The organism is Micromonospora sp. NBS 11-29 (genome assembly GCF_002140155.1).
Taxonomy (GTDB): domain Bacteria; phylum Actinomycetota; class Actinomycetes; order Mycobacteriales; family Micromonosporaceae; genus Micromonospora.
Genome location: NZ_NAPR01000013.1, coordinates 780,210 through 829,116, shown reverse-complemented (window position 1 = coordinate 829,116; position 48,907 = coordinate 780,210). Strand labels below are relative to the sequence as shown.

General features: G+C 71.2%; 35 protein-coding genes and 3 pseudogenes. 11 read left to right on the top strand and 27 right to left on the bottom strand.

Annotation, left to right across the window (positions count from 1 at the left end; translation table 11 throughout):
* Nucleotides 1–1,001: hypothetical protein (locus tag B1205_RS20285; protein ID WP_254910057.1), on the bottom strand; the 1,001-nt coding region annotated here is incomplete at its 3' end.
* 458 nt (nucleotides 1,002–1,459) lie between these two features.
* Here B1205_RS20285 and B1205_RS20280 point away from each other — a divergent pair.
* Nucleotides 1,460–2,242: pseudogene (locus B1205_RS20280) on the top strand (transposase family protein).
* Between the two features lie 1,878 nt (nucleotides 2,243–4,120).
* Here B1205_RS20280 and B1205_RS20275 read toward each other — a convergent pair.
* Nucleotides 4,121–10,801 carry an RHS repeat-associated core domain-containing protein gene (locus B1205_RS20275; protein ID WP_140158109.1) on the bottom strand — a complete coding sequence of 2,227 codons (6,681 nt, stop codon included), beginning with the start codon at nucleotides 10,799–10,801 and terminating at the stop codon, nucleotides 4,121–4,123.
* Nucleotides 10,802–11,278: 477 nt separating this feature from the next.
* Entirely contained in the window at nucleotides 11,279–14,662 is a 3,384-nt protein-coding gene (locus B1205_RS20270) for a LamG domain-containing protein (protein WP_176308691.1), read from the bottom strand.
* A gap of 637 nt (nucleotides 14,663–15,299) precedes the next feature.
* Here B1205_RS20270 and B1205_RS20265 point away from each other — a divergent pair.
* Genes B1205_RS20265 through B1205_RS20255 form a run of 3 tightly spaced genes read left to right on the top strand, consistent with a single transcriptional unit; the run spans nucleotide 15,300 to nucleotide 18,362 of the window.
* Complete coding sequence (locus tag B1205_RS20265; RefSeq protein WP_089157108.1) at nucleotides 15,300–15,659, top strand: YraN family protein; 360 nt, start codon at nucleotides 15,300–15,302, stop codon at nucleotides 15,657–15,659.
* Between the two features lies 1 nt (nucleotide 15,660).
* Nucleotides 15,661–17,181 (top strand): YifB family Mg chelatase-like AAA ATPase, encoded by a 1,521-nt coding sequence (locus B1205_RS20260; protein ID WP_089157005.1) that lies wholly within the window; start codon nucleotides 15,661–15,663, stop codon nucleotides 17,179–17,181.
* Nucleotides 17,178–18,362 carry a DNA-processing protein DprA gene (locus tag B1205_RS20255; protein WP_089157004.1) on the top strand — a complete coding sequence of 395 codons (1,185 nt, stop codon included), beginning with the start codon at nucleotides 17,178–17,180 and terminating at the stop codon, nucleotides 18,360–18,362. Before B1205_RS20260 ends, B1205_RS20255 begins: the two co-directional genes overlap by 4 nt.
* Nucleotides 18,363–18,367: 5 nt before the next feature.
* Here B1205_RS20255 and B1205_RS20250 read toward each other — a convergent pair whose 3' ends face one another.
* The gene (locus tag B1205_RS20250; protein ID WP_089157003.1) at nucleotides 18,368–18,709 is read right to left on the bottom strand and encodes a hypothetical protein; all 342 of its coding nucleotides are present in this window, start codon (nucleotides 18,707–18,709) and stop codon (nucleotides 18,368–18,370) included.
* 362 nt (nucleotides 18,710–19,071) lie between these two features.
* Here B1205_RS20250 and B1205_RS20245 point away from each other — a divergent pair, with 362 nt between their 5' ends.
* Both B1205_RS20245 and B1205_RS20240 read left to right on the top strand, forming a co-directional pair.
* On the top strand, nucleotides 19,072–20,118 hold the full coding sequence (locus B1205_RS20245) for a tyrosine recombinase XerC (protein ID WP_089157107.1): 1,047 nt from the start codon (nucleotides 19,072–19,074) through the stop codon (nucleotides 20,116–20,118).
* A 107-nt stretch (nucleotides 20,119–20,225) separates the two neighbouring features.
* Complete coding sequence (locus B1205_RS20240; RefSeq protein WP_089157106.1) at nucleotides 20,226–21,407, top strand: aminotransferase class V-fold PLP-dependent enzyme; 1,182 nt, start codon at nucleotides 20,226–20,228, stop codon at nucleotides 21,405–21,407.
* Here B1205_RS20240 and B1205_RS20235 read toward each other — a convergent pair.
* The gene (locus B1205_RS20235) at nucleotides 21,341–22,000 is read right to left on the bottom strand and encodes a M23 family metallopeptidase (RefSeq protein WP_089157002.1); all 660 of its coding nucleotides are present in this window, start codon (nucleotides 21,998–22,000) and stop codon (nucleotides 21,341–21,343) included. The genes B1205_RS20240 and B1205_RS20235 overlap by 67 nt on opposite strands.
* 132 nt (nucleotides 22,001–22,132) lie before the next feature.
* Here B1205_RS20235 and B1205_RS31895 point away from each other — a divergent pair, with 132 nt between their 5' ends.
* Entirely contained in the window at nucleotides 22,133–22,363 is a 231-nt protein-coding gene (locus B1205_RS31895) for a hypothetical protein (protein ID WP_254910056.1), read from the top strand.
* The gene (locus B1205_RS20225) at nucleotides 22,360–23,466 is read left to right on the top strand and encodes a sulfite oxidase (protein ID WP_089157001.1); all 1,107 of its coding nucleotides are present in this window, start codon (nucleotides 22,360–22,362) and stop codon (nucleotides 23,464–23,466) included. Before B1205_RS31895 ends, B1205_RS20225 begins: the two co-directional genes overlap by 4 nt.
* Before the next feature lie 24 nt (nucleotides 23,467–23,490).
* Here B1205_RS20225 and B1205_RS20220 read toward each other — a convergent pair whose 3' ends face one another.
* The 12 genes and pseudogenes from B1205_RS20220 to proS all read right to left on the bottom strand — a co-directional run bounded on the left by B1205_RS20220 (nucleotide 23,491) and on the right by proS (nucleotide 31,786).
* Nucleotides 23,491–23,814, bottom strand: coding sequence for a DUF2469 domain-containing protein (locus B1205_RS20220; RefSeq protein WP_011905215.1), 324 nt, complete (start codon nucleotides 23,812–23,814; stop codon nucleotides 23,491–23,493).
* Nucleotides 23,811–24,671: a ribonuclease HII gene (locus B1205_RS20215; RefSeq protein ID WP_089157000.1), complete on the bottom strand. Its 861-nt coding sequence runs from the start codon at nucleotides 24,669–24,671 to the stop codon at nucleotides 23,811–23,813. The genes B1205_RS20220 and B1205_RS20215 overlap by 4 nt, the downstream gene beginning before the upstream one ends.
* Nucleotides 24,665–25,132: an NUDIX hydrolase gene (locus B1205_RS20210; RefSeq protein WP_089156999.1), complete on the bottom strand. Its 468-nt coding sequence runs from the start codon at nucleotides 25,130–25,132 to the stop codon at nucleotides 24,665–24,667. Before B1205_RS20210 ends, B1205_RS20215 begins: the two co-directional genes overlap by 7 nt.
* A 46-nt stretch (nucleotides 25,133–25,178) precedes the next feature.
* Nucleotides 25,179–25,811 (bottom strand): signal peptidase I, encoded by a 633-nt coding sequence (lepB, locus tag B1205_RS20205; protein ID WP_089156998.1) that lies wholly within the window; start codon nucleotides 25,809–25,811, stop codon nucleotides 25,179–25,181.
* Nucleotides 25,812–25,820: 9 nt separating this feature from the next.
* Nucleotides 25,821–26,689, bottom strand: a pseudogene (gene lepB / locus B1205_RS20200) (signal peptidase I).
* Between the two features lie 171 nt (nucleotides 26,690–26,860).
* Nucleotides 26,861–27,220 carry a 50S ribosomal protein L19 gene (gene rplS, locus B1205_RS20195; protein WP_089156996.1) on the bottom strand — a complete coding sequence of 120 codons (360 nt, stop codon included), beginning with the start codon at nucleotides 27,218–27,220 and terminating at the stop codon, nucleotides 26,861–26,863.
* A gap of 143 nt (nucleotides 27,221–27,363) precedes the next feature.
* The gene (gene trmD, locus B1205_RS20190; RefSeq protein ID WP_089156995.1) at nucleotides 27,364–28,152 is read right to left on the bottom strand and encodes a tRNA (guanosine(37)-N1)-methyltransferase TrmD; all 789 of its coding nucleotides are present in this window, start codon (nucleotides 28,150–28,152) and stop codon (nucleotides 27,364–27,366) included.
* A 13-nt stretch (nucleotides 28,153–28,165) separates the two neighbouring features.
* Nucleotides 28,166–28,705 (bottom strand): ribosome maturation factor RimM, encoded by a 540-nt coding sequence (gene rimM / locus B1205_RS20185; RefSeq protein ID WP_089156994.1) that lies wholly within the window; start codon nucleotides 28,703–28,705, stop codon nucleotides 28,166–28,168.
* Complete coding sequence (locus B1205_RS20180) at nucleotides 28,705–28,965, bottom strand: RNA-binding protein (protein WP_176308690.1); 261 nt, start codon at nucleotides 28,963–28,965, stop codon at nucleotides 28,705–28,707. The genes rimM and B1205_RS20180 overlap by 1 nt, the downstream gene beginning before the upstream one ends.
* Nucleotides 28,940–29,416 carry a 30S ribosomal protein S16 gene (gene rpsP, locus B1205_RS20175; RefSeq protein ID WP_089156993.1) on the bottom strand — a complete coding sequence of 159 codons (477 nt, stop codon included), beginning with the start codon at nucleotides 29,414–29,416 and terminating at the stop codon, nucleotides 28,940–28,942. The genes B1205_RS20180 and rpsP overlap by 26 nt, the downstream gene beginning before the upstream one ends.
* 239 nt (nucleotides 29,417–29,655) lie before the next feature.
* Entirely contained in the window at nucleotides 29,656–30,303 is a 648-nt protein-coding gene (locus tag B1205_RS20170; protein ID WP_089157105.1) for a DUF402 domain-containing protein, read from the bottom strand.
* A gap of 76 nt (nucleotides 30,304–30,379) precedes the next feature.
* Nucleotides 30,380–31,786, bottom strand: a complete 1,407-nt coding sequence (proS, locus tag B1205_RS20165; protein WP_089156992.1) for a proline--tRNA ligase — start codon at nucleotides 31,784–31,786, stop codon at nucleotides 30,380–30,382.
* A gap of 91 nt (nucleotides 31,787–31,877) precedes the next feature.
* On the opposite strand from proS, the gene B1205_RS20160 reads away from it, so the two are divergent.
* Nucleotides 31,878–32,453 (top strand): TetR family transcriptional regulator, encoded by a 576-nt coding sequence (locus tag B1205_RS20160; RefSeq protein ID WP_089156991.1) that lies wholly within the window; start codon nucleotides 31,878–31,880, stop codon nucleotides 32,451–32,453.
* Nucleotides 32,454–32,477: 24 nt separating this feature from the next.
* Here B1205_RS20160 and B1205_RS20155 read toward each other — a convergent pair whose 3' ends face one another.
* From B1205_RS20155 to ftsY, 8 genes are all read right to left on the bottom strand, one after another.
* Complete coding sequence (locus B1205_RS20155; protein ID WP_254910081.1) at nucleotides 32,478–33,506, bottom strand: amidohydrolase family protein; 1,029 nt, start codon at nucleotides 33,504–33,506, stop codon at nucleotides 32,478–32,480.
* Nucleotides 33,419–34,099, bottom strand: coding sequence for a Uma2 family endonuclease (locus B1205_RS20150; RefSeq protein WP_254910055.1), 681 nt, complete (start codon nucleotides 34,097–34,099; stop codon nucleotides 33,419–33,421). The genes B1205_RS20155 and B1205_RS20150 overlap by 88 nt, the downstream gene beginning before the upstream one ends.
* Before the next feature lie 68 nt (nucleotides 34,100–34,167).
* Complete coding sequence (ffh, locus tag B1205_RS20145) at nucleotides 34,168–35,721, bottom strand: signal recognition particle protein (RefSeq protein ID WP_089156989.1); 1,554 nt, start codon at nucleotides 35,719–35,721, stop codon at nucleotides 34,168–34,170.
* Between the two features lie 153 nt (nucleotides 35,722–35,874).
* Nucleotides 35,875–38,238 carry a [protein-PII] uridylyltransferase gene (locus tag B1205_RS20140; RefSeq protein ID WP_089156988.1) on the bottom strand — a complete coding sequence of 788 codons (2,364 nt, stop codon included), beginning with the start codon at nucleotides 38,236–38,238 and terminating at the stop codon, nucleotides 35,875–35,877.
* Nucleotides 38,239–38,255: 17 nt separating this feature from the next.
* The gene (locus B1205_RS20135; RefSeq protein WP_174537509.1) at nucleotides 38,256–38,594 is read right to left on the bottom strand and encodes a P-II family nitrogen regulator; all 339 of its coding nucleotides are present in this window, start codon (nucleotides 38,592–38,594) and stop codon (nucleotides 38,256–38,258) included.
* Between the two features lie 25 nt (nucleotides 38,595–38,619).
* Nucleotides 38,620–39,978: an ammonium transporter gene (locus tag B1205_RS20130; protein ID WP_089156987.1), complete on the bottom strand. Its 1,359-nt coding sequence runs from the start codon at nucleotides 39,976–39,978 to the stop codon at nucleotides 38,620–38,622.
* A gap of 167 nt (nucleotides 39,979–40,145) precedes the next feature.
* Nucleotides 40,146–41,009, bottom strand: a complete 864-nt coding sequence (locus B1205_RS20125; protein WP_176308689.1) for an aminoglycoside phosphotransferase family protein — start codon at nucleotides 41,007–41,009, stop codon at nucleotides 40,146–40,148.
* A gap of 8 nt (nucleotides 41,010–41,017) precedes the next feature.
* Nucleotides 41,018–42,184, bottom strand: coding sequence for a signal recognition particle-docking protein FtsY (ftsY, locus tag B1205_RS20120; protein ID WP_089156985.1), 1,167 nt, complete (start codon nucleotides 42,182–42,184; stop codon nucleotides 41,018–41,020).
* Between the two features lie 147 nt (nucleotides 42,185–42,331).
* Here ftsY and B1205_RS20115 point away from each other — a divergent pair, with 147 nt between their 5' ends.
* Both B1205_RS20115 and B1205_RS20110 read left to right on the top strand, forming a co-directional pair.
* Nucleotides 42,332–44,044 (top strand): alkaline phosphatase D family protein, encoded by a 1,713-nt coding sequence (locus B1205_RS20115; protein WP_089156984.1) that lies wholly within the window; start codon nucleotides 42,332–42,334, stop codon nucleotides 44,042–44,044.
* Nucleotides 43,998–44,432 carry a MarR family winged helix-turn-helix transcriptional regulator gene (locus B1205_RS20110; RefSeq protein ID WP_441338519.1) on the top strand — a complete coding sequence of 145 codons (435 nt, stop codon included), beginning with the start codon at nucleotides 43,998–44,000 and terminating at the stop codon, nucleotides 44,430–44,432. The genes B1205_RS20115 and B1205_RS20110 overlap by 47 nt, the downstream gene beginning before the upstream one ends.
* Before the next feature lie 69 nt (nucleotides 44,433–44,501).
* Here the strand turns inward: B1205_RS20110 and B1205_RS20105 are convergent, their stop codons facing one another.
* Together B1205_RS20105 and smc are read right to left on the bottom strand one after the other, a co-directional pair.
* Nucleotides 44,502–45,119, bottom strand: a complete 618-nt coding sequence (locus B1205_RS20105; RefSeq protein ID WP_089156982.1) for an HAD family hydrolase — start codon at nucleotides 45,117–45,119, stop codon at nucleotides 44,502–44,504.
* Nucleotides 45,116–48,714 (bottom strand): annotated as a pseudogene (gene smc / locus B1205_RS20100) (chromosome segregation protein SMC). The gene B1205_RS20105 and the pseudogene smc overlap by 4 nt, the downstream one beginning before the upstream one ends.
* Between the last annotated feature and the right edge of the window lie 193 nt (nucleotides 48,715–48,907).

Genomic DNA, 48,907 nt, shown 5'->3' with positions numbered 1-48,907 from the left:
CCCCGACTGCCGTCCGCGAGCGCCAGCCCGCCGGTGCGCAGCCCGTACAGGCCCGCGCCGAAGATCGGCAGCCCCACCACCAGGAACGTGCCCACCACGACGTGCGAGGTGGAGACCGGGTCGCCAACCATCCCACGCAGCAGCACCCGCAGCGCGGGCACCTCCAACACCAGCACCAACACCGCCAGCAGCACCGCGAGCGCCGGCCGCCGCGTCCGGTAGACACCGTCACCGGGCGGCGGCCCGTCCGACGACCGGGGTACGACCGCCGGCATCGGACCGGTCGGCATCTCCAGCGGGTTCGGCGGCGTCGCCGGCTCGGCCGGTACGGTCGGGCGCTCACCGATGGTCAGCGCGGTGGCCGAGCCCGGACTCGGCCGGCCGCCGACGGAGATCTGCGTAACGCCGCCCGTGGCAGGCTCGGCCGGCCGGCCCGCGTCCTCGATCGGATAGCCTCCGAGCGGGCCGGAACGGGCCGGGTCCGGGCTCCCGGCCGGCGCCTCCGCGCCGAAACCTCCGAACGAGGCGGAACCGGCCGGGGTGGAGTTGTCGGCACCGAAACTCCCGAACGAGGCAGAACGGGCCGGGTCGGCGCCGGCGAGGGCGTCGGTCCCGCGCGACCCGAGCGGGTCCGGCCCGCCGCGCGACGCGGTGCCGAGCGCGTCGACGCCGCTGCGGGACACCGCACCAAGCCGGTCGTCCCCGTGCCCGGCCGCCGCCTCCCGGGCCGCGCGTCGGCCGGCCCGCCCCGGCAGCTCGCCGGAAACCTCCGGGTCGTCCGGGCGCTGTGACCGCCAACCACTCGTGTCGTCGACAAGCGGATCGGCGGCGGAGTACCGGCCCGACTCGGCGTACCGGCCCTCGCTCGCCCGCTGCTCCGGGGCGCGGTAGTCGTCGTCGCGGTAGCGCGGCTCGCCCGCGGCGCGCCAGTCCGACTCGTACCCGCGGTCGCCCCACCGCGGTTCCTGCTGATCCTCGGGATAGCTCCGTCGTCCGTCCACGACGGGCACGGTATGCGACCGCCACCAGCGGCGCCATTCGGGCTGGTCGGGCCGTCAGCCCAGCTCACAGCAAACATCAAGATCTACAACGCGGCGCCCGCACTGACTACACGGGCATTGGTCGATCGGCGCACGCTCAACCGTCATTGCTCGCACCGCCCCGGCTCACCCCGCAGCGGCACCGACACGACCGGGCGGGTGGGCGGAGAGGCTTGCTGCGGGGAGGGCGAGGCAGTCGACGTCTGCGCTTGGACTGATGAGCAGGACCTCGGCAGCGGCCCGGGTTGCGGAAGATTCGCCCTCAACTACCTAGGAATTCTTTTTCTACTTCGATGAGCCTTTTCCGAGCTGAGCTTGCAGCTCGGGGCGGCTGTGGCAGACCCGGTGATCGATGAGTGCGAGGCTCCAGGTAGGACAGCTGTCGACCAACACTCGAAGCCCCGACCGGGAGCCTCGCCATGCTGTCCTACCCCGCCACGATTCCGTTGTCCAGCCGCACCCTGAACCACCGCGCCGAACGCATCCGCGGCCACCGCAAGCAGCGCCGCTCCCGGTGGCGGCGCCTCGACCCCGGCCGGCAGGCGCTGCTGGCTCTCGCCCACCTGCGCAACGGCGACACCTACACCCGACTCGCGGCCGGCTTCGAGATCGGCGTCGCCACCGCCTGGCGCTACGTGCAGGAAGCGATAGCCCTGCTCAGCTCGACCGCCGGCAACCTGGCCACCGCCATGCAGCGGATCCGCCGACTGGCGTACGCAATCCTGGACGGCACCCTGATCCCGATCGACCGGGTCGCCGACCAGAAACCGTACTAATCCGGGAAACACAAGCGCCACGGCGTAAACGGGCAGGTCATCGCCGACGCCGCCGGCCGGCTCGTCTGGGCTTCACCAGCGCTGCCCGGCTCGGTGCACGACCTGACCGCAGCCCGAACCCACGGCATCAACGACGCGTTGACAAGCGCAGACGTGATGACCTTCGCCGACAAGGGCTACCAAGGAGCCCACGGCAGCGTGCGCACCCCGTTCAAGCGGCACCGCTTCCGCCCGAAGCTGTCACGCCGACAGACAGCCGTCAACCGGACCCACGCCAAGATCCGCGCCCGCGGCGAACGCGCGATCGCCACCCTCAAGACCTGGAAGATCCTGACCAAGCTGCGCTGCTGCCCACGGCGAACGACCCCGATCGTGCAGGCCATCCTCGTCCTGCACCACGTCGAAGCCAACCGCTACGCAGGATGAAAAGGGCTCAATGATTTCTTCCTGCGACAACTCCGGCGCAGCCCGCCCGACAGAACGCATCCAACCGATGAACGAATCCGGCAACTGGATATTGTATTTGCGGACGTAGTATGCAAATACAGCCGGCCGCACCCACCTGCCATCCGTTCTGATGGCCAAGCGGCCAATGGGATCGCGACGTCCTCGATCACATCGAACACATTTTCTGCAGTGGTAGCCAGCACGGCGCCTGCAGCCAGGTAGTCAGCGACCTTGACACGCACCACGCCCTCCCCACCCCCAGCTCCTCCGCTAGACAAGGTCCATTCGGGTCACCATGTGGCAACTCACGGTAAAATCGAACCGTCTCGACAGGCATACGGCAACCTTCCGGTAAGGCGTTGAACTCCTTGAAGAGTCGCGACGGGATAGCGCATTCAACCGCGCCTTCGCTCAAGAAGTCTTTCATGGGATCCATAAACAACTCGTTTTCAACGACTGCGACAGGATACGACTAAGATGCGCAATCCTTAGCAAGAACTCGAAGAGCCAGGCAACGTTTACCCGGAACGCTGCCTGGCTCTTCCAGACCACCTTTGAGCATCAGTGCGATCTGCTGAATTCGTTATTTTGGATTCGCTATCCGCGCCAGCGCGAGGGTTTCTACACCTGACTGCAGCGCCGAGGAGAGATCCTCCTGTGCAGCACGCCGCCGCTCTCCCAATATTGCGTCCGCCTCCTGCATATTCGAAATTTCCTCGAATCGCCTCCATGCCTCATATACGGCGCGAGTCTGTTCAAGTGGAAGCCCGGCCAGAATAGCCGTCCCTTTAAGCCCACGCCGCAAGCCTTCTCTTCCTTAAAGAACCACAGCGTAAACAGAGAATTTTCTGCAATAAAGCACCCAAGGAGCACAAGAACCTCGTGACCAAGATAGTCGCACGACAGCGACCTTATCGCAAGATTCGCCTCAACACTCTTACTGGGTTCTAGCAGCTCACCCGGCGGCTCCCACTCATCCGGCAACTCACTGAGCCAATCAAAATCAGCCATTGGCACTCACCCCTGCTACTCCGACAACCAGCTTCCATGGATGCTAACGATGCTTCCTGCGTAGCCACTCCGTTGCAGCCTTCGTGGTTTCGGTATCCAATACGCCGCCCGCCCGGATAACCCGGGCACAATTCGTTACAACAGGTGAAATGCCAGCAAGATCTGCTTCCATCGGCTCCAGCACTGGATTACGGCACCGCTACGGGTCGTAGTGTCGGCTTGGCACTCGTCACGGTCGGCGTCAACGCCCCATGCGGAGTCAATTTGCGAAGGCGAATTGGCGGATTCGGCCGAGTCAGAATGAACACTACCGTAGACCCCAGAGGGCCAGGCCAGGCTTTACTAGAAGCCTGGCCTGGCTCCTCCGGACCGCCATTGACGTTACGCCTTGCGCCGACAGGCTCCCGTTCTGGATTTACAACCTTCTCCCGCGAGATGGTTACCACACCCGCCTGCAGCATCTCGGAAGCTCATCCCAGGCACCTCAATAGCTACACTACGGACTCCCGCCAATCCGTCGGACGATGCTTGACATTCCCTCCGCAGCAGCTCTCAACGCGTGGTCAAGAGCAGCAAGATACTTCACTCGATTTTGAACATAGGAGTCGGAGGACACCTTCTGCCACGCATCCCGGTAAGCATCCTCTAGATCAAGGACCTCTTCGACAAGTTCAGCTCGCTGGTCGAATGAAAGACCAACCTTACCCTGCAGGAGCATGCTTAGTTGAGCCCTGGTCGAAATAACGTCCCCGACGAGGCGAATATGTGCTAAACCAACCCTCTTGCTTAAGAGGATCTCCGCAAGGACAGCATCGTGATGTTCCTCTTGACCTAGCAACGCAGCCCCTAGCCTAGAGTCCTTTTGAGCGCAACCATTCCTCGCGCTCCTGCCGGTATATCTACGCCACCAGCTCGCAGAATCGACACGCAGTAGGTTACGCAACTATTGTGAATGCCATCATAGCCGCCGAGGTCCGCTCCAATTGAGCGTTGCTGGGCCCGCATGGCCGCTCCCACATCAGGAACATCGAAGGTTCGCTCAATTACGTTTGGACCAAGTGGCTCCGCTCGCGCACCCGTCGTCGGGAGACCATTTGGGCTTCCTACCCCATCCAATCCTGGGATTACTTGCTCAGTCTCCAGCGACCTACCGCCGCCCTCTACCCGAATAGTGGCATGCTGTATATCGACGTCCCAACGCACGGTTGCCTTACCACCACAGTTGTGTACGAGGACCGGTGTGTTGCCGGCGATTACATAGTACGTGTGGACGACGGAGACCGTGAGGTCTCGCATCACCTGGCTGCCGCTGAAGTTGCGGACCTCGACGACCCTCACCGTCGCCTCGCTCGTCGAGAGCAGCCGCTCGTCCCGCGTCAACTCGCCCGCGCCGACCCACTGCTTACGGGTCACGCTCCAGAACGGGTGGTGCTGCGTCGTGTCGATCGTGGACTCGACGCCCGAGCTGTCCCGCACGACCAGATCGGTCAGGGCCTCGTCGCTGTTGACGTGCAGCTTCTCGACTGTCTGGGCGCTCGTGCCCCCACGTTCCGGGTCGTGTGCGAGGACCTTGTCGCCCTCGCGTACGTCCGCGATCGGCTCGGTCGTACCGTCGGCCATGAGGACCGGGGTGTCCGGCGCGAAACTGTGGGTCGGGCAGCCGCCCTTGGCGGTGGGCGCTCCACCACCGTTCCCACCCCCGGTCTTGCCCTTCGCCGGGGGATCGGGCTTCTTCACCGGCGGCGCAGGAGTCTTCGGAGCCGGCGGTCTCGCGCTTTCCCGGATCTCCTTCTTCAACGCCGCCATCTCAGCGGCCTCGGCCGCCGGATTGATCGATGGAGCCTTACCCCACCGAACCCGACTGATCAGAGCCGTGGCCCGGTCCATCCCCCAGTCGATGGCACTCTTGCAAAAACTCTTGATCTTGCAGGCCCAGTCAACTCCCGGAATGCTCGACACCCCGGAAAGCGCAGCCTGCCGCCAGTTGCCTTCGCTGGCGTACACCACGGCGTTGACACCGTCACACCCGGCGCCCAGCCCGACGAGGAAGAGACCGCAGCCCTCAAGGAATTCGTGGGTCTTCTGCCCACCCGACTTCTTCTTGGGCCCGCCGCCGCCGTCGTAACGGGTGTCGCCCTGGCCGAGGCCGGTCGTACCCTCGACGAGGTTCTGACACGCGTAACCGCCGAGTTTGGTGTTCCCCTCGTAGCAGAAACCGAGACCTGGGGTGGCCGATGGATTGAGGTACTCGGGGATGATCTCGCCACTGGGGTCGCTGAAGGTGACCGGGTTGTTGGCGGCGTAGGTGTAGGCGGGTAGCTGCTGCGGGTTTCCCGGATCACTGACCGGGTCGACCGAAATGAAACGGCCGATGGTCGGGTCGTACTCCCGTGCTCCGAGATGGATCAGGTCGGTGGGGTCCTGATAGCCACCGACGAACCCCTGCTTGTTGGGCCAGGTGACCGCAACGCCACGCGGGGCGCCGTAGGGGGTCTGCCGGCGTTGGGTGATGGTCTGGTTCGTGTCGTTGGCGATGCTGACCTGCGAGGTTCCCTGATGGTCGCTCGCCAGCCAGGTGATGCCGGTAACGGTACGTTGGGCGACGACCTCGCCGTTGAACGAGTAGTAGCGGGTGGCGTCGACCTGCCCGTTACTGGCGTTCTTACGGATCTCCTGGTCACCGAGGAACAGGGTGCTCCCGGTGGGGTCGGTGGCGATGAGCCGGTTGCCGCTCGCGTCGTAGACGTAGGAGTTGGTGCCGGTGCTGTCGGTCACCGACGCCAGATGTCCCTCGACGTCCCAGGTGAGGCTCTGCTGCCCCGACCTGCCCGGACGGGTCTTCATGTTGCCGACCGGGTCGTAGGTGTACGAGCCGGTGGTGGTGCCGGTGTTGTCGGTCCTGCTCCAGCCGTCCAACCGGTGCGGCTGCGCCGCGCCCGCCGCCGGGTAGGAGTAGGAAGTGGTCACCGTACCGGTCGGGGTGCCCCGCTCGGTCTGGGTCAGGCGGTTTCCGACGCGGCCCTTCGGATCGTCCGGGGCACCGAATGACCACTGCTGCCAGTAGGGCGCCGGACCACCCAGCTCCGCCTCGGCCTGCGGCTTGGCGGCGCAGTCAAACGATGCCGGCGTCCACGCCTCGGTGAGCCGGCGTTGGTGGTCGTAGGAGAAGCACTGGGTGTCCCGCGGGCGGGCACCCGAGTTGTCATCGATCTTGGTGATGTTGCCGCTGGCGTCGTAGTCGTAGAACGTGTTGGCCGCGTAGGACGGCGACACCGAACGGGTGACGGAGCTGCTGGATACCCGGCCGGTGGTCTCGTCGTACAGGTCCTTGCTCTGGACGGACTTCGCACTGAGTAACGCGGTGGCGCGGGTGATGGTGCTCAGTTCGTGAAGGTTCGTATAGCCCGAGTCGACGACGTAGTAGGTGGCGTCGATGTAGTCGGTGGCGAGGCGATCCAACATCGCGTACGTCGTGTCGTACTTGTAGGTCAGCACCTCCTGCTCGAGGCCGCCGGCGGCCGGGATGGTGAGCGTGTTGGGTGAGCCGTCTGTCAGGAAGCTCGCCTTCGAGGTGAAGCTGCAGGTGACCGCGCCGATCCCACAGAAGCCCGCCTGCGACGAGGGCAGCGTGAGCTTGGTCTGCGTCGGGTTGTACGTCTTGTCGACATTCAGGATCTCCGAGCGGTACTCCTCGGAGCCGATCCACCGCGACGCGGACTTGGTGGCGCCCTTGACCGGTGAGTCGTACGTGAACTCGGTCCGCTTCGGCCCGGTCAGGCTGGTCTCGCGAGACGTGAGCGGCCGGCCGAGGCGGTCGTAGGCGAACCAGATGTCGGGGGTGTCCGGCCGGGAGTCGGTGGTCTTCTCCAACTGGCCCAGGTTGTTGTACTGCCTGGTTGACGTCCCGGTGTCGGGGTCGGTCGTCGACGTCGGGCGGCCCTGGATGTCGTAGGTGTATGACCAGGTATTGCCAGCGGGGTCCTCGACCGTGGCCAACTGGCCCGCCGGGTGGTAGCTGTACTTCGTCTCGTCGTAGGACCCGGTGGCCGTCCGGCCGTGGTACTGCCAGAGCTTCTCGGTCCGGCCCTCCGGGTCGGTCCACACCGTGGTGGCCGCCTGACCTTGCGGAGGCTCGACGGTGACGTGGTCGCCGTGGTAGGTGGTCGATGTTCTGGCCCGCTCGACCTGAACCTTCGCCACCGAGCCGAAGAGCAGCGAGTGCTTCTGCCGGCCGGCGTTGTCGTAGAGCGTCTGCGTCTGGCTCGGCACGTCCTGGTCCAACCGGGACTCGATGACCGACGTGTTGATCGCCCCGGAGTCGTAGTAGGCCGAGTTGGCCTTGTAGATCCGACCGGCGGCGTCGTAGAACGTCTCGGTCATGATCCGGCCACTACCGTTGGCCGGCTCCTGCGTCTGCCGTTGCCGACCAAGGGCATCGAAGATCATGTACGAGGTGTCGTTGCCCCCGCCAGCATTCACTGACGTGGTGGTCACGTACGACGGTGCTGTCTTCGACAGCGAGTAACCGTAGCTGGTCGACGGTGCGGTGGGGTAGGTCACGCGTGCCCGGTTCGGCAACCACGCCTGCATGGCGCGACCCATCGCGTCATAGGTGTACTCGGTGACGTAGTTGTTGGCGTCCGTGCTCTTGACCACCAGTCCGGTGGTCGGGTCGAGGTCGACGGTGGTCGTCCACAGCAGTGGATTCGTGGTGGTCTGCTGGGTGACCGGGCCACCGCTGGCCGGAACATAGGACGTGGTCGTCTTCTCGCCGGCGATGTCGGTGGATTCGGTCATCCGACCCCGGGCGTCGTAACCGGCGGTGCCGACCTCCTGGTAGGTGCGGGTACCGCCGGTGAAGGACGTGATCCTCTCCGTCTTGGTGAGCAGGCCCCGGCCCGGAGCGGTCCCATATGCCTGGGAGTCGTAGCTGAACCGGACGTCACCGAGGATCTGCTTGTCGTCGGTGGGGCTGGACGAACACTTACCGACCCATCCGTTGATCCGCTTGACCGGAGTCAGCAGCCAGTCCCCGGTGTTGCGGACGTACTCGGTCTTGGTGCACCGCTCGTTGCCGGCGGTGGCCGCGTTTCGGGTGTCCTCCTGGGTGGTCGGCATCCCGTAGTCGTCGAAATCCGTGGTCGACGTGCTGCGCCGCCAGCCCGTGTCCGTGGCGATTCGCGTCTTCGCCGTACGCACCCGCACGTATCGGGACTCGGCGATCGGGCTTCCCGCCCGGGTGGCCGTCGGAGGGTCGGACCGCCACATGTCGAAGACGGTGGCGGACAGCACGGTCCCGTCCAACCAGGTGACCGTCTCGCGGGGGGATCCGCTGAAATGTTCGTAGTCGTTGACCGCGCCGCCTTCCAAGCCTTGGACCTGGGAGGTACGCGTCCCGCCGCCGGCGAGCTTGTCCCCGTACATGCCGCGGTGGTAGAGAGTCTCGGTCTTGGTTCGGGCCGAGCCTTCACCCACGTAGGTCACCACCTTGGGGTAACCACGCCACTGCGACCAGCTACGACGGTCGTCCGGAGTGAGTCCGCTGTCGTCGTCGTAGTGCCACAGGGCCTCGTTGTCATCGTTCAGGTACTCATACGCGGTACGCAGCGGTCGCGCTCCACCGGTGGGATCGACCTGCTGGACTTCCTTCACCACATACTTGTGGAAGAAGTCGGTGACCTTGTTGGTCTCGCCCGGCGGTGTCCATTTGATCGGATAGCAGAGCAGCTTGTTGCTGTCCAACGCACTCGTCGAGGGCATCACGCTGCCCTTGACACATTGCGGGCCACTGTAGGTGACGAAGATCTGGCCACCGGTCTCCAGCGTGATCAGGTTGACCCGGTGCCAGTTCATGGCGAGGGCCCAGTCACTTCCGGCGGCGTCCACCCGGTTCTGCTTCTGGATACCGGAGAAGGTGACCTCCGGCGCGGTGATGGTGCCCCCGTTGAGGCCCTTGTGGGTGATGCCGTCGAGCCACAGGCCGGCCCGGGTGCCGTCACCCGGGTCGAGGAACGCATGCCGGAACGTCCACGAGTCGGCGTTCTGGTAGGCCGAGGCGGTCGCCTTCCACGCCTTGGTGGTGATCTGCGTGGTGCGCTTGGCGGACCAGAATGTCGGCGCGACGTTGTTGCAGGGCTTGGTGGTTGCGGTGCAGTTCTGGTCCCACGGCGTGTCCGGCCAGGTCGTGGCGTTCTTCGTGGTGCAGTTCGTCAAGCAGCGGTCGACGTTGGTGAACTCGACGCGACCCGGGGTGTTCTCGACATACGGCGACGCGGCGGCATACTCGTTGTTGTCTCGGTTGTCACTACCGTAGTCGATGCGGGTCAGGTAGCCGGCCCGGTCGTAGACCACGGGCGACGAGGCCGCCAGGTTCTTGGCGTAGTAGTTGGTCTCCTTGGCCCACCAGTACGACATGGTGTTGCCGTGGATGTCCTGGACGTAGTCAAGGTTCCATCGCCAGGCCTGTGGCTTGCCGTTGCAGTCCGAGGCGGCGAAGGTCGCCGCGTTGCAGGGCTCACCCGGGTTGTTGCCGTAGACGGGCACGGTGAGGACCGAGTTGGTCGTCGGGCGATCGGTCGCCCAACCAGGAAGCCGGTGACGGCCGAACCAGTACTGCGTGCCGTCGGTGGTGGTGACCTTCCAGTACTCGTTGTCGTCGTCGCCGTTCGCGTACGCCGCGCTCGTGAGCAGCTCGACCTTGGCGCCGTTCTCACTGCGCGGGTGCCACTTGCCGTCGCTGCCCTTCAGCAGCTCGACGGTGCTGCCGTTGAGCGACATCAGGGCGTTCTCCGGGCCCCAGCACAGATCCCCGGTCTTGACCGAGTTGTTGGCGTTGCCGCCCATGTCCTCGGCGCACGCCTTGTACCGACGCTCGACGAAACCCGGGGAATAGTCGAAGCCCTCCCCGAACAGGCCGGGTTGGTTGTTGGTCGCGGCGTGCCGGCCGTCGACCGATTGGGAGGAGTAGCCGAGGCCGAGGCTCGGTTCCGGCCCACCGGGCCCAGGCGGAATCCGCATCGGGTAGGACCACTGGAAGCCTCCGGTGGCACCGCCGTGGCTCCACGACGACGAGGAAGCGAGGCTGGAGGCGGCGAAGTTACCGGCGCCGCCGGACGGGCCACTGGTCAGCGCGAAGAGGTTTCCGCCGGCCGCCGCTGCTCCGGCGGTGGTCCGTGGGCCCGCCACGGCCGGGGACACCGGAACGGCCGCGGACACCATCCGGGTCCGCACATCGTTGCTCGATTTCGTCGGTACGGGTCGGCAGCTCGCCGCCGCCGGAGTGCTCAAGGCGCAGTCGGGCAGCCGGATCAACCGCAGTCGCGAGGCCCAGTCGGCGCCGTACGCGGACGCGAAAGCGGCATAGTCGACGGCTACCTCGACGTCGCCGGCTGACCGTACGCCGTCGGTACGACTGACCCGCATCAGCAGGCCGTTGACGCCGGCTGCCTCGGCGGCGGTCTTGGCCAGCAGTTCGACGCGGACCTTACCCGGCGTCGGTACGGCCCGGGCGGTCGTCGAAGCGGCCACCGCACGGACGGTGACCGGCAGGGAACCGGCCCGAGCCGGCGTCGCCGCTCTGGCGGAGCCGTCCAGGATCACTTCCCCGATGCCCGGCGCCGGCCAGACTGGCGCGGGACGTCGTACCTTCGCCGCAGCGGCGTCGGTGTCGGGGATGGGCTTGCTGGAGGACGCCTTGTGCAACGGGGCGGAGGAATACCGTTGCGGATCGAGGTGCTTGGCCGGCATCGGTTGCTCCGCGCGTGCCGGCAGCTGACCGCCGAGCGTGGCAGCGAGCACCACGGCCAGTCCGATGGTGAGGCCGCGGCGGGCGTGGCGCCATGCGGCGTCGACAGCCGGCATTCGCCTGACGCGGTACTGCCGTCGGCCGGTTGAGAGAGTACTCATCAAGGCCCTTCAGGGGAGAGGATTGGCGGGCCCGCGTCCCCGGCGGGCGCGGGTCGGTTCGGGCGTCACCCGTCGGCGACGCCCATACTGGTTCCGGTGTCAGTCCGTGCTGGCGAAGACCGCTTGGACCTCCGCAGCGCTCAAGGCGCCCTGCCATACCTGCACCCGGTCGATGTCGCCCTGGAAATAGTCGGCGGGCGCGCCCCACCTGCCCCGCCCGACCGCCAACACACCCGTGCCGTGCCATGGAGCGAAGGTGGGCACGCCCTGCTTGACCAGCGCACCGTTGACGTATAGGTTCATCGTTTTCGTGGTGGCATCCTGCACGGCGGTGAGGTGGGTCCACTGGTTGACCAGACAGTCGCTGCCGGTCACGTAGAAACCGGCGGCGGAGGTGGAATCGCTCGCCCGCAGCATCACCGACCACTTCGAGCCCGAAGCATCGGTCCGACAGCTCAGGAACGAGCTCGAGATGTTCAGACCGTCCTGCGCGATCACGGTGCGTGCGCCCGCGCCGCCGGCGAAGCGCACCCAGGCCGACACGGTGTAGGACTGGTCGGTGCGCAGCACCGGCCCACTGGTCTGTGCATCCCCGGAGAGGCCGTCGAAGCGCAAGGCCGTCGAGGTGTTGTAGCTGTCGGGGATCCAGTCGGCTGCGGGCGCCGGCTTTAGGGTCAGCGGGGTGCGATAGTCGGAGGAGTCCCCGACTTCGCGTGGCTCGTCCCGGTCGTCGCTGTCCATGTCCCACTGGCCCACCCGAACGGGCGCGACGATTTCGGCCAGGTCCGTCTCCGGGTCAACAGCCCGGTCCCACACCCGAACCTCGCTGATCGCCCCGTTGATCCAGCCGGTGGGCGCACCGTTGCGCCCAGCACCGATCAGCAGCGGTCCAGAGGCCGCCCACGGCAGCGCACTTGTCGAACCCGTGCCCTTGCGGACTCCGTTGACATAGAGCGCGAGCTGGCTGCTGGAGCCGGCGTCGTAGACACCGGCCAGGTGCATCCATACCCCCGGTTGCACCGGATCTACGGCACACGCCGGTGACGGCGTGGAAGCTGCGTTGGCCATGTCGGCGACGTAGCTGACGAAGCACCACCGTTGTTTCGTCGGGTAGTACTGAAGTTCGAACGGGCTCTTGTTGGCACCCACCTGGGCCATCAGCACGCCGCCGACGACATCAGCCCGGACCCAGGCGGCGAAAGAGAAACTGCGCGTGGTGTTGACCACGGGACCGCTAGTCGCGGCCTGGTCGTTGCCGTCGAACTTGACCGCCCAGTCCTTGCCACTCCTTCGGCTCGTTCCCAGTACGCGGGAGTCCGCCCAGATCGGTGACGGGCTCAGCACGGCAGCGGCACCGCCATCGATCTTGTTGACCAGCGCGGTACCCGAACCCTCGTCGATCGCCCAATGCGCGACCGGCGCGGACGGGTCCCCGGCCAGAAAGGCGTAGTCGTAGGGGGCGGTGGAGTTACCTGCCTGGTCACGGCTCCGCACGGTGAGCACGTTCTCGTGCCGAAGCGTCGGAGTCACCCAGACCGTGGCGGCGCCTCCGAGTTGGGGTGCGCGCACGACCGTCTCCGGGCCGCCGTTGACCTGATACATGTAGTCGTAGACGTCTGCCGAGCCGTTCGCCGAGAAGGTGAAGCTGCCGGAGTAGCCGACCGATCCCTGGAGGTCCTGGTTGGTGCCGCGTGGCGGGGATTCCAGATAGAGCCCGTCAGTCGGCGTGACCGCCGGGGTCGATGCGGGTGCGGAGTAGTCGATGGAGAACTCACACCACGGGGACGCGTTCGACGATCCACCGAGCGTGTCCTTCGTCACCACCTGCCACCGGTACAGTTCGCCGTTCACCGCCTTGGCGGACAACTGCAGCTCGGCCTTAGCTCCCGGCGCCACTCCGGAGTCGGTCTTCGGCCAGCCGGACACGGTCGTCCAGGTGCTGCCGACCAGCTTCTGCAGCGTGAAGACACCGGAGAGGCTGCCGCCGCCGCTGCCGTCGGGGTCGCTCACCGTCGCCTTCAACCACGGAAAGTCCGAGCGCACTGCCGGCCGGGACGTCCCACTCAGGCAGGCCTGCGCAGGCGCGGTGTACCCGGCGTGCATGGACAATTGCGCCGCAGTCGGGGTGTTGGGGTTGGTGTTGTACTCCACCGTCAGCTTGGTCTGCACCGGGTCGAACTTCTTCCACCAGTTACTGGTCGACTCCGAAGACCCGTCGGACTGCCGGGTCGACAGCGCCAGGGTGTAGATGTCCTGCCCCCGGTTGGCACTGATGTCGTCCGCGACGTTCTGGCTGCTGAATTCCATCGGCTTGTCCGGCTGCGGGTCGTCGTCACAACCTTGGCCCGTGGACGGCTTGTGCGCGTGCGCGGAGCGTTCCTCCAACCACAGTGAGAAGCTCGGGCCGGACCAGGCCTGCTTGCCCGTGGTTGCCATGTCCGCGGTGCGCCAGAGGTTCACCGGCGTGCTGTCGCAGTCCCACGAGTGGGTCATCTCGGTCAGGAACTTGGCGCTCCGGATCGTCCTACCGGACAGCGAGGTGAGCTTGAACGAGAAGTACGACCGGTAGGTGCCGGAGCCCTCCGGATCCTTCCCGACCCGGGCCACACCGTCGTTCCGAGTCGCGTCGTTGGTGCTCGCGTAACCCCAACGGGTCTTCTCGATGGTGCTCCACGGGTCGATGATGACGGGATATGTAATGTCCTTGCCCCGCAGCAGCGATTGGTCCGGTCGGATCACCAGGTCCTCACCCTGAACGCTGGTCGGGATCTCCGCGGTACGCGCATGGTCCGGTACCGTGCGCAGTGCCTCCCGCCGGTCCTGTAAGGCGAACGCGGTCGCTGATCGGCTCCTGCCGCCTTGGCCGACCGACGTCACCCCCGTCGAATCCCACATCAACGCGCCGCCCGCGGACAGCGCTGATCGGCCTCCTCCGTCCACCACCTGGAATCCGCCCCCCGGCCGGGACCGCGTGGTCAAAGAGCCAGTGGTCCGCAATGCGAACCGCAACTCGTCGAGCGCCGGGTTCGCTGCGGCCTCCGCGGACTTCACCACTAACGCCCAGGTGAAACCGTCCCGTAGTGCCCTCAGCCTCAGATCCACCTCTGGCAGCACCGAGGCGTACACGGCCGTGTCACCGTCGAGGGACGGGGCCGGCAGCTCACCCGGCCAGGACAGGGACACCTGCCCATCGGCAAGGAGCATCCGAATCGCCGGTCCATTGCCGCCCGCGGCGAACGTCACATCGACCCCGGTCGCCACCGGGGCCAGTGACCCGTCGGTACGGCGTTCAAGCCTGGTGTCGATCTTTCGCCAGGCGCCGCCGTCACGTCCCCTGGTCCACTGCGGCTCCGCGTATGACTCCAGCACCAGGCTGCCGTGTGGAGTCGCCAGCACCCGTGAGTGCTCGTTCCTGAGGCTGGTGACCTCAACCGGCGTCTTCAACTTCCGGGCCTGCGTCAACGCGTCGGCTTCGGTCAGCACGGGTGCCTCCGGAGCCGCAATCGCCGCAGGAGCCGCCGGCTCAGCCTCCGCCGGTGACGACATGGCGGTCGGGCCGCNCCGGAAGCGAATCCAAGCCTTGTCACCAGAGCACTCCTCATGCGGTAAGCACACCAATCGGCCCGCGCGGGACGCAGGGGACGGAAGATTCATAGGTACGGCCGGCAGATGCGCCGGCCATGGCACGTAACGCTCAGAGGCGCGTCGAGGCGCGCGAGTGGTCATAGGAAGGGTGAACGTCAGCCGCCTTCTCGGGCGAAAACGCGGTTCTGTGAGGTCTCCGTCACCGCCCACCGCGCCAGTACGCGGTCGTTGCACTCTCGCCGCTCATCCAAGGCCCCCGTTCCATCCCTGTCGGCGAGGTGACAGTAAGGAATCGTTACTCATTCTGTAAAGAGCAATTACAGTGCGTGACCACAAACCGCCCAGGCGATCCCGAGAATGTCCCTGAAGTCACCGTCCGCCACCGCTGGAGATCAGCCGTCCCACCGCCGCTCCTGGTGTCGTTCGGTAGCACATCGGACCGTTGATCGTGGGTCTGTCCACAAGAGGGGGTCTATCCACAACCTCGCCACGCGTGGTGCCCACCATCACGCCCGTCGGCCGCATCCTGACCGGCATGACGAACCGGAACCAGGCCGTCGGCGCGTACGGCGAACGGTGCGCGCTGCGGCACCTGATCGCGACCGGGCTGCGCCCGATCGCCCGCAACTGGCGCTGCCCCGACGGCGAGATCGACATCATCGCGTGGGAGGGCCCGGTCCTCGCGTTCTGCGAGGTGAAGACCCGACGCTCCGAGCGGTTCGGCTCCCCGGCCGAGGCGGTGGTACGGGCCAAGGCCCGCCGGCTGCGCGGCCTGGCCGCCCGCTGGCTCGCCGAGTCCGGCACCACCGCCGACGAGGTCCGCTTCGACGTGCTCTCGGTTCGGCTGCCGGCCACCGGCCGGGCCCGCGTCGAGCACCTCCGGGGCGCGTTCTGACATGGGCTACGCCAAGATCCTCAGCGTCGGCCTGGCCGGCGTCGCCGGACACCTGGTCGAGGTCGAGGCCGACCTCGCTCCCGGCCTGCCCGCCGTGATCATCTCCGGCCTGCCCGACACCGCGTTGCACGAGGCCCGCGACCGGGTGCGCGCCGCCATCGTCAACTCCGGCCAGAAGTGGCCCAACCGGCGCATCACGCTCAACCTGCTGCCCGCCACCCTGCCCAAGTACGGCTCCGCCTTCGACCTCGCCATCGCGGTGGCCGTGCTCGCCGGCTCCGGGGAACTACCCCCGGTCGCCCTCGACGCCACCGTCGTCCTCGGTGAGCTCGGCCTCGACGGCACCGTCCGCCCGGTCCGCGGCACCCTGCCCATGGTCGCCGCCGCCGCCCGGGCCGGGCACACGCGCGTGGTGGTGCCCGCCGGTAACGCCGCCGAGGCCGCCGTCATCCCCGGCGTACGGGTCCGTGCCGTCGACACCCTGCACCGGCTGGTCGCCCACGTCCGCGACGGCACGCCGCTGCTCACCCCGCCCGAGCCGCCCCCGGCCGGCGCCCCGACCGGTCCCGACCTCACCGACGTCGCCGGGCAGCCCCTGGGCCGCCGCGCCCTGGAGGTCGCCGCCGCCGGCGGTCACCACCTCGCCCTGCTCGGCCCGCCCGGCGCCGGCAAGACCATGCTCGCCGAACGACTGCCGTCGATCCTGCCCGAGCTGGACGACGAGGCCGCGCTGGAGGTGACCGCGCTGCACTCGATCGCCGGCCTGCTGCCGCCCGGGGGCGGGCTGCTGCGCCGTCCCCCGTTCCAGGCGCCCCACCACACCGCCACGGTGCCCGCGCTGGTCGGCGGCGGCTCCGGGTTGGCCCGGCCCGGCGCGGTGTCGCTGGCCCACCGGGGTGTCCTGTTCCTCGACGAGGCTCCCGAGTACAGCAAGGGGGCGCTGGAGGCGTTGCGCCAGCCGCTGGAGAGCGGCCGGGTCCGGGTGGCGCGCACCCGGGGCGCCGTCGAGTATCCGGCCCGTACGCAACTGGTGCTGGCCGCCAATCCGTGCCCGTGCGCGAAGCCGTCCGGCGACGTCGACTGCGAGTGCCCACCGCAGGTGCGGCGGCGCTACCTGGGGCGGCTGTCGGGGCCGCTGCTCGACCGGGTGGACGTGCAGGTGAGCCTGATGCCGGTGCGTGCGGCGGAGCTGTTGCAGACCGGCGCCCCACACGAGTCCTCGGCCACCGTGGCCGGCCGGGTCCTCGCCGCGCGCCACGCCGCAGCCGACCGCTGGCGCTCCACCGGGCACCGGGTGAACGCCGACGTGCCCGGCCCCCACCTGCGCCGCCCGCCCTGGCACCTGCCGGGGCGGGTCACCCGGGAGCTGCGCCGCCGTTTGGACAACGGTGCGCTGTCCGCGCGTGGGTACGACCGCGTCCTCCGGATCGCGTGGACCGTCGCCGACCTGGACGGCCGGGATCGACCCGACGGCGACGACATCGGGGAGGCCATCCAGCTCAGGACGGGAGAGGGCACATGACGACCGAGGACGACCGCCGACTGGCCCGCGTCGCGCTGACCTGGCTCGCCGAGCCGGGCACCCGCTCGGTCCACCATCTGGTCCAACACCTCGGCCCGGTGGCCACGTTGGATCTGCTCCTGGCCGGCGACGCGCCGGACCGGACGCTCCGGTCGGCCGTGACGGCGCGCACCACGGCCGGCGACGCCCGCGCGGTCGCGGCGGAGGCGTTGGCCCGCGCCGAGCGGCTCGGGGCCCGACTGGTCACCCCGGAGGACGACGAGTGGCCGACGTCCGTCGGGGACCTGCGGCTCCTGCAGCTCTCCGGCGCCGCCCGGAGGGTCGACGTGGAGACCGCCCCACCGCTCTGCTTCTGGGTACGCGGTGGCTGGCCGCTCGGCGGGACGCTGACGCGCTCGGTGGCCGTGGTCGGTGCCCGGGCGGCCACCCCCTACGGCACACACGTCGCCACGGAGCTGGGCTACGGGCTGGCCGACCGCGACTGGTCGGTGGTCTCCGGCGGCGCGTTCGGCATCGACTCGGCGGCGCACCGTGGCGCGTTGACCGGGGGTGGACGCACCGTCGCCGTGCTGGCCTGTGGGGTGGACCGCCCGTACCCGATGGGCAACGCCTCGTTGTTCGACCGGATCGCCGAGACCGGCCTGCTGGTGAGCGAGTGGATGCCGGGCGCCGAGCCGTTGCGTCCCCGTTTCCTCATCCGCAACCGGGTCATCGCCGCGGCGACCAGGGGCACGGTGCTGGTCGAGGCGGCCGCCCGCAGCGGCGCCACCCAGACCCTCAAGCGGGCCCTCGGTCTCAAGCGGCCGGCGATGGTGGTGCCCGGGCCGGTCACGTCGGCGATGTCGGTGGGCGGGCACGAGGTGCTGCGCGAGTATCCGTACGCGCGGCTGGTCGCCAACGTCGCCCATGTGCTGGAAGAGGTCGGCCGCATCGGCGACGACCTGGCGCCGCTCGCGCGCGGGCCGGAGCGCCCGCGGGACCGGCTGGACGACGAGGCCACCCAGGTGCTCGAAGCGCTGCCCCGCCGCCGGACGATCGGCCTGGAGAGCATCGCGGCGCGGGCCGGGGTGGACGTGCGCACCGCGATGCGGAAACTGTCCATGCTGGAGGAACTGGCCATGGTGGTACGCCGGGACGACGGCTACGCGCTCGCTCCGCCCACGCCGGGTGAGCGAGGGTGAAGATGTCAGTCGCCCTCGAACCGGATCTCGACGTCGCGGCCCTCCAGGCAGCGGCGGGCCAGCCGGGCCAGCCGGCGGATCTGGTCGGTCTCCGCCGGCACCCGGGCCGCCTCGGCGAGGCACCGCAGCTCGGTGAGCAGGTGCGGCACCCGGTCGGCGTCCACGACCAGCTCACCGAGGGGAACGACGCGGTCCAGCAGCGGGGTACGCCCGCCCCCGCGCACCCGCGTGAGCAGGTCGAGCAACACGTCCTGCGGGTCCGCGACGACCTCGATCGAGATGTACGACGACCGGCGGCGGTCCGCCCCGGCGCGCACCCGCCGGTAGAGGACGGCATCCACTCCCACGCCCGGTCCCTCCCTCGTACCGCGTCACCGTCGCGGGAAGGCCCCGCCCGTCCGCCGCCGACTCGACCCTCCGCCGTTCGCCGCCGGTCACCCGTGAGGACGCGACGGCGAGGCGAGGTAGGCCGCCGGCAGACCTCCTCGCGGCACGAGTTTCCCCTGTCCATGGCTTTCTCTGCCACCCCACGCGCGATCGGCGCCCTGCCGGACCATGTGGCGGCCGTAGGGTGGAGCGGTGCTCGTCCACCAGACCCGCCTTCGACGGCACGACCGAACGCGCCGGCGTCGGCCGGAGCGGGTGGAGTCGACCCGTGGCTGAGCGGCGGCCCGGCACCCGGGCCGCACACGAGGAGCTGCCCGCGCCCATGCGCGAGGCGGTCGACGACTTCGCCGACCACCTGTCCCGGGTGCGCAACCGCTCCGCGCACACCGTCCGGGCGTACGTCACGGATCTGGTCTCGCTGCTCGACCACGCGACGAGGATGGGCTGCGCCGATCTGTCGGGGCTGGATCTCACGGTGCTGCGCAGCTGGCTGGCCAAGCAGCGGACCATGGGTGCAGCCCGGACGACCATGGCCCGACGGGCCGCCGCCGCCCGCACCTTCAGCGCCTGGGCGCACCGGGCCGGCCTGCTTCCGCTCGACGTCGCCGCGCCGCTTGCCAGCCCCCGGGGCGGCCGGGAGCTGCCCACCGTCCTCCGCGCCGACCAGGCAGCGGCGTTGATGGACGCGCCGACGCGGGTGTCGGATGCCGAAAGCCTCGCGAACGCAGCGAGCCCGGCAGGCACCGCGAGCCCGGCGGGCACAACAAGCCCGGCAAACGCCGCGAGCCCGGCGGGCGCAACGAGCGGTTCCCCCGGTAGCCGGGTGACGATCGCCGCCGGCGGAGACGGCGACGGTGCACCCGAGGCCGTGCTGCTGCGGGACCGGATGCTGCTGGAACTGCTCTACGGCACCGGCATCCGGGTCAGCGAGGCATGCGGACTGGACGTCACGGACGTCGACCAGGTCCGCCGGGTGGTACGCGTACTCGGCAAGGGCGGGCGGGAACGGACGGTGCCGTACGGGGTGCCGGCGCAGCAGGCACTGGACGCGTGGCTGGACCGTGGCCGACCGGCCCTGGTGACGGCCGGCTCCGGCAGCGCGTTGCTGCTCGGCGCGCGGGGTGGACGGCTCAATCCGACCACCGCCCGCCGGATCGTGTCCGGCTGGGCCGGCGTCGCCGGGGTGCCCCGGGTGACCCCGCACGGGCTGCGCCACTCGGCCGCCACGCACCTGCTCGAAGGCGGCGCGGACCTGCGGGCCGTCCAGGAGTTGTTGGGGCACTCGTCGCTGGCCAGCACGCAGATCTACACGCATGTGTCGGTGGAGCGGCTGCGCGCCGCCTACCGGCAGGCGCACCCCCGCGCCTGATCCGCCGCTCCCACGCCCTCGCCGCTGATCCCGGCGGGTGCCACGACTTCGGAATCGGCTACGTCGGGTCGGGCATCCGATGATCGATGGCGGGCTACGATCGACGGATGACGGTGCCGCAGCCGCCCGAGCCGATTCCCGGTGCCCGGCTGCTCTTCTCCCTCGACCCGTCCGTCAGCCACCTCAACCACGGCGCCTACGGTGCCGTGCCGATCGTCGTGCAGCGCGCCCAGCAGCGCCTACGCGACGAGATGGAGTCGAATCCGCAGCGGTTCCTCGCCCAGGGCCTGGTCGAACGCATCACTCACGCCCGGCGGCACCTGGCCGCCTTCCTCGGCGCCGACCCGGAGGGCACCGCGCTGGTCGGTAACGTCACCACCGGTGCGGCCGTCGTGTTGCAGTCGCTCGGGCTGCGCCCCGGCGACGAGGTGGTGACCACCGACCACGGGTACGCGGCGGTCGCGATGTCGGTGGCCCGCGAGTGCCGCCGGACCGGGGCGGTGACCCGGACCCTGTCGGTGCCGTTGGCGGCCACCGACGAGGAGGTGGTGGAGATCGTCCGGGCCGGGCTGCGCCCCGGGCGGACCAAGCTGTTGATCATCGATCAGCTCACCTCGCCGACCGCCCGGCTGTTCCCGGCGGCGGCGCTCGTCGCGGTGGCCCGGGAGCGGGGGGTGCCGGTGCTGGTGGACGCGGCGCACGCGCCGGGCATGCTGCCGGCCACGGTGGCCTCGGTCGGCGCCGACTTCTGGGTCGGCAACCTGCACAAGTGGGCGTACGCGCCACGCGGCACCGCCGCGCTGGTGGTGGCCGAGCCGTGGCGGGAACGAATCCAGCCGCTCGTCGTCTCGTGGGAGCAGGACGCCGGGTTCCCCGCCCGGGTCGAGTGGCAGGCCACCCTCGACTACACCGGCTGGCTGGCCGCTCCGGTGGGCGTGTTCACCCTGCGCAGCCTCGGTGTGGAGCGGGTGCGCGCGCACAACGCCGCACTGGCCGCGTACGCCCAGCGGGTCGTCGGGGACGCGCTCGCCGTCGCGCCGGAGCGGCTGCCGGAGCCCGGCGGACCGACGGTGGCCATGCGGCTCGTGCCGTTGCCGCCCGGCGTCGCGACGACGGTGGACGCGGCCCGCGATCTGCGGGCCGCGATCGCGGACCGGCTCGCCGCGGAGGTGTCGATCGCCGGCTGGAACGGACGCGGTTACCTGCGGCTGTGCGGCCAGGTCTACAACACCCCCGAGGAGTACGAGCGGCTGGCCCTCGGGCTGCCCACGCTGCTCGCCCGAGGTTGAGCGGCGAGGCGGTGGGTCGGCGCGGCCGACGGCGGATCCAGCGGGAGCAGCCGGACCCGGCCGAGCCCGAGCAGGGCGAGCGGGTCCAGGTAAACCGCGCCCCGGCGCAGCCCCCAGTGCAGGCAGGCCGCCGCGACGCAGCCGGGGTGACCGGCGAGCAGGTCGCCGATCGGGGTGCCGACGTCGACCCGGGTGCCCGGCAGGAGGGATGACCCGACGGGTTCGTAGGTGGTGCGCAGCCCGTCGGCGTGCCCGACGGTGATCACGGGCCGCCCGGCCACCGGGCCGGCGAAGAGGACCGTTCCGGCTCCCACGGCGCGGACCTCGGTGCCCGGGTCCGCCACGAGGTCCACGCCCCGGTGCCCGGACAGCCAGGGTTCCGGTGGCGGGTCGAAGCGCCGCGCCAGCCGGGGCGGGCCGGGCAGCGGCCACCGGAACCGCGCCGCCGGCCCTGTTCGCGGCACGGACCCGGGAGCCGCGACCGGCCCGACCGGCGCCGGCTGCGGACCGGGGGTCGGTTCGGCGGATTGGGCTGGCATGAGGAGCAGCACCAGCAGCAGGGCCGGGCCGACCCGGCCGATCGGAGCAACCATGCCGCACACCCTGCCCGCGTCGCCCCCCGTCCCGCCACCGCCGGTGGGCGGCGCTGTGGACGAAGACCGGGTTGTGGACGACCGCCGGACTCGGCGCGGATCTGCTATGGCCCGGCCGCCTATGCTGGCCGCGTGACGACGGACCGGTACGCCTGGCACCGCGACTACGATCAGCCCGACTCCGCGTCGTCCCGGCGGCTCACTCAGGTGCGCCCACGGGTCGCCGAGGAGGGCTTCGTGCCGGTCGCGGTGACCGGTCCGGCCGAGGGCGTCGGCGTGGGCGCGCACCGCTTCACCGGCCGACCCCGGCCGCTGGCGACGGGTGCCAGGATCTTTCAGTTCGACCGGACGGAGCAGCGATGACCACCATGGACGACGTCAGCGGACCGTCCCGGGTGGCCGGGCCGGACGAGGCGATCAGCGCCGAGGAACTCCAGCTCGCCGCGCGTAACCACGGCATTCCGCTGGAGGCGTTGCGCTACGACGTGACCCCGGCGGGCCTGCACTACCTGCTCATCCACTACGACATCCCGGACACCGACCCGCTCGGGCACGCGCTGACCGTGTCCGGCGCGGTGGAGCGGCCCCTACGCCTGGACCTGGCGGCGCTGCGGGCCCGGCCCCGGGTCACTTCGCAGGTCACGCTGGAGTGCGCCGGCAACGGCCGGGCGCTGCTGCATCCCCGTCCGGTCAGTCAGCCCTGGCTGGTGGAGGCGGTGGGCAACGCCGAGTGGACGGGCACCCCGCTGGCGCCGCTGCTACGCGAGGCCGGCCTGTCCGCCGACGCGGTGGACGTGGTCTTCACCGGCGCGGACCACGGGGTGGAGCGCGGCGTCGAGCAGGACTACCAGCGGGCGCTGCCGGTGGCCGACGCGCTGCGCGAGGAGGTGCTGCTGGCGTACGAGATGAACGGCGCTCCACTGCTGCCGCAGCACGGCGCTCCACTGCGGCTGATCGTGCCCGGCTGGTACGGCATGGCGCACGTCAAGTGGCTGCGCGACATCCGGGTGACGACCGAGCCGTTCGACGGCTACCAGAACGCGGTGGCCTATCGGCTGCGCCGGGACGCCGTCGACCCGGGCGTGCCGGTGACCCGGATCGAACCTCGCGCGCTGGTGCGACCGCCCGGGTTCCCGGACTTCATGTCCCGGCGGCGGGTGCTGCGGCCCGGTCCGTGCACGGTGGACGGTCGCGCCTGGTCGGGACACGCGCCGGTGACGGCGGTCGAGGTGACGTTCGACGGCGGGGAGACGTGGGTGCCGGCGAGCCTGGACGCGCCGAGCGGGGGCGAGTGGGCGTGGCGCCGGTGGTCGGTGGGCTGGACCGCGACGCCGGGGAGGCATGTGCTGGGTGCCCGGGCGACGGACGCGTCGGGGCGGACCCAGCCGGTCGAGCAGCCGTGGAACCGGGGCGGGTTCGCGAACAACCTGGTGCAGCGGGTCGAGGTGGTCGTGCCGGCGGAGTGAACCGAGGCGGCGAGCCGCCCGATCTCAGCTCCCGAAGCCGGAATCTGCGGGAAGCGAGATGTCGGGCTTTTCGAGCTCTTCGACATTGACGTCCTTGAACGTCATCACCCGGACGTTCTTGACGAAACGGGCAGGACGGTACATGTCCCATACCCAGGCGTCGTGCATCTCGACCTCGAAGTAGACCTCACCATCCGAGTTGCGGACGTGCAGATCCACCTGGTTGGCCAGGTAGAACCGGCGCTCGGTCTCCACCACGTAGGAGAACTGGCGGACGATGTCGCGATACTCCCGGTAGAGCTGCAGCTCCATCTCTGTCTCGTACTTTTCGAGATCTTCCGCGCTCATCGCACTCCGCCTTCCATGACCACATCTTCCCCCACCGACGCCGGAGGTCGCGGCTGCTCGCCCAACGCCACGCCGACGGTACCCCCTGCCGGGCCGGAGCGCTCCATCGGCTCGTCCGGACGCTCGGCGAACGCGTCGACCGGGAGGCCGGGCAGCGCCACGCCGGGTTCTTCCACGGCCGGCCGGCGGGCGCGGGGCGGCCGCCCGTCCCGCCCGGAGACCGCGGCCACGTTCACGTACGAGAAACGGTGTTCCCGGCAGGGCCCCAGCTCGCGCAGCGCCGCGCTGTGCTCGGCGGTGACGTAGCCCTTGTGCTCGGCGAACCCGTAGCCGGGGAAACGCCCGTCCAGCTCCACCATGAGCCGGTCCCGGGTGACCTTGGCGAGCACGCTCGCGGCCGCCACGCAGGCCGCCACCCGGTCCCCCTTCCAGACCGCCAGCCCCGGCACATCCAGCCCGTCGACGCCGAAGCCGTCGGTGAGCACGTATTCCGGTCGGGTGGAGAGCGAGGCGAGCGCCCGACGCATCGCGGCTAGATTGCACACGTGCAGCCCGCGCGCGTCGACCTCCTCGGCGGGGACGACCACCACCGCGTACGCCAGCGCCCGGGCCACCACCTGGTCGTGGACCCGCTCGCGCGCCGCCGGGGTGAGCAGCTTGGAGTCGGCCAACTCGTCGATCTCGCCGCGCCGGCCCTCGGGCAGCACCGCGGCGGCGGCCACCAGCGGCCCGGCGCACGCCCCCCGCCCGGCCTCGTCGGCGCCCGCGACGTGCCGGAAGCCCCGGCGTTGCAGGGCCCGCTCCAGCGCGTAGAGACCGCCGTCGCGGCGCACCACCGTGCGCGGCGGGGTCAGCACGTGCCGCTCCCGGTCAGCGCCCGGCCGAGCCGGCCGGGCAGGTCCGGCGGGTAGTAGCGCTCGGCGGTGGTCGTCAGCTCGTCGACGGCCCACCAGCGGTGCCCGTGCACGGTGGCCCGCTCGATCTCGTCGAAGCCGGCGGTGTCGACCGCCCAGTCGGGCACCCGGACGAGGAAGAACTCCTGTTCCTGGCGGTACCAGACACCGTCGAACGGGAACTCGACCGTCTCGGACCAGACCGGCGCCCCCAGCTCGACCGGGGCCAGCCGCAGACCCGTCTCCTCGGCCAGCTCGCGCGCCGCGCCCTCGGCCGGGGTCTCCCCCGGGTCGAGCCCGCCGCCGGGGGTGAACCAGTAGCGGTGACCCGGCCGGGCCGGATCACTGCCCTCGAAGAGCAGCACCCGGTCGGACGCGTTCACCAGCAGCACCCGGGCCGCGCGACGAGGGGTGTAGACGGTCACCGCACCAGCCTGCCAGACGCCTCCGACGGACGACCACACCCCCGGCTCAGGGGTTGGGAATCCCGTCGAACTGCTTCGGGACGGTGAGCCAGGTGGCACGGCCGACCGGCCAGAAGATGGTGAAGGCCCGGCCGACGACCTCGCCCTCCGGGATGGTGGCCTCGGTGATGTCCTCACCGGACTGCTGCCAGTGCTCCAGCGAGTCGCCGGAGGCCTCCCGGTGGTCGCCCATCACCCACAGCCGCCCGTCCGGCACGGTGATGTCGAAGTCCTGGTCGGCCGGCTTGTTGCCCGGGTAGACGAACGGCTCGTCGATCGGCTTGCCGTTGATGATCAAGCGTTCCTGCCCGCCGGTGCGATCGCAGCAGACCACGTGGTCGCCGCCGACCCCGATCACCCGCTTGATGAAGTCCTCGCCGTCGGGGTTGCCGCTCCACTCGGTGGGCGCCTTGAAGACGATCACCTCGCCACGGTGCGGCGAACGGAAGTCGTACACCAGCTTGTTGACCAGCACCCGATCGTCGATCTTGAGGGTGTTCTCCATGGACGGCGACGGGATGAAGAAGGTCTGCAGCACGAAGGCGCGAACCAGCACTGCGACCAGGATCGCCACGCCCAGGAGGATGGGCAGCTCCTTCCAGAAGGAGCTGCGCGGCTTTTCGGTCTGCTCGTCGATCACGGGAGGAGCCTACGTCGCCCGGTGCGGCGCGGTCGCCCCGAACCCGCGAGAACGGTCAGTGCGGCCGCGACCGGCGGGAGCAGGACCACGCCGCCGGCCGGGTCGGGATCGACCGGGGCCGGGCGGGACGCCGCGGCGTCCGCGCGGGGCAGGTCCGCAAACGTCCGCGGTACGGGGAGCGTGGTCCACCGCTGCGACGGCCAGACGATCATGAAGGCGCGGCCGACGACGTTGTCGATCGGCACCGGCCCCTGGCAGCGGGCGTCCTGGGACACCAGCCGATGGTCGCCCATCACGAAGATCTGCCCGGGTGGCACCACGACCTCGGTGAACTGCCGGGAGCGGCACTCCTTCGGATTGGGTGGCAGGTCGACCGGGGAGTCCTCGGAGACGTACGCCGCCTCGTCCAGCGGCACCCCGTTGACCACCACCCGGCCGTCGTCGCAGCACCAGACCTTGTCGCCGGGCACACCGATGACGCGCTTGATGAAGTCCTTCTCGCCGGGGCGGCTGACGCCGATCAGGTCACCGAGGGTGCGGCCGACCTTGCCGGCGAAGTTGGTCGGCGGCGCGGGCGCCTCCTGGGCGACCCAGCGGTCGGTGCCCCGGAACACCACCACCTCGCCGCGCACCGGGTCGCGGACGTCGTAGACGACCTTGTTGACCAGCACCCGGTCGCCGATGAGCAGCGTGTCCTCCATCGACCCGGAGGGGATGAAGAAAGCCTGGAGCAGGAACGTGCGGATCAGCACCGCCAGGCAGAACGCGACCACGAGCAAGAGGGGCAGCTCCTGCCAGAGCGGCATCTGCCGGCGGGAACGCCGAGCTCGCCGCCGCCAGGGATCGGCGGTGCCGTCCTCGTCAAGCATCTGCACCATGCCACTCTCCGGTCCGCCGCGAAAACGACACTACCGCCCGGGAGTCTCGTCGGAGACCCCACGGGCGGTAGCGGACCGCTTCGCGCCGGCCGGCTGCGCCCGTACCGACCAGGGTAATGCGATCTGGTCGATACGACATCCGCGCAGCTCGGGCGGCGTGGCGAAGGAAGGTCAGTTCGCCGGCTGCTTCTCCCGCAGCTCCTTGATCTTGGCCTTCTTGCCGCGCAGCTCGCGCAGGTAGTAGAGCTTGGCACGCCGCACGTCACCGCGGGTCACGACCTCGATCCGGTCGATCGCCGGGCTGTTCAGCGGGTACGTCCGCTCCACGCCGACCCCGAAGCTGATCTTGCGGACCGAGAAGGTCTCGCGCAGGCCGTCACCCTGGCGGCGGATGACGACGCCCTGGAAGATCTGGACCCGGGACCGGTTGCCCTCGACCACCCGCGCGTGCACCTTGACGGTGTCACCGGCGCGGAAGGCGGGCAGGTCGGTGCGCTTCGACTGGGCGTCAAGGGCGTCCAGGATGTTCATCGCTGCGTCCTCGTGAGGCTCACGGCGCATCGTCAGTCGATGCGCGAACGGGTGATTCTGACCCTCGGGTGGCGGCCGGCGGCACCGGCTCCGATCGGGGGTCCTCGCAGCCGCCCACGGCGTGAACGGATGCGGCAACCCCTCTACTTTGCCACATGCCCCGGCGGCGACTGAAATCCACCCCGGTCCAGCGCCGCCCGGTCCCGCCGGTCCAGGCTCTCCGGAGGCAGCGCCCCGAGCATGTCGGGGCGGCGGGCCGCGGTCCGCAGCAGCGACTCGTCACGCCGCCAACGGGCGATCCGGGCGTGGTCGCCGGAGCGGAGCACCTCCGGCACGTCGAGCCCGCGCCAGCTCGCCGGCTTGGTGTAGAGCGGGGCCTCCAGCAGACCGTGCGCGTGCGACTCCTCGTCCAGCGAGCCGGCGTTGCCGAGCACACCGGGCAGCAGCCGGGTGACCGCCTCCAGGATGACCAGCACGGCCACCTCGCCGCCGAAGAGCACGTAGTCGCCGAGAGAGACCTCGGTCACCGGCATCCGGCTCGCCGCGTGGTCGAGCACCCGCTGGTCGATGCCCTCGTACCGGCCGCAGGCGAAGAGCAGGTGCGACTCGGCCGCCAGCTCGTGCGCCAGGGCCTGGGTGAACGGGACGCCCGCGGGCGACGGGACGAGCAGCCGGGGCAGGGTGAGCCCGTCCGGGGTCAGCTCGTCGGGGGCCAGGGCGTCCAACGCCTCACCCCACGGCTCCGGCCGCATGACCATGCCCGGACCGCCGCCGTAGGGCGTGTCGTCGACCGTGCGGTGCACGTCGTGGGTCCAGGTCCGCAGATCGTGTACGGCGAGCCGGAGCGCGCCGTTGGCGCGGGCCTTGCCGATCAGGGACAGGTCGAGCGGGGCGAAGTACTCGGGGAAGATCGACACGATGTCGACGCGCATGCGGTGGCTCCGGTCAGAGGTCGAGCAGACCGCTGGGCAGGTCGACGACGACGCGACCGCCGGCGAGGTCCACCTCGGGCACGATCGCCTTGACGAACGGGACGAGCGCGTTCCGCCCGTCAGGACGACGCAGCACCAGCAGGTCAGAGGCGGGGGCGTGGTCGATCCGGGTCACCTCGCCGAGCCGCTCGCCCTCCCGGGTGACCACGGCGAGCCCGACCAACTGGTGGTCGTGGAACTCCTCCGGGTCCTCCGGCGGAGCGACCTCGGCGCTGTCCACGCCGAGGAGCGTGTTGCGCAGCGCCTCGGCGACGTCGCGGTCCGGCACGCCGGAGAACACGACCAGCAGCCGCCCCTGGTGCCAGCGGGCCGACTCGACGGTCAGCTCCGGCGGCACCCGCCAGGCCCCGGGCTCGGCCGGAACCACCCCCGGCTCGGTAACGAGTACCGAACCGGGGGCGAACCGTGCTTCGGGCTCATCGGTCCGCACCTCCACGGTGACCTCACCGCGGATGCCGTGCGGCTTGCCGATCCGGCCGACGACGAGAAGCATCAGTACGAGTCGACGATGTCGACGCGTACCCCACGCCCACCGATGGAGCCGATCACCTGGCGCAGTGCCTTGGCGGTCCGGCCGGACCGCCCGATCACCGTGCCGAGATCCTCCGGGTGCACACGGACCTCGAGCCGCTTGCCCCGACGGGAATCGACCATCCGCACCCGGACGTCGTCCGGGTGGTCGACGATCCCCTTGACCAGGTGCTCCAGGGCGGGACGCAGCGGCATGTCAGGCCTGCTCACCGGACTCGGCACCGGTCTGCTCCTCGGCCTTCGGCTCCTCCGCCTTGGGGGCCTCGGTCTCCGCCTTGGCGGCCTCCGGCTTGGCAGCCTTCTTGGCCGGCTTGGCCGGGGTGTCCGCCACGCCGGCGGCGGCCTTCGCCTCGGCCTCGTACGCCGCCTTGCGGTCGGCCCGCTCGGGGGCGACCTTCAGCGGCGGCGGGGCGGGCAGGCCCTTGTACTTCTGCCAGTCACCGGTCAGCTCCAGCAGGCGCTGCACGGCCTCGCTCGGCTGCGCGCCGACGGAGAGCCAGTACTGGACCCGCTCCGACTTGACCTCGATCACCGAAGGGTCCTCCTTCGGCTGGTACACACCGACGAACTCGATCGCGCGACCGTCACGCTTGGTGCGCGAGTCGGCGATGACGATGCGGTACTGCGGGTTGCGGATCTTACCCATCCGCAGGAGCCGGATCTTTACGGCCACAGTTGTTTCGCTCCTGTTGCGATCTCACCGGCCCGTTCGGGCGGTGTGGCGGGTGAGCGCCGACCGGCACAGTGGGGTTTGGGCCGGAGACTGCTCGGTGAACTGGCGACGCGCCCGGGTTAGAGGGCGCCGAACGCGTGCCGGATACCAGCGGACCATTCTGCCAGATCCAGCCCGGAACGCTCGCACCGGACCCGGACCACGGGCCGGATCGGGCGCAACCGTGACGCACGACACACTCAGCGCGCCGGTGGGCGGTCCCAACCGGGCGGAAGTTCGTCCGGTGCGTCCCAGTCGGCGGGCGGGGTGAAGTCGCACCACGTCCCGTCGAACGGGAACTCGCCCGCCTCGGCGATCCGGATCACCCGCTCCCCCTCGGCGCGTACCGCCTTCTCGTCCGTCACCCAGTAGTGCGTCGGGAAGGCGAGCCGCTCGACGAACTCGTCCTCGTCCTTCCACTCCCAGGTCAGGTCGGGGTGGACCACCACGTCGAGGTCCTGGTCCACCATGTCGACCCCGGCGGCCGCGCCGTCGTCCCAGCGGACACCGTGCTCCTCCAGGTTCACGTACCAGTTCTGGAACCGGCCCTGCTCGTCGGAGAACCACCACACCGAGTGGGCCGCGCCGGTCGGCAGGAACTTCAGCACCGGCGGACCGTTCCAGGTGCCCTGCGCCAGCGCGTAACCGGAGATGATCCACTCGGCGAACGGCACCGCGCGCATGCCCAGCCCGGCGGCGGTCACCTCGTGCGCCACCGGTGCGTTCCGGGCCACCCAGAGCAGCAACCCCCGCTCGTCGTCGGAGACCACGCGGGCGGCCCGTACCCACCCGATGCGCCCGTGCCGCACGTTGCGGTGCAGGATCAGCCGGCCGGGCTCGAACCGCACGCTCACCATCCCTCACTTGTTAAAAGGGGGCCCCGCCTCTACCGAATGCGTTAACCGGGGGCCCTTCCTTACACCCTCAGTAGGCGCGGGCGAGGATGGCGACGAGGTCCGGCTCGGATTCCGAGTCGGGCACCGAGCCGTCCGCGCGCAGCAGGCAGCGCACCGTCACGCCCTGGCCGTTCGCCTCGGCCTCACCCTCGACGCCGACCGCCGACCACGGCACCCGTGCCCAGCCGGTGGCGGACGCCTCGATCGCCTCGGCCAGCGTCGACACCTCGACGGTGCGGGACCGGCGGAACTCCAGTGCCTGATCGTGCAGCGCCCGCTGGTCGGCGTCGAGCGCGGCCAGCACCGCGTCGACCACGTCGGCCACCGGCGTGGGGGCCTTCGAGCCGTCCGTACGCCGGACCACCACCGCATTGCCGGCGGCCAGGTCGCGCGGGCCGACCTCGACGCGCACCGGGTAGCCGCGCAGCTCGGCGTCGACGGCGCGGCGGCCGAACGCGGTGTCGGTCCGGTCGTCCAGCGCGACCCGGACCCCGGCGTCGCGCAGCGCGTCGCGGAGCTTGGCCGCGGCCTCGCTCACGCCCTCGCCGTCCTTGACGATCATCACGTACGCCTGGACCGGCGCCACCTTCGGCGGCACCCGCAGGCCGTTGTCGTCGCCGTGCGCCATGATCAGGCCGCCGAGCATCCGGGTCGAGGTGCCCCAGGAGGTGGTCCAGGCGTGTTCCCGGCCGCCCTCCTTCGAGGAGTAGCTGATGTCGAACGCCTTGGCGAAGTTCTGGCCCAGCTCGTGGCTGGTGCCGAGCTGGAGCGCCTTGCCGTCGCCCATCATGCCCTCGCAGGTGTATGTGGCGGTGGCGCCGGCGAAGCGCTCCCGGGCGGTCTTCAGGCCGACCACCACCGGGATGCCGAGCACGCTGACCATCAGGTCCTCGTACGCCTCGTGCAGGATCTTCCGGGCGTAGGCGCGGGCGTCCTCGCGGGTGGCGTGCGCGGTGTGCCCCTCCTGCCAGAGGAACTCGCTGGTGCGCAGGAAGATCCGCGGGCGCAGCTCCCAGCGGACCACGTTGGCCCACTGGTTGAGCAGCAGCGGCAGGTCGCGGTAGGAGTCGACCCACTTGGCCATGAACTCGCCGATGACCGTCTCGCTGGTGGGGCGGACCACCACCGGCTCGGCGAGCTGCTTGCCGCCACCGTGGGTGACCACCGCCAGCTCCGGCGAGAAGCCCTCGACGTGCTCGGCCTCGCGCTTGAGGTAGCTCTCCGGGATGAACAGCGGGAAGTACGCGTTCTCCGCGCCGGCCGCCTTGATCCGGGCGTCCATCTCGGCCTGCATCCGCTCCCAGATGGCGTAGCCCGCCGGTCGGATGACCATGGTGCCCCGCACCGGGCCGTTGTCGGCCAGCTTCGCCTTGGCGATCAGGTCCTGGTACCAGCGGGGAAAGTCCTCCGCACGGGGAGTGAGCACGCGTGCCATGACCGCACATCCTATGCGCCGCGCGGGTGGCCACCGCGCCGGGGAGCCGGCACCGCCGTGTCGCCCCGGCAAGCCGTAGACTTCGGCGTCGATGGGTGAGGCACGGAACGGGATCGTCGACGCGGCCCGGGCGCTGACGGTGGCCCTCGGCTGGGACGGCGTCCGGATGGCCGCGGTGGCCGAGGCCGCCGGGGTGAGCCGGCAGACGGTCTACAACGAGTTCGGCACCAAGGCGGGCCTGGCCGAGGCGCTCGCCCGACGCGAGGTGGACCGGTTCGTCGGCGAGGTCCGGGCCGCACTGGAGGAGCACGGCGCCGACGTGCGCGCCGCCGCGTTCGCGGCGATCCGCCGCACGCTCGCCGCAGCCGCCGACAATCCGCTGATCAAGGCGATCCTGACCAGCGCGCGGGGCGGCTCGGACGAGCTGCTGCCCTACCTGACCACGCGCTCCGAGCTGGTGCTGACCGAGTCGACCGCGGCGTTGCTGGAGTGGGCGGGCTGCCACCTGCCCGACGCCGACCCGGCGGCCCTGGCCTTCGCGGCGGACAGCACCGTCCGCCTGGTGGTGAGCCACATCGTGCTGCCCCGGGCCCCGGTGGACGAGACCGCGGGCAAGCTGGCCGACCTGGCGCTGCAACTGTTCCTCGCCGCGGCCGCGCCACGCTGAGCGACGCCACAGCGGGCCACCGCGTCAGCGGATCACCCGGCCACGGAGCACGATGCGGCTGGGCGCGGTGACCACGCGCAGGTCGCGGCGCGGGTCCTCCGGATAGACCACCAGGTCGGCGAGGCCGCCCTCGACCAGGCCGGGGAAACCGAGCCACTCCCGGGCCCGCCAGGAGGCGGCGGCGAGCACGTCCGGCGCGGCCATCCCGGCCTGCTCGTGCAGCAGCAGCATCTCCTCGGCCGCGAGCCCGTGGTCGATTCCGCCGCCCGCGTCGGTGCCGACGTAGATCGGCACGCCCGCCTCGTGTGCGGCGCGGACCACCTCGGGGAAGCGGTCGCGCAGGGCGAGCATGTGGTCGGCGTACCCGGGGAACTTCGGCCGGGCCTGTTCCGCGATGTGGCCGAACGTCCGAATGTTGATCATGGTGGGGACCAGCGCGGTGCCCCGCTGGGCCATCAGGTCGATCAGGTCGAGGCTCAGGCCGGTGCCGTGCTCCACCGAGTCCACCCCGGCGCGCACCATGATCTCCACCGCCGACTCGGAGAAGGTGTGCACCGCGGCGCGTACCCCGGCGGCGTGCGCGGCGGCGACCGCCGCGGTCATGGTGTCGGCGTCCCAGGCCGGCGCGAGGTCGCCCACCCCCCGGTCGATCCAGTCGCCGACCAGCTTGACCCAGCCGTTGCCGGCGGCGGCCTGCGCGGCCACGGTGGCCGCCACCTCCGCCGCGTCGACCTCCACGCCGATGTCGCGCAGGTAGCGCTTGGGCGGCGCGACGTGCCGGCCCGCGCGGGCCAGTCGCGGCAGTCCCGGCTCGTCCTCCAACTCGGGGTACGGGTACGGCGAGCCGGCGTCGCGGATGGCGAGCACCCCGGCGTCCCGGTCGATCCGGGCCAGCTCCCGGGCCTGGTCGAGCGAGGTGACCGGGGCGCCGCCGCGGGCGATGCCGATGTGGCAGTGCGCGTCGGTCAGGCCGGGCAGGACGAATCCGCCGTCGGCCACCGTCTCGGCGCCCGGCACCGGGTCGAAGGTGACCCGGTCATCGACCAGCCACACGTCCCGGACCTCGTCGTCGGGGAGGAACACACCGCGCACATGCAGAGCCATGCGCACAGTCCTACCCGATCAGTCCTCCGTGCGCGCGAGAACCTCCTGCCGGCGCCGCGTCCACGCCGGCAGGTCGANTCGTAGCCACCTTTCGGACTGAGCAGCAGTTCGGTGAAGGTGATCTTCTCGCGCAGCGGGTCGACGACCCAGTAGGCACCGACTCCGGCGTTCGCGTAGAGCCGAACCTTGTCGTGGTGGTCACGGATGGTGGAGTCGGGAGAGATCACTTCGACCGCGAGTTGGGCGTCCTGCACGGGCACGGGCGAACGATTGGCCCTTTCAACGCGGATGACCACCACATCCGGTCGCGGTTCGTTACGCCGGTCGATCGAGAGAAACTGGTCCATGCTGACGAAGAACTCGTCCGGGCAGTGGAGTTCGAGGGCGAACATCACCCGAGCACAGATGAACTGGTGCAACGGCGTGGGGGGCGGCACGATCAACCTTCCGTTGATCAGTTCGTACGGAAGGTCCTTCGGCAGATCGCCGAGGTCGTCGACCGTCCACTCGTGCCGTTCCGGCAGGATGGGCGCTGCGGTCATGACATCTCCTTCCAGGGGCAACAAACACCCTAAGCGCCGATGTCGTCACCCACCGTCACCAACACACGTCAGCGAGGTCCCTTGTCCCCGCCCTTGCCGAGCTTGTTGAAGTCGATCTTCGGCAGCTTGAACCCGGGCGGCAGGCCCTGGCCGCCGGCCAGGTCGCCCGGGTCGAGGCCCGGCGGGAGCTGCGGCATGCCGCCGGGGAAGCCGCCCGCCGCGCCGGCCCCGGTGCGCGGCCGGTTCCCACCCTTGGTGCCCTTGCGCTTGTTCTTCGGCGACTTGGTCGCCTTGCGCCGGTTGCCGCCGGGCAGGCCCATCATGCCGCCCATCTGCTTCATCATCTTCTGCGCGTCGGCGAAGCGGTTGAGCAGTTGGTTGACGTCCATCACCGTGACGCCGGAGCCGGTCGCGATGCGGGCGCGGCGGGAGCCGTTGATGATCTTCGGGTTGGTGCGCTCAGCCGGGGTCATCGACCTGATGATCGCGGTGACCCGGTCGAAGTGCTTGTCGTCCAGCTCGGCGATCTGGTCCTTCATCTGCCCCATGCCGGGCATCATGGCCAGCACGTTGGCGATCGGACCCATCCGCCGGACCGCGATGAGCTGATCGAGGAAGTCCTCCAGGGTGAAGGTCTCCCCGCCCATCAGCTTGGCGGTCATCTTCTCCTTCTGATCGGAGTCGAAGGCCGCCTCGGCCTGCTCGATCAGGGTGAGGACGTCGCCCATGCCGAGGATCCGGCTGGCCATCCGGTCGGGGTGGAAGACGTCGAAGTCCTCCAGCTTCTCGCCGGTGGAGGCGAACAGGATCGGCTGGCCGGTGACCTGGCGGACGGAGAGCGCGGCGCCGCCTCGGGCGTCACCGTCGAGTTTGGAGAGCACCACGCCGGTGATGCCGACGCCGTCGCGGAACGCCTCGGCGGTGCGGACCGCGTCCTGGCCGACCATCGCGTCGATGACGAAGATGACCTCGTCGGGCTGGACCGCGTCACGGATGTCGGCGGCCTGCTGCATCATCTCGGCGTCGATGCCGAGCCGGCCGGCGGTGTCCACGATGACGATGTCGCGGGCGGCCCGGCGCGCGTGCTCGATCGAGTCGCGGGCCACCTGCACCGGGTCGCCGACGCCGTTGCCGGGCGCCGGGGCGTACACCTCGACGCCGGCCCGACCACCGAGCACCTGGAGCTGCCCGACGGCGTTGGGACGCTGGAGGTCGGCGGCGACCAGCAGCGGCTGGTGCCCCTGGCCCTTGAGCCAGCGGGCCAGCTTGCCGGCGAGCGTGGTCTTGCCGGAGCCCTGGAGGCCGGCCAGCATGATCACCGTCGGCGGGTTCTTGGCGAACTGGAGCCGTCGTCCCTCACCGCCGAGGACGGTGATCAGCTCCTCGTTGACGATCTTGACGATCTGCTGGGCCGGGTTGAGCGCCTGGGAGACCTCCGCGCCGCGCGCCCGCTCCTTGACGTTCGCGATGAAGCCCTTGACCACCGGCAGGGCGACGTCGGCCTCCAGCAACGCCATCCGGATCTCGCGCGCGGTGGCGTCGATGTCGGCGTCGGTGAGCCGGCCCTTGCCGCGGAGCTTGGTGAAGATCCCGGACAGGCGGTCACTCAAGGTGTCAAACACGCGAACATCCCGTTTGTCGTCGTCGGCGGGCACAGCGGCCGGGCCGGCTGTCCAGCCCACCGCTAGGGTAGCCCGCCGCCCGTACCCCCGAGCGGACGCGGGTGTTAAGCGGGGGCCCCGCCTATACCGAATGCGTTAACAAGGTCCCCTTCCTTACACCGCGGCGAGGACGGCGGCCTCGATGCGGGCGCGCTGCTCGTCGGGGGGCCAGCCGCCGACCAGGTAGAACACGTCCACCACGTCGCCGCCGAGGGTGGAGATCCGGGCGGCCCGCACCTGGGCACCGGCCTCGTCGAGGGCACAGGTGACCCGGTAGAGCAGACCGGCCGCGTCGGCGGCGCGCAGCTCCAGCAGCACCGCGTCGGTGGCCGCCTCCCGGTGCCAGACGACGCGCGGGGCGGCCCCCTGGCTGCGGGCGGCCAGGGCCCGGCCGCGCAGCCGCTGGATGACCGAGACGTCGCCGGCGACCGCGCGGCGCAGGTCGGCGCTGAGCGCGATCGGGTCGGGGGCCAGCCCGTAGCGCGGCTGCACCCGGCACTCGACCAGGGCCCGGCCGTCCACCGTGGCGGCGTCCGCGGAGATCACCTCCAGCCGGTGCAGGGCCAGGCAGCCGGCCACCGTGGCGAGCAGCCCCCGCCGGTCGGCAGCGGCCACCGACACCCGGTCCTCCCCCAGGTGTACGACCGGCAGCGGCCCGGCGACCAGCGCCGGGTCGGGGGCCGGCGGGGCGGGCACCACGCCGGTGTCCAGCGTGGTGCGGACCCGGGCGACCAGCTCGGCGACCAACCGGCCCTTCCAGCCGGACCAGGCGGCCGGGCCGGTGGCGGCGGCGTCGGCGCGGACCAGCGCGTGCAGCAGCTCCAGCGTGCCGGTGTCGCCGACCCGCTCGGCGACACCGGCGACGGTCTTCGGGTCGGACAGGTCCCGCCGGGTGGCCACGTCGGGCAGCAGCAGGTGCAACCGGACCAGCGCGCCGATCAGCGCCGCCTCGTCCGGGGGCAGCCCGATCCGGGTGGCCACCGCCTCGGCCAGCGGCGCGCCCACGGTCGAGTGGTCTGCGGAGGCGCCGACGTGCTCATGCCTGCCGGCCCGCCCGTCGGCACCTCCGCCGGGCAGTCCCTTGCCGATGTCGTGCAGGAACGCGCCGAGCAGCAGCAGGTCCGGCCGCTCGACGTCGCGGGTGTGCCGGCTCGCCTCGTACGCGGTCTGCACCAGGTGCCGGTCCAGGGTGAACCGGTGCACCGGGTTGTGCTGGGGCAGGCTGCGCAGCCGGGTCCACTCGGGCAGCCAGCCGTCGATCAGCCCGTACCGGTCGCAGGTCTCCCAGGCGGGCACCAGGCCGGCGCCGGCGCCGAGCAGGGTGATCAGCGCGGCGCGGGCGGCCGGCGGCCAAGGCGCGGGCAGCGGCGGGCAGTACGCGGCCAGCCACTCGCAGGTGGCCCGCGCGATGGGCAACCGGGTGGTGGCCGCGGCGGCGGCGACCCGCAGCGACAGGCTCGGGTCGGGGCGGGCCCCGATCGCGGTCCGGGCGAGCACCAGCTCCCCGTCCTGCTCGACCACGTCCCGGGCGACCGGTCGGCGCAGCGGCCGGCCGGGCGCGACGCGGAGCCGGCCGGAGCGGAGCCGGTCGGCGGCCCGCCAGGCGTCGTCGAGGGCGTGGCGGACGGTACGCGCGTCGCCGGCCACCAGCCGCAGCAGCGCGTCCCCGTCGCCGGCCTCCGGCCGCGACCCGGCGTCCGCCGCGCCGAGCTGCGGTTGCCGCAGGCCGAGCCGGGCGGCCACGCCGTCGCGTTCCTGGGCGAGCAGGCGGTCGACCCGGCGACCGACCTGCTGGTGCAGGGCGTCGCGGGTGTCCAGCAGCCGCCGGTGCGCGGCGTGCACGGCGGGGCGGAGCGCGTCGGTGACGCCGGCGGTCGCGATGGCCCGCAGGATGCCGACGTCGCGGAGCCCGCCGGCGGCCTCCTTGAGGTCGCCTTCGAGCAGGAAGGCCAGTTCGCCGTGGGCTTCCCAGCGGGCCGTGGTGATCTCGCGCAGCCCGGGAAGCTGCCGGATCGCGGTGCGCCGCCAGTGGTCGGTGGCGGTGCGGGCGAGCTGGTCGGTCAGGACCGGGTCGCCGGCGACGTGCCGCGCGTCGAGCAGGCCGAGGGCGACCTTGACGTCGTCCTGCGCCACCGACAGCGCCTCGGCGACGGTGCGCACCGAGTGGTCCAGTCGCAGCCCGGCGTCCCAGATCGGATACCAGAGCGCGGCGGCCAGCTCGTCGACGCCGGGCACCCCGGCGTGCAGCAGCACCAGGTCCAGGTCGCCGTAGGGGGCGCACTGGCGGCGGCCCAGCCCGCCCACCGCGACCAGCGCGATGCCGGGCCGGTCCGGGACGATCCGGCGCAGCCAGGCGTCGAGGGCGTCGGCCCGGGCGGCGCGGGCCGCCTCGCCGATGCCCCCCGGTACGCCGACGACCTCGTTGACCACGGGCACGCCGCCCCCGGTGGGGCCGGTCGCCGTGGTCAACGAGGTCATGTCGGCAGGTTCCGCTGTCAGAGGGCGTCGAGCCCGCGCTCGCCGGTACGCACCCGGACGACTTCCTCGACACCGGTCACCCAGACCTTGCCGTCACCGATCTTGCCGGTCCGGGCGGCACCCACGATCGCGTCCACGATCTTGTCGACGTCGATCTCGTCGGTGAGCACCTCGACCCGGATCTTGGGCAGGAACTCGACCGTGTACTCGGCACCCCGGTAGACCTCGGTGTGCCCCTTCTGCCGGCCGTAGCCCTGCACCTCGCTGACGGTCAGCCCGGCCACGCCGAGCGCGTGCAGGGCCTCCTTCACCGCGTCCAACTGGTACGGCTTGATGACCGCGGTCACCAGCTTCATGTCCAACCCCTCCATCCCAGGAACGTTAACCGGCGACCTTCTCGCTGACCGGCGCGGACTCGTCCGCCTCGTCGGCGGACCCCGGGGCCGGCCTGGTGCTGCCGATCCCGGCCATGGCGAACGCGCCACCGGCGCTGCTGCCCGTGGTGGGCGACAGGTCGTAGCCGCTCTCCGCGTGCTCCGCGATGTCGATGCCCTCGACCTCGGCCTCGGCGGAGACCCGGAAGCCGATGGTCTTGTCGATCACGAAGCCGAGGGCGTAGGCCACCACGAAGGAGTAGACCGTCACGATGAACGCGCCCAGCGCCTGCTTGCCGAGCAGGGTGGCGTCGCCGCCGACCAGCAGGCCGTCGGTGCTCACCAGCGAGCTGACCGAGGCGGTGCCGAACAGGCCGATCCACAGGCAGCCGATCCAGCCGCCGACGAAGTGCACGCCGACCACGTCGAGGGAGTCGTCGTAGCCGAGCTTGTACTTCAGGCCGACCGCGACGGCGCAGACCGCACCGGCCACCAGGCCCAGCAGCACCGCCGCGGCGGGGGTGATGAACGCACAGGCCGGGGTGATCGCGACCAGACCGGCGACGGCGCCGGACGACGCGCCCACCAGGGTCGGCTTGCCGTCGCGCACCCACTCCACCACGAGCCAGCCGAGCAGCGCGCCGGCGGTCGCGACCTGGGTGTTGACGAACGCCAGCGCGGTGACCCCGTCGGCGGTCAGCTCGGAGCCGGCGTTGAAGCCGAACCAGCCGAACCAGAGCAGACCGGCGCCGAGGGCGACCATCGGGACGTTGTGCGGCTTCATGCTCTCCCGGGGCCAGCCGACCCGCTTGCCGAGCACCAGCACCAGGGCGAGCGCGGCCGCGCCGGCGTTGATGTGCACCGCGGTGCCACCGGCGAAGTCCAGCGCGCCGATGTCGCCGCCGATCAGGCCGCCGCCCCAGACCATGTGGGCGACCGGGAAGTAGACCAGGGTGGCCCAGCCGAAGGAGAACAGCAGCCAGCCGGCGAACTTGGCCCGGTCGGACAGCGCCCCGCTGATCAGGGCCACGGTGATGACCGCGAACATCATCTGGAAGGCGATGAAGACGTAGAGCGGGATACCGGTCTCGCCCCACAGGTCGCTCTCGCCGACGAACGTCTTGGTGCCCAGGTACTGACCCAGGTCACCCCAGAACTTGCCGCCCTCACCGAAGGCGACGGTGAAGCCGTAGAACAACCACAGGATGCTGATGAGCCCGATGGACGAGAAGCTCATCATCATCATGTTCAGAACGCCCTTGGACCGGTTCAGGCCGCCGTAGAACAGCGCGAGACCGGGGGTCATGAGCAGCACGAGCGCAGTCGAGACAAGCAACCAGGCAGTGTTCCCGGTATCGATCTCCACGCTGCCTCCTCTCGGTGTCGAATTCCTCCCCCCGACTGAGAATCTGGCAGCATCGCCCGTCAGCCGGTTGCGCGGAAGCTTGGTCGGCGGCTGTTTCCACCACCGACACCGCTCGATTTCCGACGCGTGACGGGTTGTTTCCAACATGTGAAGAACGTCGATCTTGCTCAGCGTAACGCGTACTCCAGGTGGTGCCGCTCGTAGTCGAGCAGCCGCAGGTCCCGCATCGGCCGGCGGAGGTGGCCCTTGTGCACGATCCGGACGAACGCCGGCTCACCGGCGGCGGCCATCCGCCGGATGCCCTCGACGTGGTCCACGATGCGCTTGCGGATGGTGCGGATGAGCCGGTGCCGGTCGCGCGGGATCAGCCCGTACGCGTCGGCGAAGAGACGCAGCCGGCGCGGCCGGTCGGGGCGCTTCCAGCCGAGCGTGATCGAGTCCCGGTCGGAGAAGATCGGCACCCAGGTCCACGCCGCGTACGCCACGTCGTAGATGCGTGCGCCGGGCGAGGCGAGGTCGAAGTCGATCAGCCCGAGCGTGCCGTCCGGACGCCAGATCACGTTGTGCGGCGCCGCGTCGTGGTGGCAGATCACCTCGGTGTCCGGCGGCGGCGGGCCGAACGAGCGCCAGACCGCGCCGGGCGGCGGGGTGAAGCCGTACTGGGCGTCGTGGAACATCCGCAGCATGGTGGCCACGGTGACCAGCGCCTCGTCGGTGACCCAGTGCGGGGCCAGCGGGTACTCCCCGCACTCCCCCTCCAGGTACGACAACACCTCCCGGTTGCGCTCGTCCATGCCGAGCGCCCGGGGCGCGCCGGTGAACCCGACGTACTCCAGGTGGCGCAGCAACGCATGCACCGAGGGCGTCCACGGGCCGGCGTTGCGCCGCACCGTGTCGCCCACGCGGACCACGGTGCTCACGTTCCCGCCGTGCAGCGGAATCTCCTGCGAAGTCACGTACGGTCTCCCGAGGCGTGGCGCCGGCTGGTCGGGCTCGCGCCACCCCGCGAAGGCGCGATCATCGGTCGTCACGGGAGAGGCTACGCGTCCCGGCCGAGCGGCTCGGTGCCGAGCAACGCGTCGACGAACTGCGCCGGGTCGAACGGGGCCAGGTCGTCCTTGCCCTCGCCGAGTCCGACCAGCTTGACCGGGATGCCGAGCTTGCGCTGCACGGCGATCACGATGCCGCCCTTCGCCGTGCCGTCGAGCTTGGTCAGCACCACGCCGGTGACGTTGACCGCCTCGGTGAAGACCCGGGCCTGCTCCAGCCCGTTCTGGCCGGTGGTGGCGTCGAGCACCAGCAGCGTCTCGTCGATCGGGCCGTGCTTCTCCACCACCCGCTTGACCTTGCCCAGCTCGTCCATCAGGCCGACCTTGTTCTGCAGCCGGCCGGCGGTGTCGATGAGCACGGTGTCGACGCCGACGTCGATGCCGCGCTTGACGGCGTCGAACGCGACACTGGCCGGGTCGGCGGCCTCCGGGCCGCGGACCGTCTCCGCGCCCACCCGCCCGCCCCAGGTCTCCAACTGGTCGGCGGCGGCGGCGCGGAACGTGTCGGCCGCGCCGAGCAGCACGGTACGGCCGTCCGCGACCAGCACCCGGGCGATCTTGCCGCAGGTGGTGGTCTTGCCGGCGCCGTTGACGCCGACCACCAGCACCACCGCCGGCACGCCCGCCTTCGGCGCGGTCCGCAGCGACCGGTCGAGGCCCGGGTCCAGCGCGTCGACCAGCTCGGCGGCGAGCAGCGTCCGCAGCTCGTCGACGTCGCGGGTGCCGAGCACCCGGGTCCGCTCCCGCAGCCGGTCGACGATCTCGCGGGTGGAGTCGATGCCGACGTCCGCGGTGATCAGGCTGTCCTCGATCTCCTCCCAGGTGTCCTCGTCCAGCCGGTCCCGGCTGAGCAGGCCGAGCAGGCCCTTGCCGAACGCGTTCTGCGAGCGGGACAGCCGGGAGCGCAGCCGGACCAGCCGGCCGGCGGTCGGCTCGGGCACCTCGATCGGCGGTGCCTCGACCTCCACCCCGGTGGTCAGCTCCGCCTCCGGGGCCTCCACCGGCGGGCCGGCCAGGTCCTCCTCGACGCGGGTGTCGACCTCCGTCTCGGGCAGCGGCGGCTCCGGGCGCCGCCGCAGCCGGGGCACCACGAGGCTCAGGCCGCCGATGATCAGCACGCCGAGCAGGGCGAGAGCGACGAGGAGGTGTTCCTTCATGCCCGAAATCCTGTCAGATGCCGGCGACGGCGTCCCACTCACCGCCTCGGCACGCGAACAACCTGCGGGTACGCTCGCTGCTGGAAGGCGTACCGCAACCGCCGGCCGGGTAGGAAAGAGCGAATCGATCTTGTCGGAGGTAACGTCGTGCCCGGTTCCCGCCTGCTCATCGGCCCGCTGCTGCGCCGGGTCGTCGACACGCGGGCGACGATCTGGGTGGAGACCAGCACGCCCGCCGTGGTCACCGTCCGCACGGCCGACGGTGCCACCGGCAGCGCCGACACCTTCTCCGCGTACGACCACCACTACGCGATCGTGGTGGTGACCGGGCTCGCCCCGGACAGCGCCACCGCCTACGAGGTGCTGATCGACGACGAGGTGGCCTGGCCGCTGCCGCACAGCGACTTCCCGCCCAGCGTGATCCGCACCCGCGCGGCCGACGACGCCGACCAGCCGGTGAACCTGGTCTTCGGCTCCTGCCGGGAGACCACCCAGCACTCCACCGCGCGCAAGCTCCCGCCGGACGCGCTCGACGCGTACGCCCGGCGGGTGATGGCCTCGCCCGAGGACGCCGCGCTGCCCGACCTGCTGGTGCTGCTGGGCGATCAGGTCTACGCGGACGAGACCTCGCCCACCGTGCGCAAGCTGCTCAAGCGTCGCCGGCGGCGGCCGAAGGACGCCCCGGCGACCCAGGTGGTCAGCTTCGACGAGTACACGAAGCTCTACCTGGAGTCCTGGCGTGACCCGGAGATCCGCTGGCTGCTCTCCACCGTGCCGAGCGTGATGATCTTCGATGACCACGAGGTCATCGACGACTGGAACACCTCGGCGTCCTGGCGGGCGGACATGCGCGAGGAGCCCTGGTGGGCCGAGCGGATCCGCAGCGGCCTCGCCTCCTACTGGGTCTACCAGCACCTGGGCAACCTGAGCCCGGACGAGATCGCCGCCGACCCGGTGTACGCGAAGGTGGTCGCCGCCGAGGACGCCACCGGTGTGCTGCACGAGTTCGGCGAACGGGTCGACACCGAGGCCGACCTGGCGCACGACACCGAGCGCTGGCGGGCCGTGCAGTACCAGTGGAGCTACGCGCTGGACCTGGGACGGACCCGCCTGGTCATGCTGGACAACCGCTCCAGCCGGGTGCTCCAGAGCGGCAACCGGGCGATGCTGCCGCCGGGCGAGTGGTCGTGGTTCCTCGACCAGGCGCACGGCGTCTACGACCACCTGGTGGTGGGCACCTCGCTGCCCTGGCTGCTGCCGCCGGGCATCCACCACGTCGAGGCGTGGAACGAGCGCCTCGCCGACTCCGGCCGTCCCTGGGTGGCGCGGCTGGCCGAGCGGATGCGCCGAGCCTGGGACCTGGAGCACTGGGCGGCGTTCACCCGCTCCTTCGAGGCGCTCGGCGAACTGTTCACCCGGTTGGGCAGCGGCGCCGCGCCGCGCACCGGGGCGCGGGTGGGCGCCGGTCCGGCGTACCCGCGACCGGCCTCGATCAGCGTGCTCTCCGGCGACGTGCACCACTCGTACGTGGCGCGGGCCCGGTTCGCCGACCGGAACGTGAAGACCCCGGTGCACCAGCTCACCTGCTCGCCGATCCACAACCAGGTGCCGGCCGCGATGCGGCCGTTGATGACGCTCGGCTGGAACCCGGGCCCGGCCGGGGCGACCCGGGCGCTGGCCCGGTCCGCCGGGGTGCGCCGGCCACCGGTGCGGTGGCGGAAGCTGGCCGGGCCGTACTTCGGCAACGCGGTCGCCACGCTGACCCACCGGGGCCGCTCGGCCGCCGTGGTGATCGAGGGCACCACCAGCCAGGGTGAGCTGCGGCCGGTGGCACGCCAACAGCTCAGCGACGACGAATGAGTACCCTCTGACCGTGGACGAGACGCTGCGGGCCGTGGAGCACGAGTTGACGGCGCTGCTGCGCCGCGGCCGGGCGCTGTCCTGGGAGATCGCCCGCGAGGTCCACCCGAACCTGGAGCCGAACGCCTACGGGCTGCTGCTCTGGCTGCGCCGCTCCGGCCAGATCCGCCTCACCGACCTGGCCGTCAAGCTGGGCATCGGCAAGGGCACGCTGAGCCGGCAGATCGGCGGCCTGGAGGCGCTGGGCCTGGTGCGCCGCGACCCGGACCCGACCGACCGGCGGGCCGCCCAGCTCAGCCTCACCGAAGAGGGCACCCGGCGGTTCGACGCGGCGCGGGCGGCCCGCCTCNTCCCCCGCCTCATGCACCGCTTCAACTCAACCTTCTGAGGTAAGACGCCGACCTGATCCGCGAACGCATCGACGGCGTCACCGGGGCCTGAAACCGGCCGGCCCGGCTCAGTACGCCAGCGCGGCGCGCAGGTACCGCAGGTCGGCCGGCCCGCTCCACCGGTGCGCGGAGAGGCCGGCCACCCGGGCGCCGGCCACCGCGCGGTCCTCGTCGTCGACGAAGAGCACCCGGGCCGGCGGGGTGTCCAGCGCCGCGCAGGCCGCCTGGAAGTATTCCTTGGCCGGCTTGTGCACCCCGATCGCGGAGGAGTTGACCACCACGTCCAGCTCGTCGGTGAGGCCCAGCTCGGCCAGGTCGGCGTCGAGCAGGTCGGTGGCGTTGGTGCCCAACCCGACCCGGACGCCGGCCGCCCGCGCCTCGCGGACGAACGCCAGCACCTCCGGGTCGACCTCGCCCCGGTAGCGCTGCCACGCCTCGACCGCCGCCCGGGCCCGCGCCGGGTCGCCGACCGACGGGGTCAGCGCGTCGGCCACGCTCGCCATCCACGCGGCATGGTTCATCCGGCCGGTCAGCACCGGCTGGAGCAGCCCCCAGGACATGGCGATCTCCCCGAGGACGCCCTCGGTCAGCCCGTACTCCCGCTCGACGCCGGCGGCCACCGCCGGGTCCCAGCGGCGCAGCACGCCGTCGAAGTCCACCAGGAGCGCCGTGGCGCGTTCCCTCACTCGTCTGTCTCCTGCCCGTCGTCCTCGGCCCGGTTGAGCCGCTGGCTGATCACCTGGGTCACGCCGGCACGCATGGTCACGCCGTAGAGCGCGTCGGCGATCTCCATGGTCCGCTTCTGGTGGGTGATCACGATGAGTTGGCTCTTCTCCCGCAACTGTGCCATCAGTGTGATCAGGCGGCCCAGGTTCACGTCGTCGAGCGCCGCCTCCACCTCGTCCATGATGTAGAACGGGCTGGGCCGGGCCCGGAAGATCGCCACCAGCATGGCCACCGCGGTCAGCGACCGCTCGCCGCCGGAGAGCAGCGACAGCCGCTTGATCTTCTTGCCCGGCGGCCGGGCCTCGACCTCGACGCCGGTGGTGAGCAGGTCATCCGGGTCGGTGAGCACGAGCCGCCCCTCGCCGCCGGGGAAGAGCACGGTGAAGACCTGCTCGAACTCCCGCGCGGTGTCGGAGAACGCGCTGGCGAAGACCTCCAGGATCCGCTCGTCCACGTCCTTGACCACGGTGAGCAGGTCGCGTCGGGTGGCCTTCAGGTCCTCCAACTGCTCGGAGAGGAACTTGAAGCGTTCCTCCAACGCGGCGAACTCCTCCAGCGCGAGCGGGTTCACCTTGCCCAGCAGGGCCAGCTCACGCTCCGCCNGGCGGCCCGCTTCTCCTGCGCCGGGCGCTCGTACCGGATCGGCTCGGGCACCGGCCGCCCGTCCTTCTCCGCCAACGCGACGTCCGCGTCGGTGGGCGGGACGAGCTGGGCCGGGCCGTACTCCGCGACCAGCGTCGCCACGTCCAGGCCGAAGTCCTCGGCGGCCTTGGCCTCCAACTGCTCGATGCGCAGGCGCTGCTCGGCGCGGGCCACCTCGTCCCGGTGCACCTGGCTGGTGAGCCGCTCCAGCTCGGCGGCGAGCCGCTTCGCCGCGCCGCGTACCTCGGACAGCTCGGCCTCGCGGGTGGCGCGCTCGCGGGCCACGGCGTCGCGGTGCTCCTCGGCCCGGGCGAGCGAGACGGCGAGCCGGGTCAGCGCCTCCCGGGCGCCGCCGACCACGGCCCGCGCGATCGCCGCGCCGCGGGTGCGGGCGGCGCGGCGGGCGGCCGCGCGCTCCCGGGCCGCGCGTTCGGCGGTGGCCTGCCGGGCCAGCGAGTCGGCCCGGCCGGCGATCGACGCGACCCGCTCCTCGGCGGTACGCACGGCGAGCCGGACCTCCATCTCGTTCTGCCGGGCCTGCGGCACCATGGCGGCGAGCTGGTCCCGTTCCTCGGTGGAGGGCTCGGCGTCGATCGGGGTGACCTCGGCCAGCCGCAGCCGCTCCGCCAGCTCGGCCAACGCCTGAAGGTCGCGTTCCCGGGCCGCCTCGGCACGCGCCCGGGACTCGCCGAGCCGGTCCGTCTCCGCCTTGGCCGAACGGGCCGCCGCGCCCAGCTCGGCGAGACGGCGGGCGGCGGCGTTGCGGTGGCTCTCCGCCTCCCGCCTGGCGGCGGCGGCGTGCTGTACGGCGTCCTTGGCGGCGGCCACCTCGGCGCGCGCCTCGGCCAACCGCTCACGCAGCTCGGCGGCGGTGTGCTCGGCGGTGGCCCGGTTGGCCCGGGCCTCCTCGACCGCGGCCTGCACCTCGATGAAGCTGGGCGCCTTGGCCGACCCGCCGGCCGCCGCGTACGCGCCGACCACGTCGCCGTCCGGGGTGACCGCGCGCAGCTCCGGGTTCGTCGCCACCAGCTCGGCCGCGGCGGCGAGGTCGTCGACCAGCGCCACGTCGCGCAGCGCCCGGTGCACGGCCGGGCGGATCCCGGCGGCGCACTCCACCAGGTCGGGGGCCCAGCGGGCGCCCTCGGGCAGCTTCGGGCGCAGCGCGTCCGCGGAGCCGTCCATGCCGGGACCGGCGGGGCTGCCCACGAGCAGCCCGGCCCGGCCGGCGTCGGAGATCTTGAGCAGTCGCATCGCCTCGACGGCCTCGTCCACGCCGCTGACCGCCACCGCGTCGGCGAGCCCACCCAGCGCGGCGGCGAGCGCCGCCTCGTCGCCGGGCGCGACGGTGAGCAGCCCGGCGAGGCTGCCGAGCAGGCCGGGCACCTGGTCGGCGCGGGCCAGCAGCGCGCCGGCGCCGTCCTTGCGGCGCAGGCCGAGCGCGAGCGCCTCCTCGCGGGCCTTCCAGGTGGCGGCGTCCTTCTCGGCGGCGCGTTCACCGTCGACGAGACTGCGTACCGTGGCCTGGGCCTGTTCCTGCACGGCCACCGCCTCGGCGTGCCGGGCGTCCAGGTCGGCGTTGTCCCGGTCGGCCTCGGTGGACTGCTCGGCCACCGCGTCCAGGTCGGCCTGCGCCTTCTCGGCGCGGCCCAGCGCGTCGGTGTGCGCGGCGGCGAGCCGTTCGATCTCCTCGCCGGCGCTGGTGGTGCGCGCCCGGGCGGAGTTGACCTGGCCGGTCAGCCGGGCCAGCCCCTCGCGCCGGTCCGCGATGGCCTTGGCCGCGACGACCAGTTTCCGCTCGGCGGCGGCGAGCTGCCGTTCCAGCTCCTGCCGGTGCTCGACCGCCTCGGCGAGCCGGATCTGGTCCTCGGTGAGCGCGGCGCGCAGCTCCTCCTCCTGCTCACGGACCCGCCGGGACTCGGCGTCGAGCTGGTCGGGATCGCGGCCCGGGCGCTCGTCGTCGCCGGTGGCGCTGAGGTGGCGCAGCCGCTCCCGGGCGAGCTGCTCGATCGAGCGGAACCGCTCCTGGAGGGCGGAGAGGCGGTACCAGGTGTCCTGGGCGGCGGCGAGCAGCGGTGCGTCCTCGGCCAGCGCCGCCTCCAGCTCACCGAGCCGGCCCTGCACCTGGCCGTGCTCGCCCTCGATCAGCTCGCGCCGCTCCCGCAGCGCGGTCTCGTCGGCGATCTCCCGGTCCAGCGTGGTGCGCAGCGTGTGCAGGTCGTCGGCGAGCAGCCGGAGCCGGGCGTCACGCAGGTTGGCCTGGATGGCGGCGGCGCGTCGGGCCACCTCGGCCTGCCGGCCCAGCGGTTTGAGCTGGCGGCGCAGCTCGGCGGTGAGGTCGGTGAGGCGGTTGAGATTCACCTGCATCGCGTCGAGCTTCCGCAGCGCCTTCTCCTTGCGCTTGCGGTGCTTCAGGACGCCGGCCGCCTCCTCGATGAACGAGCGCCGGTCCTCCGGCTTGGCGTGCAGCATGCCGTCGAGGCGACCCTGCCCGACGATGATGTGCATCTCCCGGCCGATGCCGGAGTCGGAGAGCAGCTCCTGGATGTCGAGCAGGCGGCAGGAGTCGCCGTTGATCTCGTACTCGCTCTCGCCGGAGCGGAACATCCGGCGGGTGATGGAGACCTCGGTGTACTCGATCGGCAGCGCGCCGTCGGTGTTGTCGATGGTGAGGGTGACCTCGGCCCGGCCCAGCGGCGCCCGCCCGGCGGTGCCGGCGAAGATGACGTCCTCCATCTTGCCGCCGCGCAACGCCTTCGCGCCCTGCTCGCCGAGCACCCAGGCGATGGCGTCGACGACGTTGGACTTGCCGGAGCCGTTCGGGCCCACCACACAGGTGATCCCGGGCTCCAGCTTCAACGTCGTGGCGGAGGCGAAGGACTTGAAGCCCTTCACCGTCAGGCTCTTGAGATGCACCTTCTCGATCCTCGTCCGGTGGCCGCCGTACCGTCGCCGGAGACGCGGACCTGGTGAACCCGCAGACTAACCCGCGACCGGGGCGTCGCCGGCACGCGACCCACCCGCGGTCGGCGGTGTCCGATGACCACCACCGCGCCGATGGTGAGGCGAACCGGCAAGATCGCAATTTCCGGACGCAATTCCGCGGCGG

What these genes read in the sequence shown, in the direction of transcription:
- rplS (WP_089156996.1), bottom strand. Translation starts at nt 27,220, where the DNA reads ATGAACATCCTGGACGCCCTTGACGCCCAGTCGAAGCGCACCGACCTG.
- trmD (WP_089156995.1), bottom strand. Translation starts at nt 28,152, where the DNA reads ATGCGCGTCGACATCGTGTCGATCTTCCCCGAGTACTTCGCCCCGCTC.
- B1205_RS20260 (WP_089157005.1), top strand. Translation starts at nt 15,661, where the DNA reads ATGGGCTACGCCAAGATCCTCAGCGTCGGCCTGGCCGGCGTCGCCGGA.
- B1205_RS20225 (WP_089157001.1), top strand. Translation starts at nt 22,360, where the DNA reads ATGACCACCATGGACGACGTCAGCGGACCGTCCCGGGTGGCCGGGCCG.
- ftsY (WP_089156985.1), bottom strand. Translation starts at nt 42,184, where the DNA reads ATGAAGGAACACCTCCTCGTCGCTCTCGCCCTGCTCGGCGTGCTGATC.
- rimM (WP_089156994.1), bottom strand. Translation starts at nt 28,705, where the DNA reads ATGCTTCTCGTCGTCGGCCGGATCGGCAAGCCGCACGGCATCCGCGGT.
- B1205_RS20255 (WP_089157004.1), top strand. Translation starts at nt 17,178, where the DNA reads ATGACGACCGAGGACGACCGCCGACTGGCCCGCGTCGCGCTGACCTGG.
- B1205_RS20220 (WP_011905215.1), bottom strand. Translation starts at nt 23,814, where the DNA reads ATGAGCGCGGAAGATCTCGAAAAGTACGAGACAGAGATGGAGCTGCAG.
- B1205_RS20240 (WP_089157106.1), top strand. Translation starts at nt 20,226, where the DNA reads ATGACGGTGCCGCAGCCGCCCGAGCCGATTCCCGGTGCCCGGCTGCTC.
- B1205_RS20140 (WP_089156988.1), bottom strand. Translation starts at nt 38,238, where the DNA reads ATGACCTCGTTGACCACGGCGACCGGCCCCACCGGGGGCGGCGTGCCC.
- B1205_RS20160 (WP_089156991.1), top strand. Translation starts at nt 31,878, where the DNA reads ATGGGTGAGGCACGGAACGGGATCGTCGACGCGGCCCGGGCGCTGACG.
- B1205_RS20245 (WP_089157107.1), top strand. Translation starts at nt 19,072, where the DNA reads ATGCGCGAGGCGGTCGACGACTTCGCCGACCACCTGTCCCGGGTGCGC.
- proS (WP_089156992.1), bottom strand. Translation starts at nt 31,786, where the DNA reads ATGGCACGCGTGCTCACTCCCCGTGCGGAGGACTTTCCCCGCTGGTAC.
- B1205_RS20235 (WP_089157002.1), bottom strand. Translation starts at nt 22,000, where the DNA reads ATGGTTGCTCCGATCGGCCGGGTCGGCCCGGCCCTGCTGCTGGTGCTG.
- B1205_RS20265 (WP_089157108.1), top strand. Translation starts at nt 15,300, where the DNA reads ATGACGAACCGGAACCAGGCCGTCGGCGCGTACGGCGAACGGTGCGCG.
- B1205_RS20135 (WP_174537509.1), bottom strand. Translation starts at nt 38,594, where the DNA reads ATGAAGCTGGTGACCGCGGTCATCAAGCCGTACCAGTTGGACGCGGTG.